Raw genomic sequence first — 55,381 nt, 5'->3', positions numbered from 1 at the left:
GCGGCCACACGCGCTTCTGCCGCAAGGCCACGCGCTGGCCAGCCAGGCCAGTGTCAGCCTGGCGGAGCTGGCGACCCATCCCTTGATCACCACCGACCAGCCGCACAGCTGGCAGCATATGCTGGACCTGTTCCTCAGCCGCGGCCTGTCGCCGGTCTCGCAATCGACGGCGAGTTCGTTCGAACTGCAGCGCAGCATGGTCGCCAACGGCTTCGGCGTCGCGGTGAGCTACACCAGGCCTTATGGCGACAGGAGTTATGACGGGCTGCCGCTGGTCTGCAAGCCGCTGTCCGATCCGCTGCCGATGCAGCGCATCATCCTCACCCATGACACAAGGCAAAGGCTGTCGAAGGCGGCGCTGGCCTTCACGGAGGTGGCGAAGGAATGGTTTGCCAGCCACGATATTTTCACCGCCTGAGCGACAATGCGGCCGCTTGACGGCGCACGCCGCTGCTGCCACTCCAGCACGATGGAAACCATCCAGTCGAAAGCCGCACAGGGCCGCGTCGCCGACGCGCCGAGCGGCCATTGGGTCTACAAGATATTGCCGCGCTGGCTGTGGCCTTACGCGCAGCTTGCGCGCTGGGACCGGCCGATCGGCTGGCAATTGCTGCTGTGGCCCTGCTGGTGGTCGGCAGCGCTTGCGGCCAGCGCCTATCCCCGCCCGGCAGACCCGTTGCTCACATTGCTGCCGTCGCCGTGGTTCCTGTTCCTGTTCTTTGTCGGCGCCGTCGCCATGCGTGGCGCCGGCTGCACCTATAACGACATTGTCGACCAGGACATCGACAACAAGGTCGAGCGCACGCGCTCGCGGCCATTGCCGGCCGGCAAGGTGACGCGCCGCCAGGCCTGGATATTCCTGGTCATCCAGGCGTTGCTGGGCCTGGTCGTGCTGTTGCAGTTCAACGACTTCGCCATTCCGCTCGGCATCGTCTCGCTGGTCATCGTTGCCGTCTATCCCTTCATGAAGCGCTTCACCAACTGGCCGCAATTGGTGCTCGGGCTCGCCTTCTCCTGGGGTGCGTTAATGGGCTGGGCGGTCGAGTTCGGCGATCTCGATGGCCCGGCCATCATGCTCTATATCGGCTCGATCCTGTGGGTGATCGGCTACGACACTATCTACGCGCATCAGGACAAGGAAGACGACGCCATCGTCGGCGTGCGCTCGACGGCGCGGCTGTTCGGCGACAACACCAAGACCTGGCTGGTCGGGCTTTATGGCGGCACGCTGGTCTGCTTCGCCATCGCCTTCGCCTCGGCGCAGGCGCCGGTGGTGGCGCTGGCCGGGCTGATCGCCGCCGGCGCCCATATGGCGCGGCAGATAGCGGTTCTGGATATCGACGATCCCGATCAATGCCTGCGGCTGTTCAAATCCAACAACCAGGTCGGCTGGTTGATCTTCATCGGCCTGATCGGCGGTGCTCTGTGGGTGGCGCTAAAGCCGCTGGTGTAGGCTCCCTCTTCCTTCTCCCCTTGTGGGAGAAGGTGGATCGACGCGCAGCGCCGAGACGGATGAGGGGTGCTCCAGCGGAGTGAGGCGTTGGCGTTCCCTGGAACACCCCTCATCCGTCTTGCCGCTTCGCGGCAATCCACCTTCCCCACAAGGGGGGAAGGAGAAGAGCGCTCTATTCTCTCGAAATAATCTCCTGGCCGTCGATCACCAGTCTCAGCCCGAGATTGCCGGCCCTGCGGCGGGCGAGGAAGCGCGGGCGGCGCGTGGTCGAGACCCGGCCCTTGCGGCGATCCTTGGCCGGCAGCGCCTTGATGGCGGCGCCGAGCGATTCCTCAAGCGTGCGGGCAATGCCGTCGGATTCGATCAGCAGCATCTGCAGCCGGTAGGCGTCGGCCCAGGCGCGCCAGTCGGCGGCGACGTCGTCGAGATCGTCGGCCACCAGCAGCGGCACCGACAGCATCGGGTCGTTGTGCAGGAGTTCGAGGGTTACCGTGACATTGCCTTGCGCATCCTCCATCGCGCGGGCGGCGACGCCGCGAAACGCGTTGGCGGGCAGCGCGATGATCGCCGGCACGCCGCTCATCTCGAGCGTGCGGCGGATGACGGCGCCGCGCTGGTCGATGGTGAAGGTAACGTCGCCATAGTCGTCGCGCGTGGCATAGCTCACCACTTGCGGCAGGCGGAATGGGTCGAGGCGCATGTTGCGCCCGGCCCAGACGGGCTTCAATACACTGTTCATCTGCTGCCTTCCTGTGTTTCTCCTGAGAGCCGCTTTCACGGATCCCACCGGGCCAGTTTTCCCGGCCTCGTTGTGTGAAACATTAGCGCGAGCTTCTGCCGCGCGGCTTAAGAAAGTCAGTTAAATTTTGCTGATCTCAGGCGATGGTTATCGGAATGAAACCAGCCACAAAATGTTGAAAGGATCAGATAACCTTACCGGGATTCATGATGCCGGCCGGATCGAAGACGGCCTTCACCCGGCGCATCAGTTCGATCGCCATTGGCGGCGCGGTGGCGATCAGTTCGTCGCGCTTCAACTGGCCGATGCCATGCTCGGCCGAGATCGAACCGTGGAAGGAGCGCACGACATCGTGCACGGCATGGTTCATGGCGTGGTAGAGGCCGAGAAACGCTTCGTCGTCACCGCCCTCCGGCCGGGAGATGTTGTAGTGCAGATTGCCGTCGCCCATATGACCGAAGCAGACCACGCGCGCCTGCGGACTGACCGAAGCCACTGCACCGGCCGCCTTTTCGATAAACGCCGGGATGGATGCCACCGGCACCGAAATATCATGCTTGATCGAAGCACCTTCGGGCTTTTGCGAATCCGGCAGCACCTCGCGGAAGTTCCAGAACGCGTCGCCCTGCGCCAGGCTGGCCGCGATCACCGCGTCGCCGACGATGCCTTGCTGGAGGCCTGCCGACAGCACTTCTTCGATCAGCCCCCTGGCGTCCTCGGCTGAACGGCCCGACGACACCTGCATCAACACATACCATGGCCAATCCTGCGCCAGCGGCCGCGTGACGCCCTGCGCATGGCGCAGCGTGAAATCATACGGACGCCGGCCGATCAGCTCGAAGGCGGTGAGTGCCGCCCCTGCCCGGTCCATCGCCAGGCTGAACAGCGAAAGCGCTGCTTCCGGCGACGACAGGCCGGCAAAGGCCACTTCGCGCCCCTTGGGCTTGGGAAACAGTTTCAGCACCGCTGCGGTGATGATGCCGAGCGTGCCTTCGGCGCCGACGAACAGGTTCTTCAGATCGTAGCCGGTGTTGTCCTTCTTCAATTTGCGCAGATCGTCGAAGACCTCGCCGGTCGGCAGCACCACTTCGACGCCGAGGCAGAGTTCGCGCGCATTGCCATAGGCAAGCACGCCGGTGCCGCCGGCATTGGACGAGAGATTGCCGCCGATCTGGCAGGACCCTTGCGCGGCGAGCGACAGCGGAAACAGCCGGTCGGCGGCATCGGCCGCTTCCTGCAGCGTCTGCAGGATAACGCCGGCCTCGACTGTTACCGTGTTGGAGAAGACGTCGATCTCGCGAATGCGGTTCAGCCGCGACAAAGAAAGCACGATCTCGCGGCCGGATGCGTCAGGCACCTGGGCGCCGACCAGCCCGGTGTTGCCGCTTTGCGGCACGACCGGCGTTCCCGTCTCGCTCGCCAGGCGCATGATCCGGCTGATCTCGTCGACGCTGCCGGGGCGCAGCACCAAGGCGGTCCTGCCGTGCCATAGGCCGCGCCGCTCGGTCAGATACGGCGCAATATCGGCCTGGTCGCGCAGCGCATATTTGTCGCCGACGATTGCCGCGAAGCGGGCGATGAGAGCGGGATCGAGGTCGAAGGGTGCGTCGTTCATGGGCGCAAACTATGGCGCTCAATCGAGCTTGTCACGGGGGGCAGCGGCACGAAACAGCCGATCGTTGATCGCCTCGCCGAGCCCATCGAACGGGATCGGCTCGACGGCGATCGTCGCCGCACCGCTGCGGTCGAGTTCCTGCAAATACGCGAACAGATTGCTTGCGGCTTCGCGCAAATCGCCTGACGCGGACAGGTTGCGCAAGGCGGCCGCCGCTTGCCAGCCTTCGGCGCGGTCGCCACCAAAGGCCAGCAAGGCCTCGCCTTCAGCCACACTCTGTGCATCGAGCCGCACCGCGGCGCCCGGCGCGTAATGCGACGCCAGCATGCCTGGCGCCTCGATGCCGGCTGTCGCGCCGCGCTGCAGCTTGATGCCGGTGACGGCCTCGATATCGGCGGCAGCGATGCCGCCTGGCCTCAGCAGCCGCACGCTGTTGCCTTCGACCTTGACGATGGTCGATTCCAGCCCGACCGGGGTGGCGCCGCCATCGACCACCAGCCGGATTTTGGCGCCGAGATCGGCCGCCACGGCTTGCGCCGTCGTCGCGCTTATCTTGCCCGAAGAGTTCGCGCTGGGCGCGGCCAGCGGCCGGCCGAGCCTGGCGATCAGCTCTCCGCCGAAGCCCCTCGGCATGCGCAGCGCGATCGTATCGAGCCCGGCGGTGACCAGCGGATGGATGCCGTTGCCGGGTCGGAGCGGCAGCACCAGCGTCAGCGGCCCCGGCCAGAACGCCTCGGCCAGCCGCTTCGACAGCGGGTCGAAGATCGCAATGCGCTCGGCCATCGCGAGATCGGCGACATGGGCGATCAGCGGGTTGAAGCGCGGCCGGCCCTTGGCTTCGAAGATGCGGGCGACGCCGACGCCATTGGTCGCGTCGCTGGCCAGTCCATAGACGGTCTCCGTCGGGATAGCGACGACGTCGCCGCCCTCGAGCAGCGCCAACGCCTGCTCCATCGCTGCGCCGACGGATATTATCTCAGCCACTCGCTTCACCTCACAGGCGCCGGACCTAAAGCGCGTCGCGCTGCACCGGATTCATGCGACGCGCTTTAGGTCTTTGTTTTGATGCATGTCGTTCTCTCAAAACCGGGGCCACTTTTGAGCGACATGCATTAGAGCGGTTCAGCGGTTCGCTGAACCGCTCTAAGTATTTGTTTTTGCGCAATTCCGGACGGAAAACCGCTACTCACTTTTCCTGGAATTGCTCTAATACGGCAGTGGTTTTCGGGCAAGCCGGCGTTGGCGAATTATCAATGCCTAAAATGCTATGTTTCCCTGCAAGCCGGCATCAATCCACTGGGGTTAGTCTAATTGGGTTAGGGCTGGCGGCTTGTCGGGCAAGGGGACGGTTTCGATGTCGATGCGTGTGCTTGGAGCGCTTGGTTTCACCCTGGCGGCGATGACCGGTGGGGCGCACGCCTCGTCCATCGTCTTTCTCGGCGTCTCGACCTCGACGCCATCGGTCATCAAGGTTGGCGGATCCGAACCGGTCAAGATCGCCTCGACGCCATCGATCGTCGCGCTCGGCGATGCCCAGCCCGATGTGACTTATGAAAAGGTCGCGGCGATCCCCGAAAAGCCTAGGCAGGATCCGATGATCATTCGCGGCGGCATCGTCGGCGGCGCCTTCGCCGCGCCGGCTCCGGCCAGGGCGAGCGCCGCGGCGCCGGCAACTGAGCCGACGGCAGAGACCGCACCAGCCGGAACTGCAACGGCATCGAACGGCAAGCCCGAGTCGCAACCGGCAGCGCCGCAGCCGGCAACAACACCGCAGCAGCCGATCGAGGGCGTCGGCAAAGCCGAGTAGGCCATTCAGCCAAAACAGTCGGCCAAGACAGTCGGCCGATCCATGCCGCTTGACGCCAATCGACAGCCCGGCGCACGATCGGCTTGGCGGCGGCGGCCCCAATTTCGCCAATCGGTTTTGGCATGAGCGCGCCGGGTTGTAGGAGAGCGAGGGGTTATCATGAACATGACGAAATCTTTGATTATTGCCGGCCTGTTGCTGGCGTCACCTATAGGTGTCGGCGGCGCGCAGGCCGGTGACGAGCTAGGGTCCTACGTCGCGCGCATTTCCGATCGCGACCACCATGCCAGCGACGGCTATGAGCTGAGCAGCGCAGCCCAGATGGTGCGGCAGGACCGCGCCAACTGGCACAAGTTCCACCGGCGCGATGCCGACGACCAGGGCGATGACTGGTTCCGCAGCAACGATGATCGCGCGTATCTGGAACGCATGCTGAAGCGCGGTGGCGCGATGAGCTCCTCGACACGGAACGCCATCGTCAATGGCGAGCCGCTGATCCAGGTCGACGTCTATTCAGACAGCGTGCATGTCAGCATTTTGGAGGACTGACGGAGTCAGCCTCATGAGGACTGAAAACAAGACGGGCGGCGTATGAACGCCGCCCGTCTTCGGACTTGTCCGTCCCTTAGCCAGCAATTCTGGAGAAATCAGCCACCTGGTCGGTGGCCGTGCGGATGCGGGCGAGCAACGCCAGACGGTTGGCGCGCACGGCCTGGTCCTCATCATTCACGAGAACACGTTCAAAGAATGAATCAACCGGTTCACGCAGCACGCTAAGCGCCAGCATGGCGGCGGAAAAGTCTTCGTTTTGAATCGCTTCGCCGGCTTCTCTCTCCGCCTGATTCACCGCCGCAAACAGCGATTTCTCGGCCTCCTCGCGAAACAGCGCCGGCTCAGCAGTCTCGGCGACGAGCGTTTTCTTCTTCTCCTCGGCAGCCAGAATGTTGGCCGCCCGCTTGGCGCCGGCGAGCAGGTTCTTGCCGTCCTCGGTGTCGAGGAAGGACCCCAGAGCTTCGACGCGACGCACGATCTGCAGGAGGTCGTCCGAGTGCGATTGGCCGATCTCCCCCCTTGTGGGGGAGATGCCCGGCAGGGCAGAGGGGGGCGCGCCAGAATGAGAGGTCGGCGGGACAGCGCCCCCCTTTGTCGGCTTCGCCGCCCCCAAAAGGGGGGAGATTGGCGCGCTTCCACGACCTGCCAGCACGGCGTCAATGAGATCATGCCGAGCGCCCTGGTCGCGGAGATAGACTTTCAGGCGGTCGTGGAAGAAGGCGAGGAGGTCGGGGCCAAAGGCCCGTCCAGCCTTAGACGCGAGATAACTCGCCGTTTGATAGGCACTATCGAAGAGCGATGTCAGCGGCAGTGAGATCCCGTTCTCGACCAAGATTCTCACCACGCCAAGCGCGGCCCTTCTCAGCGCGTAAGGGTCCTTAGACCCCGTCGGCTTTTCATCAATGGCCCAGAAACCGACCAGCGTATCGATTTTGTCGGCCAGCGCGACGGCAATCGACACCGGATTGGTCGGCACGCTATCCGACGGACCTTGCGGTTTGTAGTGCTCCTCGATCGCCGCAGCCACGGACGGATGCTCGCCCTGCAGCAGCGCGTATTTGCGCCCCATGGCGCCTTGCAGTTCCGGAAACTCGCCCACTGCTTCGGTCGTAAGATCGGCCTTGGCGAGCACCGACGCACGCCCGGCGAGCGCGGTAATCTCCCCCCTTGAGGGGGAGATGTCGCCGAAGGCGACAGAGGGGGTCGTCTCGCGTGGAGCGCCAACTCCCTCTTTCTTCGAGAGACCGGGCGGCGTCGCGGCAGCCGAAGCGACCCCCTCTGGCCTGCCGGCCATCTCCCCCTCGAGGGGGAAGATGGAGTGCGCCACTGTCGGCGCCAGCTCTTCCGCCAGCCGCTTGATCCGCTCCACCCGCTCGCCTTGCGTGCCGAGCTTGGCGTGGAAGGTGACATTGAGATGGTCGAGGCGGGCCATGCGCTGGTCGAGCGGTTTCTTCAGATCGAGGCCGAACTTTTTTGCCGATGCCTCGAGTTCTCCCAGATCGGGCAGATCGCCCTGGTCGGTCTTCCAGAAATACAGCGCATCCGACAGGCGCGCGCGCACCACCTTGCCGTTGCCGTGCGCGATCTCCTTGCCGCCGTCCTTGGCCTCGATGTTGGCGGTGAGGATGAAGCGGTTGGAAAGGTTTTCGCCGTCGCCCTGCGGCCGGGTGACAAAGCATTTCTGATTGGCGCGGATGGTCAGCCGGACCACTTCTGGCGGAATGGCAAGAAAGGCCTGCTCGAATTCGCCCATCAGCACCACCGGCCATTCGACCAGGCCCGACACTTCTTCCAGCAGCCCTTCGTCCTCGACCAGATCGAGCCCGTTGGCGAAGGCGAGGTTGCGGGCGTCGGCAAGGATGATCTCCTTGCGCCGGTCGCCATCGAGCACGACCTTCGCTGCTTCGAGCTTGGTCACGTAATCGTCGAAGCGACGCACGGTGATTTCACCCGGCGCCATGAAACGATGGCCGTAGGTGATATTGCCCGAGCGGATGCCATCGATCTCGAAATCGACCACCACCGGCTCCTCGGTCTCCGGGCCGAAGGTGCACAGGATCGTCTGCAGCGGCCGCACCCAGCGCAGCGAACCGGGCTTGGCCGAAGCCGGCCCCCAGCGCATCGATGTCGGCCACGGGAAGCTGCGAATGATGGCCGGCACCAGCTCGGCGATGATTTCTTCCGCCGCCCTGCCCGGCTTCGAAATATGGGCGACGTAGAAATCGCCCTTCTTCGGATCGGAATGGACATGCGCCTCGGCAGCCGAGGCAAGACCTGCCTTGCGCAGAAAGCCCTGCACCGCCTGTTCCGGCGCCGTCGTCGACGGCCCCTTGATCTCCTCGTGGATATCCTTCGAGCGCGCGGTCAGGCCCCTGACATCGAGCGCCAGGCGCCGCGGCGTCCAGTATTCGCGCGCGGCGTCATAGGTCAGACCCGCCTCGACCAGACCGTCGGTCAGCATCTTCCTGAGATCGCCCGCCGCCTTGCGCTGCATGCGGGCGGGGATTTCCTCGGAGCGGAGTTCCAGCAACAAATCCGGCATCAGAGTTTCTCCACCCGCATGCCTTCTCCCTGATTGCGCGTCCTCGCGCCTCCGGCGCTGCGGTTGCGCGGCCGGGCGGGGATTTCCTCGGAGCGAAGTCCTAGCAAAAGATCAGGCATCAGAGTTTCTCCACCCGCATGCCTTCTTCCTGATTGCGGGTCCTCGCGCCTCCGGCGCTGCGGTTGCGCGGCTGGGCGGGGATTTCCTCGGAGCGAAGTTCTAGCAAAAGATCCGGCATCAGAGTTTCTCCACCCGCATGCCTTCTTCCTGATTGCGCGTCCTCGCGCCTCCGGCGCTGCGGACGCGCGGCTGGGCGGGGATTTCCTCGGAGCGAAGTTCTAAGAGCAGGTCTGGCATGGTTAAGCTCCCACCCTCCCCTTGATGGGGAGGGTCGGCGCGTAGCGCCGGGGTGGGGTGGCGACCTCTCAGCCGCCGATACCTTCGGCACCATCGCGCAAACGCAGGTGTGATTTTCGTTCTTCCACCGCCGCATAGATCGTATCGAGCACGGAATCCAGTTCGTTTTTGATTTCATGGTTCCAGAAGCGAATGACGCGGTAGCCTTGGCTCTCGAACCATTTCGTTCGACGCTCGTCATGGTGCTGTTGGTCATCGAAGCTGTGATGGGCACCGTCCACCTCAATGATCAGCTTCAGCCGGTGGGAGATGAAATCAGGGAAGTAAACGCCTACCGACGCCTGCCTGCGAAAATGAGTGCCTTCTACTGGAATGCGCCACAGATGCCGCCACAGGATGCGTTCCTCGTCGGTCATCGCCGCGCGAAGCCTTTGCGCAGACTGCAGCTTGAATCGATCGAGTTTTGGCATGGAACGTCGCGCTGTCACCCCCACCCGCCGCTTCGCGGCGACCTCCCCCATCTAGGGGGAGGTAAGAGGGCATAGCAACTCGGCTGACCGCTGTTTCCAGGAATTTTGACCGCCCCTGTCGGGCCGCAACCAGCCCGCCCGTCCTTTGATCAAAGATTTCCATGAACCAAACGCAGCGCTGAAGCGACCAACGCTCAGGCAGGGACCTATTGGCTGAACGACCATGAAAACGGCATCGAGACTTCTCCAGATCATCGCGCTCAGCGCCTGTTTCGCCGCGCAGGTGCATGGCGCCTTCTCGATGCCGGGCGTACGGCAGGCTATGCGGACCATGGCGGGGTCGACTGGCCCGATGTTGGCCCCAATCAACATTTCCCTCGAAATGATGAAGTGAGCCTCAGGCGGCGAGCCCGCCGGCCTGGGTCTGCAAAAATGCCTCGCCGCAGGCTTTCGCCAGATTGCGCACCCGCAGGATGTAGCTCTGCCGCTCGGTCACCGAAATCACGCCGCGCGCGTCGAGCAGGTTGAAGACGTGGCTGGCCTTGATGCACTGGTCATAGGCCGGGAAGACCATGCGGTGCATCGGCAGATTGTCGTTCGAAGCCGGGGCGCCGGCCGCGAGCAGCGCCTTGCATTCGGCTTCGGCGTCCTCGAAATGCCTGAGCAGCATGGCGGTGTTGGCATATTCGAAATTGTGCCTGGAATATTCCTGCTCGGCCTGCAGGAAGACATCGCCATAGGTGACTTTTTCGGCGCCTTCTCGGCCGTTGAAGTTGAGGTCGTAGACATTGTCGACGCCCTGCACATACATGGCCAGCCGCTCCAGGCCGTAGGTCAGTTCTCCCGCCACCGGCGCGCATTCGATGCCGCAGACCTGCTGGAAATAGGTGAACTGCGACACTTCCATGCCGTCGCACCAGCACTCCCAGCCGAGCCCCCAGGCGCCAAGCGTCGGGCTTGCCCAGTCGTCCTCGACGAAGCGAATGTCGTGCAGCAACGGATCGACGCCGATCGCCTTCAGCGAGCCGAGATAGAGTTCCTGCAGGTTCGGCGGGTTGGGCTTCAGGATCACCTGGTACTGGTAATAATGCTGCAGCCGGTTGGGGTTTTCGCCGTAGCGGCCGTCCTTGGGCCGGCGCGAGGGCTGGACGTAGGCGGCGTTCCAGCCCTTGGGCCCGAGCGCGCGCAGCGTGGTGGCCGGATGGAAGGTGCCGGCGCCGACTTCCATGTCGTAAGGCTGCAGGATGACGCAGCCATAGGCGGCCCAGTAATTGTGCAGGGTCAGGATCAGCCCCTGGAACGAGCGGCTGGGATGCATATGGGCTGGACTGTCTGACGTCACGGCGGCCTCGGAAAGCGCTGAAATGATGCCATTCCCTAGTTGCCGGGCCGGTAGGCGTCAAGGCAGCGCCTATCGCCGCCTTGATGAGAGGTTGAACGCTTTGCTTCGGACTGGCCCATTGCCGGACGGTGCCGGTGGCCGTTTGCTCGCCCAGCTTCAACGACAAAGGTTCAGCCATGCAAGGCCAGTTCACCGTACGCCCCGTCACCCGAGAGGATTACGAGCAATGGCTGCCGCTGTGGGACGGCTACAATGCGTTTTACGGCCGCTCGGGCGAGACCGCCCTGCCCGGTGACATCACTGCAATGACATGGTCGCGCTTCTTCGATGCCTATGAGCCGATGCATGCGCTGGTCGCCGAGAGCGAAGGCAAGCTTCTCGGCCTTGTCCACTATCTCTACCACCGCACCACGACGGCGATTTCGCCGAACTGCTATCTGCAGGATCTCTTCACCAATGAGGCGTCGCGCGGCAAGGGCGTCGGCCGGGCACTGATCGAAGACGTCTATACCAGGGCGCAAACCGCAGGCTCCAGCCGCGTCTACTGGCTGACACACGAAACCAACCACACGGCGATGAAGCTCTACGACAAGATCGGCGATCTCTCGGGGTTCGTCGTCTACCGAAAGCTGTTCTAGAATGAGCGCCAACGCTGGGTCTGCGCCGCGTCGCTTCGCTCCTTGCTCCGCCATAGAATGACGATCGCGATAGGGCGTCTCTATCTCTTTGTTTCTGTCGCAATTCCGAGCGGAAAACCGCGCACACTTTTCCTGGAATTGCTCTAAGACGCCAAGCCGAAACAAAAACGGGGCTCAGCGAGCCCCGTTTCATCAGAAGTATGGCCCGATCACCCCTTCGGCGCTGGCGGGGTGGCCGGCTTGACTTTCGGGGTTTCCTGCGCCGTGTTGGATTCGATCGGCGGCAGGCCCTTCATCAGCTTCTGCTGCAAAATGGCAAGCACATCGGGATCCGGCTTCAGGTCGCGCGCCTGATTCCACTGGAAAGTGGCTTCGAGCTTGCGGCCGACGCGCCAATAGGCATCGCCGAGATGGTCGTTGAGCACCGGATCTTCCGGCTTGAGCGACACGGCGCGCTCCATTTCGCGCACGGCGTCGTCGAACCGGCCCATGCGGAAATAGGCCCAGCCCAGCGAATCGACGATGTAGCCGTCGCTCGGCCTGAGGTCGACGGCCTTCTGGATCATCGCCAGGCCTTCCTTGAGGTTCATGTTCATGTCGACCCAGGAATAGCCGAGATAGTTCAGCACCTGCGGCTGGTCGGGGAACAGTTCCAGCGCCTTGAGGAAGTTCGGTTCGGCCTTGGGCCATTCCTTCAGCCGCTCATAGGCGATGCCGCGCTGATAGTAGATGTTCCAGTTGGCATTGGTCGGCGTCTTCAGCACCGCGACCGCATTGTCGTAGAGAGTGGCGGCGGAGCGGAAATCCTCCTTCGAGGCATAGACCCCGCCCAGCGCCAGATAGGCGCGCATGTCATCGGGGTGAGCTTCGACGAATGCCTTGAGATGGGCGATCGCCTCGTCGTGACGGTTGAGATCGGCAAGGTTGAGGCCGAGCTGCAGGTCGGAAAGCTCCTTCAGCGGCGAGGAGGCTGGAATGCGGCTATAGAGCGCAATGGCGCCTTCGCCGTCCTTCAGCTGCTCCGCAACGGCGGCAAGCTGCACCAAAGCGGCGTCGCTGTCTGGCTTGAGCGCGAGCGCATATTGCAGATAGAGGCGCACGAACGGCTCGCCGCCGCCGCGATTGAGCGCGATGGCGAGGTCGAGCAGGATTTCAGCGGCGCCTTCGGAGGGACTGGCGACGAAGGGCTCGATCTTGTCGCCCTTGCTGATCCTGTCGCGAAGCGCCTGGATGTCGAGCTTGCCGGGCGCGAACGCCTCGGCCTTGTCGAGCACGTAGAGCGCCTTGTTCTTGTTGCCCTTGCGCGCCAGGAAAGACGCGTAGGCCTGGGCGTTGCGCATCCATGTCTCGGGCGCGGCACCGCCGGCCGTGACGTCGGTCAGGGTCGCGTCATAAAGCGCGTCGGCCTTGTCCGACAGGCCTGCGGCATCGGCGATCAGCGCGCGGTGGAAGGACTTGAACAGGCCGAACCAGTCAGGCCCCTGCAGTTTGTCGATCGAGGCCATCGCCCCGGTGGGGTCGCCGGCGCCCTCTTGTGCCCAGCCGGACATGACGCCGGAAATCAGTCGGTCGAGATCGGATTCGAGCGACAGCTTGAGCCAGTACTGCGCCTTGGTGAAATCCTTCTTGTGGAAGGAATCGACCGCCAGAGCCAGACGCGAGAAGCGCTCGACGTCGGGAACTCCCTTGAGCTTGTCGGCATAGACCAGCGATTCCTCGAAGCGGCCTTGCGCGATCAGCGACAGCATCAGGCTTTGCTGCAGCGAGGTGTCGCCGGGATTGAAGGCGAGCGCCTGCTTGTAATAAGCGATGGCATTGTCGAGGTCGTTGTCGCCTTCGGCGATGCGGGCGGCGAGATAGGCGCCCGAGAAGGAGGTGATCTTGACCGGGTCGGTCGATTCCTTGGCGTAGGCAGGCAGCGGAGAAATCGCCATCCCTGCCACAATTGCCAGCCCCGCGAGCCAGCGCGCACGTCCTTGCCGCATCGTATCCCTTTCAGCCAAGCGCCATCCCGCGTCGGCGCGGAGAAGCCATAGACTCGATGTTTCCTGACAAAGCATGGCCTTTTTGGGGTCAGGCTTCAATCCGGGCCGAATTCACAATCGGGTCACCCGATTAACAAACCATGGCGACGCAGACACTATCGGTTCCGACAATAGCAGATCGGGGTTGGGAGCTACAGCCTGACATCGCGATATCCGCCTGCCGCGACAGTGCTGCACAGGCCGGCCCACTCGCAACCCTGGCAGGCCTCACGCGTCACGCCGGCTGCAAAGGCGGCGCGCAAGCCGGCAAGCGTTGCCGCGTCGAGGCTGAAGCGGACGCCGGCCCGGATCGGCCGGGTCAGCAGCTTGCCGACATCGCGTGCTGCCAGCTCGTCCCGGCCGGCGGCGCTTTCGCGCAAGCAGTGGGGCTGCGCCCCGCCGAGCAGCGGCTGGCAGATGTCGTCGGGGCCGGAGACGATCAGAATATCCTCGCCCCGGCCCAGACGTTTCGCGATCACGTCATAGTTGGCGACGAAGGCTGCGCTGTACCCTTCGCCGATATAGGTCAGCAGGCAAAGAAGATGGTGGGAGCGCAGCCGGACGGTCATCGGTCAGGACGCACCAGCGGAGCCTGTTCCATCCCGATGGTATCGGGATGGGGCTCCATCTCTTTGTTTGAGCATGATCTCTTCCGAAAACCGGACTCCACTTTTCGGGATCATGCTCCTGCCGGGTCCGCCTTGTTGCTCCAAAACAGCTTGAGCGTCGCGGCGCCGAGCGCCGATTTCAGCAGGCCGCCGACGAGGAAGGGCAAGAAGCCGAAGGCGATGGCCTGTTCGAGGCCGATCATGAGGGCGAGCCAGGCCGTGCCGAGAACCAGGCAGGCGAGGTTGCCGAGGACCATGCCGGCGAAGGCGAGCAGCACGCGGTTGCCGTTCCAGCCGCGCTCGGCCAGCCAGCCGACGAGCGCGCCGACAAGCGGGAAGGCGAAGAGATAACCGGCGGTCGGCCCGGCAAAATGCTGGATGCCGGCAGCTCCGCCCGACAGCACCGGCAAACCCACAGCGCCCTCGACGAGCCATGCGGCGATGGTGATCGCGCCGAGCCGCCAGCCGTAGAGCGCGCCCACCAGCGTCACCGCAAAGGTCTGCATGTTCATTGGAACCGGCAGCATCGGCACTTCCATGTAGGAGGCGAGCGCAATGGACAGCGTGCCGATGACGATGGCCGCGGCTTGCCAGGCATACGAGCGGGTTTGCAGGCGCAACGGGCTGAAGGAGGGCTTGGAGGGCGAAAAGGCGATGTCGGTCATGGCGGCTTCCCTGGCTGGTTTGAATTATAGATAATTTTGTTGTTCGATCTATTATCGAATCCATATTTGCGCGGGAATGGCAACCCTCGCCCCTAAAAAGGCTTGGGCTTGCGTGTCGAATAAAGGACATTTGGAAAGGCTGGCGGGACAGCACCCCCCTCTGGCCTGCCGGCCATCTCCCCCGCAAGGGGGGAGATCGGATGTCGCCTCTGCTTTCGCCAATGGCCGACGTTGCAGGACTAACGCAACGGCAAAGCTGTTGATCTCCCCCCTTGCGGGGGAGATGTCCGGCAGGACAGAGGGGGTGTGAAGGATCGCGGCGCTCGGGGTCTTCAGAGGAGCCACGACCAGGCCGTGTCTTCTTGTCCCCTACCCGACGATGGCAAACGCTTCGCGCATCTTGCCCGACGCGGTCTTGACCGGTTTCTGGCCGATCCACTGCACGTGCCGGCCAAGCGTGGCGGCGGCCGATTCGGTATTGCCCTGCCGCAGCGCGCTCAGGATCGCGCGATGATCCTGGTCGGTGCGGATTTCCCATTCCGAGCGCCATGCGGCGAACAGGAAGCGGGCGCTTGCGGCGTGCAAATCGTCGATGGTGGCGATGAGCCGCGGCATGCCGCAGGGCGCCAGGATCAGCCGGTGGAAGGTGCGGTTGGCCTCCTCCCAAGATCGGACATCGCGGGATTTGTCGCCGGCCTTTGTGGCTTCTTCGGCAAGATTGAGAATGGAAGCCGTCAGATGCGGCGCGGCATGGCGCAGCGCCAGCACTTCGAGGGCTGCCCGCATTTCGGCGACTTCCCTTACCTCGCCGAGATCGAAAGCGGCGACGCGCACGCCCCGCCTGGGCTCACTGACCGCCAGCCCTTGCGCCTCCAGGCGCCGGAAGGCTTCGCGCACCGGGACATGGCTGGTCTGGAATTCCTCGGCGATGTGATCCTGCCGCAGCCGGGCGCCTGGCTCGATCGCGCCCGATATGATGCGATCCGCCAGCACCTTGCTGATGCGCACGGCGATGGTGTCGTCTGCGGTCTTTGCCATGTTTTATAGATAATTTGCACTGCTGCCGATTGTCGAGCGGTGATTGCCCGATTTTGCATGCAAACTTGCTTTGGCGCCAGGCGCGGGTCAGTTCACCCGGCTGATGCAGAAGTCGATGACGTCGATCAGCGCCGATTTCTGCGGCGTCGCCTCCAGCGGCGCCAGCGCGTCGCGGGCGATCTCGCCGAAATGGCGGGCGCGGCCGATGGTGTCGGCAATGGCGCCATGGCGGGTCATCAGGCCGATCGCCTTTTCCAGGCCGGCATCGTCGGTGACATTGTCCTCGATGGCGCGCTTCCAGAAGGTGCGCTCGGCCTTGGTGCCGCGCCGGTAGGCGAGGATGACCGGCAGCGTAACCTTGCCTTCGCGGAAATCGTCGCCGACATTCTTGCCCAGCTCCTGGCTGGAGCCGCCATAATCCAGCGCATCGTCGATGAGCTGGAAGGCAAGGCCGAGATTCATGCCGTAGGAGCGCAATGCGGCGCGATCGTTGCGCGTCGCCGATGCGATGACCGGACCGACCTCGGCGGCAGCCGAGAACAGCGCCGCGGTCTTGGCCTTGATGACGGCGAAATGCTCGTCCTCGGTGGTATCCAGGTTCTTGGCTGCCGCCAGCTGCATCACCTCGCCCTCGGCGATGATCGAGGCGGCGCTGGACAGGATATCGAGCGCTTCCAGCGAACCGACATCGACCATCATGCGAAAAGCCTGGCCGAGCAGGAAATCGCCGACCAGCACGCTCGCCTGGTTGCCCCAGATCATGCGGGCAGTCTTTTTGCCGCGCCGCATGCCGCTCTCGTCGACCACGTCGTCATGGAGCAGCGTGGCGGTGTGCATGAACTCGACCGCGGTGGCGAGCTTGACGTGGCCCTCGCCGGAATAGCCGAACATCTGGGCCGCGGCGAGCGTCAGCATCGGCCGCAGCCTCTTGCCGCCCGACGAGATCAGATGGTTGGCGACTTCCGGGATCATCTCGACGTCGGAGCCGGCCTTGGACAGGATCAGTTTGTTGACGCGCCCCATATCGGCTGCTGTCAGGTCGATGAGATCCTTGATGGAGGCGGGTTCCCGCTTCCCGTTTTCGATGTTGAGAACGACACCCACCAACAAACACTCCCGTCTTTGATCACGCGTGCGACGGCACCCTGGTCCCTCCTGGGACTCTAGGGCGGCACATACGGGCACGGCAAGAGGCGAATTGGCGCGGCTGCGGTGACGGCGTGTCAACCTTAGCGACCGCATGCCGTTGCCCGGAAACCGCTCCACACTTTTCGGCGCCATGCTCCGGCGTTTACATCAACGCTGCAACCTGCGAACTTCGTCCGATGATAGAACTCGTGCGCACCAACGATGCCGTGATCATCTCCTTCGTCGAATCGCTGATGCGCGATGCCGGGATCGCCTGCTTCGTCGCCGACCAGAACATGAGCATTCTCGAAGGGTCGATCGGTCTTTTGCAGAAGCGCGTGATGGTCGATGCCGACCAGGCCGATCAGGCGCGGCGCATCTTGAAAGACGCCGGCATCGAGCACGAAATCCGCCAGACATAATGGCTGAAGCGAGCGCGCTTACCAGCGATACGCCGGCCCATACGGTCGATGCCTTCCATCGCGGCCGCTTCTGGCTGGTCCAGCCCAGGACAGGGCATCGCGCCGGGATGGATGCCATGATGCTGGCGGCAGCAGTTTCATCCGGTTTTTCTGGACGCCTCGCCGATTTCGGCGCCGGCGCCGGTGCGGCGGGTCTCGCCGTGCTGTCGCGCTGCCCAGAGGCGCAGGTCGTGCTCGTCGAACGGTCGGCCGAGATGGCAGGCTTCGCCACAACCACGCTCGCCCATCCCGGCAATGCGCATCTCGGCAATCGCGCCTCGGTGCTGACCGCCGACGTCACGCTGTCAGGCCGGGCGCGGACGCAAGCCGGCCTCGCCGACAATTCCTTCGATTTCGTCATCATGAACCCGCCCTTCAACGCGGCGCAAGACCGCGCCACGCCAGATCCGCTGCGGCGGCAGGCGCATGTCATGGACGACGGGCTGTTCGAAAGCTGGATCCGGAGTGCGGCTGCCGTCGCCAAGCCGCGCGGGGGCCTGGCCGTCATTGCGCGGCCGGAACAGCTTGGCGACCTCCTCGATGCGCTGTCGGGCCGCTTCGGCGACGCCGAGATGCTGGCCGTGCATCCGCGCCCGGAAGCAGCCGCAATCCGCATTGTGGTCAGGGCAGCGCTCGGCGCGCGCGGCAAGCTGTCGATCCGCCCGCCTTTGATGCTGCATGGGCAAACGGGCGACGGCCCGTCGGAACGAACCGAGATGATCAACAACGGACTGGCGTCGCTGTTTGGCGATTGATTTAGGCCCGTCAGTGTCGTTGCCGCAAAACCGGCACACAGTTGGCTGAGATGGATTGCAGCATTGCCGTTGACCGGCAAATCCCTACATGCGTTGAAGCCATTTGGAGACAGCCACCTCGTGAAACGCCTTTTCAACCGCCTGCTGCCGAAATCCTGGCGATCCAGCGTCGTCACCATTCCCGTCATCAGGCTGCATGGCACCATCATGGCCGGCGGCGGCCCGTTCCGGCCGAGCCTGTCCTTGGCGTCCACCGCCGCCCTCATCGAAAAGGCGTTCCTGTTCGATGCGCCCGCCGTCGCCATTTCAATCAATTCGCCTGGCGGCTCGCCGGTGCAGTCGCGGCTGATCTTCAAGCGCATCCGCGACCTCGCGGTCGAGAAGAACAAAAAGGTGCTGGTCTTTGTCGAGGATGTGGCGGCCTCGGGCGGCTACATGATCGCGGTCGCCGGCGACGAGATCTTTGCCGATCCGTCCTCCATCGTCGGTTCGATTGGTGTCGTCTCGGCCTCGTTCGGCTTTCCCGAGTTGATGAAGAAGATCGGTGTCGAGCGCCGTGTCCACACCGCCGGCCAGAACAAGGCGGTGCTCGACCCGTTCAAGCCGGAGAAGAGGGAAGACGTCGAGCGCCTGAAGGCGCTGCAGCTGGAAGTGCACGAGACCTTCATCGACCTGGTCAGGGAACGCCGTGGCACCAAGCTGAAGGACGATCCGGACCTGTTCACCGGCCTGTTCTGGACCGGCAAGAAAGGGCTGGAGCTTGGCCTCGTCGATGCGTTGAGCGACATGCGCACGGTACTGAAAACCCGCTTCGGCGCGAAAACCCAGCTCAGGCTGGTCACCGCGCCGCGTGGCCTGTTTGGCCGCATCGGCCTGTTCGGCTCGAACTTTTCAGCGCCCGATATTGCCGCCGCCGCCGCAAGGGGCGTGATCGATGCGGCGGAAGAGCGCGCATTGTGGGCGCGCTTCGGGCTTTGAAAAAGCGGGGAAAGCGTCTAGCATGAGCGCTTGACAGTCTGCCTTGCCGTCTTGCGAGGGAGGNTTCGGGCTTTGAAAAAGCGGGGAAAGCGTCTAGCATGAGCGCTTGACAGTCTGCCTTGCCGTCTTGCGAGGGAGGAGCTTTGAAATGCCACAGATCATTTTCTTCGCAGTTGTCGGCGCCGCCGCTTATTTCGGCTACCGCACCTTCGTCCGCGAGGCCGAACGTGTGACCGCCAAGGTGCGGCGCACCGAAAAGCAGGCAGCCAACGGCACCAACGGCACGCTGGTCCAGGATCCCAAGACCGGCGAATACCGCCTGGCCAAGGACTGAGCATCATCCCGTCAGCAGCCGACAGTTTGGATGCCGCAGCCCGGACGTGGCTTGCGCCCGCCAAGATAAATCTGGCGCTGCACGTCACCGGCAGGCGCGCCGACGGCTACCATCTGCTCGAGAGCCTGGTCGTTTTCACCCGCTTCGGCGACAGGGTCGAGATCGAGCCTGCCGACGCCGACCGGTTCTCCGTATCGGGCCGTTACGCGACTTCCGTGCCGATCGACGACAGCAATCTGGTGGTGAAGGCGCGCGAGGCGCTGCGCAGGCAGGCCGGCCAGCAGAGCACGCCGCCGGTTGCCATCCGGCTGGAAAAGAACCTGCCGGTCGCATCCGGGGTCGGCGGCGGCTCGAGCGACGCGGCGGCGGTATTGCAGGGTCTTGTCCGGACCTGGGGTCTCGACATCGGCGAGGCCGAACTGGCGCGGATCGGTCTCACGCTCGGCGCCGACGTGCCGATGTGTCTTGCGGCAAAACCGCTGGTTGCGCGTGGCGTCGGCGATGAGCTGTCGCTGGTGCCGGATTTTCCGGCGCTCGCTTTGGTGCTGGTCAATCCCGGCGTCGCCGTCTCGACGCCTGATGTGTTCAACGCACTTGAGAAACGCGACAATGAGGGATTGCCGCCGCTGCCGCGTGCATTTGACTTCCACAGCGTCCGCAACTGGCTGGAGATCACCCGCAACGATCTCGAACCGGCGGCGCAGGCGATCCAGCCGCCCATCGGCCGAGCGCTTTCCCTGCTGAACAGGGCCGGATCTGGATTCTCGCGCATGTCGGGCTCCGGCGCGACATGCTTCGGGCTGTTCGAGACCGGCAATGTCGCCAAGCGCGCCGCCGCCGAGATCCGCAGCCGCGAACCGGAGTGGTTTGTCGCCGCGACACGAAGCATCGCTTCAGAGGGGGCCGATGACCAAAATTGACGAAAGCCGCCCCTTCATCCCGGTGCGCATCGCGGTGCTGACGGTGTCCGATACGCGCAGCCTTGCCGACGACAAATCAGGGCGGACGCTGGCCGATCGCATCGTCGAGGCCGGCCATGTCCTGGCCGCGCGCGACATCGTCACGGATGACCGGGAGAAAATCCGCGACAAAGTGCTGGGCTGGTCGCGCGACGAAGACATCGATGTCGTCATCACCACCGGCGGCACCGGTTTTACCGGCCGCGACGTGACGCCGGAGGCGCTGGAGCCGATCTTCGAGAAGCGCATGGATGGCTTTTCCGAAGTGTTCCACCGCATTTCCTACGACAAGATCGGCACCTCGACAGTGCAGAGCCGAGCGACGGGCGGCGTCGTCAACGCCACCTTCGTCTTCGTGCTGCCGGGCTCGCCCGGCGCCTGCAAGGACGCCTGGGACGGCATCCTGAAACCGCAGCTCGACTACCGCCACATGCCCTGCAACTTCGTCGAGATCATGCCGCGCCTGGACGAGCATTTGCGGCGCGGCAAGGCCGCCTCGTAAACCAAGGCAAAGTGCCGGCCAAGTGCTGCCTTTGTCAGGCAGAATGGCGGCTGCGCCTTCGAGAGGTCATTTCCTCCGGGTCGTCGGGCGGATAGTCTGTCGCCAAGTCAAGACGGAAGAGATCCAATGAGCGCGCACCGCGGCGGCTGCCATTGCGGCAACATCCACCTGACCTTCGAAACGGGAATCGAGCCGGCCGAGGTGGAGATCCGCGCCTGCCAGTGCGCGTTCTGCGTCCGGCATGGTTCGCGCGCCGCTGCCGATCCGCAGGGCCGATTGATCGTCTCGGTCGAGGACGAGGCGCGGCTGCACCGATACCGGTTCGGATTGCGCACCGCCGATTATCTCATCTGCCGGGACTGCGGCGTCTATGTCGCTGCTGTGACCACCGACGGCGAACCGAGAGCGATCGTCATCGTCAATGCGCTGGATCACCGGCCGCGGTTCAACCGCGAGCCGGTCCCAATGGACTATGATGCCGAGAACAAAGAGGGTCGCATTGCCCGGCGGCAAGCGCGCTGGATGCCGGTCGAGATCCGCTCCGGCGTCAGCGGATGACCGGCTCGCCGTGGAAGCGGCGGCGCGAGGGCGGCGAGACGCCGAAGCCGACCTCCATCATCAGCCGTGGCGTGGTGGACGGCACGGTGCCCATGTGGAAGCCGAACGGGTCCTCGACGAAGCCGAGGCCGGCCTCGCCGGTCAGCGTGACCGGGCTGTCGTCGCCATAGACCTTGAGCACGTCTTGCGCCGGATGGCCGACCAGCAGCGTCAGCTGGTGCTTGAGACTGCGCCTGTTGTGGCTGCCTTTGACATAGACATGCGGACCGGTGCCGGCATCGCAGGGTTTCAGATAGAAGAAGAATTTCAGCATCCGCCAGTCGTCGAGATCGAAATGATATTTGCCGAGCGAGGCAAGGTTCTTGTCGGCGTCGGAAGCCTCGCCGGTCGGAAAGCTCCACCAGACACGCGTGGTGATCAGCTTTGCCTGCCCGCCCAGATAGTGCTGGGCGATGTCGAGCAGCAGCGGGTCGTTCTGGATGGCGAGTGCCGCCTTGCAGCCGAGGATGCGCTCGAAATAGTGGCCGCTGAGCAAAGAGCGGCCGAACCGCTTCTCGGCTTCTGCGTGTTCTCCGGGCATGAATTCGAGCCGGCGGTCGAAATTGCCGAAGCACGGCGTGCTCTGAGCAAAGCTGGCGATCTCTTCGTGGATTGCCTGCGGAAGGACCAGTCCGGAGAACAGGCCATCGGTGCGCAGCGCCGCGACGATCGACTTGAGGTCGACGCCCCTGAACATCGTCGCTCCGGCACTCTGCGCGGGGCGCGCGGCTTTGGCGCCAAGCCAGTGCAGCTTGCGCGCCGGCATGGTGCGAGCAAGCACGAACATCGGCAGCCATGCGGGATTTTCGCGCAGGTCGGACAGATAGGTCGGGATACGCACCGCAATGCGGCGGAGCAGGCTGCCGTTGCGGGCAATGGCTTCCAGACTGGGGGCGCCGGATTTGTCAGGGGACGAAAGGTTCATCGGGGTCCTCAGATATGAACGGCAGCAACGACGACGCGGCGCTTGCTTACCGCTCCGGCACTACCCAAACCCCGATATCCCGCATCAACGGAATGCTAATCCCGCGTCAGCTTTTGTGCAATGCACAATAGCTTTTTGCGGCGAAAAAGAGGGATGGTGCTGCGACCGTGCCAATGCGGATGAGACGCCGACGCTGCCCCTCATCCGCCCTTCGGGCACCTTCTCCCCGTGAACGGGGAAAAGGAAGAAACATCACTTCTTCGGCGCCAGCCAGATTTCGGCGTCGAGCCGCCTGGTGGCGAGACCGCGCGCAAGGGCTTCGGCGCTGTGCGCGTTCTTCGACAGGGCAGCGGCCTGGCGCTTGCTGATGACCAGCCCTTCGGCCAGCGCCCGGTTGCCCGAAAACACCCGTGACAGGAACGGCGTGCGGCTGCCGCGCGCACGGCAAAAGCGCGCCGGCATGGTTTGCCGCGCCGTGTGAGCGACAACGTCGTCGATCCAGCCCTCCGCCAGCCTTGCGCCGGGTTCCAGAAACAGCAGCCAGTCACCCTTCGCCTGCCTGATTCCCGCGGCAATGCCGCCGGCCACGAAGTGGCAGCCGGCATGATCGGCAACCCGATGCGTCTGGTCGGTCGAGCCGGTGTCGCAGACGATGACATCGCGCACCACGCCCTCGACCGCGCCGCCGATCAACGAGGCGAGCGTGCGGGCAAGGCCTTCTTCGTCATCCCGGGTTTCGATGAGAACGCTGAGCATTTTTAGCCGAATAGCGGAAAGCCCGGCGCAGCGCCAGTTTTGCATGGCCCAACGAAAAAGTTCTTGCTTTGTTCTCATCAGCGAAATAGGATTATTTTCATGAACAGAGCGATTCGACAGCCAGCCGACAGTCCTTGGGAAAGGGCCAAAATGGAACATATCGTGCGTGCGGACATTGCTGCTTTCGGAGCAGGGCGAGCCGAGATGGCCAATGCGATGATCGAACAGAGCGGCATGCGCGTCCGTCCGGATCGCAACCGCGGCCGTTCCGCGGGCATCAACCCGTCCGGCCGGTTCGAGCCGGTCAGCCGGCATGTGTTCGACGACGGCTGGAATTCGCTGGAGGAATTGCCGCCGTTCAAGACCGAAGTGCAGGTCGAGAAGCCGCGCACCATCATCACCCGCAACGAATCGCCCGACATTTCCTTCGACCGCTCGATCAACCCCTATCGCGGCTGCGAGCATGGCTGCGTCTATTGTTTCGCCCGGCCGACGCATTCCTTCATGGGCCTGTCGCCGGGGCTGGATTTCGAAGCGAAGCTGTTTGCCAAGCCGGATGCGGCGCGGCTGCTCGACAAGGAACTGTCGAAGGATGGCTATCAGCCGCGCACCATCGCGATCGGCACCAACACCGATCCCTACCAGCCGATCGAGAAACAATACCGGATCATGCGCGAGATCCTCGAAGTGCTGGAGGCGCGCGGCCATCCGGTCGGCATCGTCACCAAATCCCATCTGGTGACGCGCGACATCGACATCTTGTCGCGCATGGCCGAACGGGGCTTGGCCAAGGTGGCGCTGTCGGTGACGACGATGGACCGCATGCTGGCGCGCACCATGGAGCCACGCGCGTCGACGCCGACCAAGCGGCTTGAGGCAATCCGGCAGCTTTCCGATGCCGGCATCCCGGCCTCTGTCATGGTGGCGCCGATCATTCCCGGCCTGACCGACCAGGAGATGGAGCGCATCCTCGATTCGGCACGCGCCGCAGGCGCCCGCGAGGCCGGCTATGTCATCCTGCGCCTGCCGCTCGAGGTGGCGCCGATCTTCAAGGACTGGCTGCTGCGCCATTATCCCGACCGCTACCGGCACGTGATGTCGCTGATCCGTTCGATGCGCGACGGCAAGGACTATGATTCGGAATGGGGCAAGCGGATGAAAGGCGCCGGCCCCTATGCCTGGCAGATCGGCCGGCGCTTCGAGATCACGGCCAAGCGGCTCGGCCTCAACGCCGAGCGGCGCACCCTCCGAACCGACCAGTTTGTCGCCGCCGCCAAGGCGACCGAGCAGCTGATGCTGCTCTGAGAGTAGCGCCTGCCCTGCCCTCGTGGTTGGCAGGCGACCCAAGAATCCCGTCCGGCCTGTCCCCCGGCCTGCAGACGGTGCCCTCCCGGTCTTGCCCCACTCGACCCTGGAGGGACTTGCGGAGAATCGGAGCCGATGCGAACCTCGCCGCAACATGGCTCGCGCGCGTTCCGATTCTCCGCTTCTTTTAGAAATCGTCGAAAAGCCCGACTTCTCCTTCGAGACGAAGGCGATGGCTGAAGGCCTGTGGCCGGTGGCAGGCATGGACGAGGCCGGCCGCGGTCCGCTGGCCGGGCCGGTGGTGGCGGCGGCGGTGATCCTCGATCCCGCCAACATTCCCGACGGGCTAGACGATTCCAAACGGCTCAACCATTTGCAGCGCGAGGCGCTGTTCCTGAAAATCCTGGGGTCAGCGCTCGGCGTGTCGATGGCCTCGGTCAGCGCCGAAGGCATTGACGGCAGCAATATCCTCAAGGCCAGCCTGGAAGCCATGCGCCGCGCCCTTGCCGGCCTGCCGATCCAGGCGAAGCTGGCGCTGGCCGATGGCCGCGATGTGCCGCCGGGCCTCCTCTGCGAAGGCCGCGCGCTGATCAAGGGCGACCAGCGCTCGCAATCGATCGCCGCCGCCTCGATCGTCGCCAAGGTGATGCGCGACCGCATGATGTGCGGCTGCGGCAGCCACCACGAACGCTACGGGTTCGAAGTCCACATGGGCTACGCCACCGTGCGGCACCGCACCGCGATCGAAGCGCATGGTCCGGTGGCAAGGCTGCACCGGGCGTCATTCGCGCCGTTCAGGCTGGGTGGAGTTGAGGTGGTTGAGGAAGAAGGGTTTGTCGGGTTGGACAGCTAATCTCCCCCCTTGAGGGGGAGATGGCCGGCAGGCCAGAGGGGGGTCGCCGCGCGTGAAGCGCCAGCCCTTCTTCGCAGCAGAATGCGTCGCGCCCGGTCGCACCGACCCCCTCTGTCGCCTTTGGCGACATCTCCCCCTCAAGGGGGGAGATTGTCCGCGCTCAACAAAAAAGCCGCCAGGTTGCCCGGGCGGCTTGATGTCAGCGAGTTACCCCGCTCAGTTCAGCCTGGCCTTCACGTCCTGCAGCGCGGACTTGAACAGGTCGGCGCCGGCCTTGGCGTCGATCTTGCCGGCAAGCAGCGTGCGGGCCGCCTCGACGGCGATGTCGACGGCGCTGGCGCGCACTTCGGCGACGGCTTCGCGCTCGGCCTGGCCGATCTTCTGCTCGGCAAGCGCGGTGCGGCGGGTGACATAGTCTTCGGTCTTCTTGTGCGCCTCGGCGGCAAGCATGTCGGCCTCGCGCTTGGCGGCAGCGACGATGGCTGCGGCCTCCTGCTCTGCTTCCTTGCGCTTCTTCTGGTATTGGCCGAGCAGTTGCTGGGCCTCTTCGCGCAACCGGCGGGCTTCCGCAAGCTCGTCGCTGATCTTGGTCGCACGGGCGTCGAGCGACTTGGCGATCAGGCCTGGCACCTTGATGTAAACGGCAACGCCGAGGAAAATGACGAGGGCAACTGTTGCCCAAAGCGTTGCGAGAGATGTGGCGTCCATGATGTGCTCCTCACCGGGCCACGGATTTGACCGCAGCCGAGATCTCGGCCTTGCTCGTCTTGCCGCCGACAAGCGCATCGACGATGGCTGAAGCGGTGTCCTCGGCAATCGTGCCGACTTCCTTCATGGCGTTGGCCTTGATGGAAGCAATGCTGGCCTCGGCCTCGCCGAGCTTCTTGTCGAGGGCGGCCTCGACCTTCTTGCGGGCAGCCTCGGCTTCAGCCTTGGCAGCGTCGTTGGCCTGCTGGCCTATCGCGTTGGCCTTGGCCTTGGCTTCCGCAAGTTCCTGCTCGTAAGCGGCAACGGCGGCGTCGGCCTCGCCCTTCAGCCTGGCGGCCTGGTCGAGGTCCTGCGTGATGCGATCGCTGCGGACGTCGATGATGCCGCCAAGGCGCGGCATCACCACCTTCTTCAGGAACAGATAGAACAGCCCGAACGTGATCGCCAGCCACAGAAGCTGGGACGGAAACGTCGCCGGATCGAATGGCGGGAACGTGCCGTGCGCCTCGGCAGGCACGCCGGCGCCGGAATGCGTGCCGCCTTCCGTACCGGTATGGGCGCCTTCAGCGGCGGGTGCGGACTCTTGCGCAAACGCAGATGTCACGAACATGGACTATCCCCTGATATCAGGCATGGCCGCAGGAATGCGGCCAGCCAATTCTTCCCAATGCTCGTCCGACCGATATTGGCCGAACAGGGGCTCAGCCGAACAGGGCGAGAAGCGCGATGAGAAGCGAGAAAATGCCCAGAGCTTCGGTCACGGCGAAGCCGAAAATCAGGCGGCCGAACTGGCCATCGGCGGCCGACGGATTGCGCAGGGCGCCCGCCAGGTAGCTGCCGAAGATGTTGCCGAGGCCAATGCCCGCGCCGCCCATGCCCAGGCAAGCGATACCGGCGCCGATGTACTTTGCTGCTTCTGCGTCCATTTTAAACTCCTTTGGATCTGTAATTCGTTGCAATTCCATCCGGCGAAAGATGCCGGAAATTCTAGGTCAGTGCCCGGGATGCAGGGCGTCGTTCAGATACATGCAGGTCAGCACCGCAAAGACGTAGGCCTGCAGGAAAGCGACCAGCAATTCCAGCGCGGTCAGCGCGACTGCCATGGCCAGCGGCAACACCGAACCGGCAACGCCGACGGCGCCGAGCGCGCTCAGGCTGACGACGAAGCCCGAAAACACCTTCAGTGTGATGTGGCCGGCCAGCATGTTGGCGAACAGACGAACCGAGAGGCTGACCGGGCGCGACACGAAGGAGATCACTTCGATCAGCACCACCAGTGGCAGCAGGAACACCGGAACGCCATGCGGCACGAAGAGCTTGAGGAAACCCAGACCGTGCTTCGTGAAGCCGTAGACAACGACGGTTCCGATCACCAGGGCTGCGAGGCCGAAGGTGACGATGATGTGGCTGGTGACGGTGAAGAAGTACGGGAAAAGGCCAAGCAGGTTGGCGACCAGTACGAACATGAACAACGAGAACACGAAGGGGAAGAACTTCATGCCCTGCGTTCCGGCGGCGTCGCGCAGCATGTTGGAGACGAACTCGTAGCCCATTTCCGAAACCGACTGCAGGCGCCCGGGAACAAGGCTGCGGCTGGAGGTCGAGAGGTACAGAAACGCCGATGCGACGAGCACGGTCGCGACCATGAACAGGGACGAATTGGTGAAGGACAGGTCATAGCCTCCGATATTGATCGGAATCAGCTTGACGATATGGAACTGGTGGATCGGATCGACCTTGTCAGCAGCCATTTACATCCCCGTCAAAACCGCGAGCGGCCTTAAGTGTCCTTGTGCGCCATTGGCGGCGCGCCATTTCATTCTTTCGGATCGTGCGACTTCTCGCTTTTTCCGAATTCCGCCACAACACCTGACGAACGCAGGACATTGAGCACGCCGGCGCCAAAGCCCAGCAACAAGCCGACGACCAGACCCCATGGCGAGGTTCCCGCCACGCGATCCAGAAACCAGCCAAGGCCCACACCCACCACTATCCCGGCGATGAACTCGCTGGACAGCTTGAGCGCCTGGCCATATCCGGCCGTCGCCTTCGCGCCGTCATTCCCCTCGAGCTGATCCGGCCGTCTTGTCGCAAGCGATGCTCCAAGCTCACGCCGGCGGCGTTCGAGATCTTCGTCGCGGATGTCGGCCTCGTGCTTGCTGCCGCGGCCGGTTTCTCCGGTTCCGTCTGGCCCGTTCTTGTCGGCCATCGTAACCCCCCTGCCCGGTCAGACCGTCACCGTCCGTCCGCTTCTAAAGTCGCCGGCAACATAGTTAGAGGGTTTGCGCCCGTCAAGCCACGGTCGGGACTTCAAAGCCATGTATTTTTTCTATTGGAATCAATCACTTGGCGAGGTGCGACATCGTGCCCGGCACTATCGGGTCGGCACATGCCCCGAATCCGTCCGGCGACCGCTGTCCGATTTCGGCTTCCAGGGCCTTTGCGGTTCGTTTGCGACAGGCAAGCCGAAGGGCTCAGCTCCAGCCGCCGCCATAGGTGCGGTAGAAGATATGCAGGCCGATCTTGGTCATCTTCTGCATCGTGCGCGCCCAGCCCGGATGGACGTAGTTGGCGTAGTAGTGGGTCGATGAGCCGACTTCGGGAATGAATATCTTGCCGGCGGTGACCGCCATCGCGACGTCCTGCGCGGTCTTGTAATGGGCGGGGCTCTCGATGCGCTTCTTGCGGCCGTCGCAGGCGAAGGAGAACTGGCAGCGGTTCAGCCAGTTGTCGTTCTGGTAGACGACGCCGCAAATCGAGTTCGGATAGGCCGGATTGCGGACGCGGTTGAGAATGACCTGCGCGACGGCGGCCTGGCCGCGCACGGATTCGCCGCGCGCCTCGAAATAGATGCCGTTGGCAAGGCAGGCCTGCTCCTTCGTGGAGAAGACGCTGGCCGGCAGCGGGTTCTGGATCCACGAATGATCGCCCTTGGCCATCGGCGGAATGAAGCGCCCGCTGCTCGGCTCCTCGTCCTGCAGCAGCGCTTCGAAGGGTGAGGCCTTGGCGTAATCGGGTTCGGCCTGGGCATAGGCGGTGGCCAGCACGTCCGGTCTGTCATTGTTGACCAACGCGGCAAGCATGGCCGGCACGCCGGGATCGGGCTTCTTGTCCACGTTGGTGTGGAAGGCCTGGGCGATCTGGATTTCCTTGCCCTTGATGCCGGGCTTGGCGAAGGCGAGCTTCAGGCCGCTGTCCATGCTCGGCCGCAGCAGCGAGGACGTGCGCTGAAAGATCGAGCCGGCATTGAAGTTCTTCGGCGGCGCCACCGGCGAGACCTGGATGATGCGGCCCTTCTTGTCGGCGCGCATGATGCGGTCCTCGTCGGGCGTGATGCCGGCGACATTGCCCTTGCCGCGAAACGAGACCTTGCCGACGCCGGGCAGGCGCACGCCCGAACCCGAGAGCGAACCGGTGGTGACGGAATCGATGAAAGGCATTTCGGCGGCATGAACCGAGCCGGCGACGGAGCGCTCGACATAAGAGTTCCAGCGGGTGCCCGAAGCTTCGAGGCCGGAAATCAAGCTGCCCATGTCCTGGTAGGCGACGACGGTCGGAAAGCCGATCCAGATGCCGAGCCCGATGACCAATGGCGATACGAAGGAACGTTTTTTCTCACCGGCGGCGGCGGCCAGCCGCTTCAGGACACGTCGATGCACGGGGAACTCTCCAGAAACGCAACTGAGCCACTGGAGAGCCAAAGTGAAGCATTAACCTTGATGCGGGGTTAACGCGGTCGATCGTGTTGTTCCGAAGCGGCCCGAAATGGGACGCCGCTTGCCGGCGGCAACCCGTCAGTTCGGCCGCAGGAAAATTGGCCATGCAATCAAGGCGCAGAGCGCGCCCACCAGCCAGACGCCAGGCCACGACCAGACAAGCAGCAAAGCCGGAATGGCGGTCGGCACCACGAAGAAGGCGATGAAGACGAAGCTGTTGGCAAGACCGAGCGCGGTTCCGGCGCGGCTGGCGCCGGCAAGCGTGGCGAGTTCGGTGTAGGCGACGCCATGCCAGGCGGAGACCGAAATGCCGGCAAGGACCAGCAGCACGGCGATCGCCGGGATCAACGCGGCATGGGCGTCTGGCGTGGCTCCTGCCGCCAGGACCAGCAGGCCGACGGCCGCGAAGCCAAACGCGCTCGTCACGCTGCAGAGCCGCAGGAATGAGCGGCGGTTGCCGTGGCGGTCGGTGTAGCGGCCGCTCCAGACGCGCATCACCATCGCGCCGGTCTGCACCGCGGCAAGGCTGGCGCTGATCGTGAGCGTGGCCATGCCGGCGAAATCGTGCAGGAAGACGGAGGCGAAGGTGAGCACCGCCACTTGCGGAAAGCAGAGCAGGCCGATGGCGGTGGCGATGCGCCAGACCTCGACATTGCGCAGCGGCGCCGGACCGCCCGACTTTGCCATGGCCATGCTGCCGGCATTGTCCAGTTCCGGCGGCTGGTGCAGCCATCGCCAGGCAAACAGCGCAGAGACGGCGTTCATGGCGGCCAGCAGCCCGAAGACCGCCGCGAAACCGTGCACCGATGCCAGCGACGGCAGGACCAGCGCGCCGAGCCCGCCGCCGAGCGGCACCGCAGTCTGCCTGATGCTCATGGCAAAGCCACGTTCGCCTTCGTGGAACCAGGCCATGATGGCGCGGCCGCTGGAACCGTTGACGCTGCCGCCGAGCAGGCCGGCGACCAGAAGGCACGCGGCCAGCATTGCGACGCCAGGCACATAGGTCACTGAGGGCACGATGAACAACGCCATCAGGGCGAGCCACGCCGCGGTCGCACCAAGGCCGGTCAACAGCACGCCGCGATCTCCCCAGCGGTCGGTGAGCAGGCCCCAGGGCAGTTCGCTCAAGGCGACGCCCAGTCCGAGAAGGCCGAGGACCAGACCGAGATTGCCATTGCTCAAGTGATAGCCCGACCGCAGAAACACCGCCGCCGCCGGTATGCCGGCGAAGGTGGCGGAGAAACTGGCATTGGCGGCAACGCCGATGCCAAGCACCTTCCAGCGATGATTGGCGCGAAATCGTTCAGCCTTCGACCTGACGGCGGCGGCTCGGCCAACCCGGCCTGGCTCACAATTTGCGTCGGCAATCGACATGGCGGGACTCCTGTTGATGCCCTCTCGGGACCTTGACGCCTCGTCTTTACCGCCATAACTTCATCCCGAATATCGGGAATTTTTTGACAATCGTTCCCGAAAAACAGGATCGTTGAGATGCGCCGCGTAACCTTCGACCTCGATGTCCTCCGAAGCTTCGTCACCGGCATGGAACTCGGCAGCTTCGCCAAGGCCGCCGACCGGCTTGGACGCTCGACCTCGGCGGTGAGCGCGCAACTGAAGAAGCTGGAGGACCAGGCGGCGACGCCGATCTTCCGCAAGTCGGGCCGCGGACTGGCGTTGACCGAAGCCGGCGAAACCATGCTCGGCTATGCCAGGCGGCTGCTCGAGTTGAACGACGAGGCGGCCTCGGCCATCCACGACGTGGAACTGGAAGGCTGGGTCAGGCTCGGCCTGCAGGAGGATTTCGGCGAGGCGGTGCTGCCGGAGGTGCTCGGACGCTTCGCCCGCGCGCACCCCAAGGTCAAGATCGAGGCGCGGATCGGGCGCAGCTATGAACTCGCCGAGCGGATCACATCAGGCAATCTCGACATTGCGCTGGCCTGGGACAGCGGCCAGGCGCTGCCTTACAGCCGGCATGTCGGCGACGCGCAATTGCGCTGGATCGGGCCGGCAAAGCTGATCGAGACCAGGCTGCGCGAGGGCGAGGCACTGCCGCTGGTGGCGCTGGAAGCGCCATGCCTGCTGCGCACGGTGACGACCGAAACGCTCGACCGCGCCGGCCTGCCGTGGCGAATGGCCTTCTCCAGCCCCAGCCTTGGCGGCATCTGGGCGGCGGTCGCCGCCGGCCTCGGCCTGACGATCCGCACCGATATCGGCCTGCCGGCCAATGTCAGGGCGATGGCGCCGCAAACGCTGGGCTTACCCGCGCTGCCGACCATGGCGCTGGTGCTGCACCAGAAAGACGCCGAACTGGACCCGGTGGCGGCGCGGCTGGCGGATATATTGTGGCAGGCGGCGGTGGCGGCGCTGCCGCAGGACGAGCGGTTGAGAGAGGTCGCTTAGACGGAAGCGGCTGTCCAGCGTAGCGTTCCGTCACACCCCCCTCTGTCCTGCCGGACATCTCCCCCGCAAGGGGGGAGATTGGATCTCGCGAATGCTTTCGCCAATTTTCAACGTTGCAAGAGAGGCTCCAAAGACGAAACGACTGATCTCCCCCCTTGCGGGGGAGATGCCCGGCAGGGCAGAGGGGGTGCTGTCCCGCCAATCTTGCGGAGAATTCCGCAACCGTCACCGCTCACTTGCGCTTGTTCGCTCTCCCCGCGAACGGGTTGTCCGAAGTCCGCAGCGCTATCCTGATCGGCACGCCGGGCATGTCGAAGGCTTCGCGCAGGCTGTTGGAGAGGTAGCGGACATAGGATTGCGGCATCGCGTCGGGCCGCGAGCACTGGACGACGAAACCCGGCGGCCGGGTCTTGGCCTGGGTGACGTATTTTACCTTGAGCCGGCGTCCGGCGACGGCGGGCGGCGGATGATGCGCAAGAATGCTTTCCAGCCAGCGGTTGAGCTTGCCGGTGGAAACGCGGCTGTTCCACACCTTGTGCGTCTTGATGACGGCATCCATCAGCTTGTCGAGGCTGCGCCCGGTCTCGGCCGAAACCGTCACCGCCTGGATGCCGCGCACTTGCGGCAAAAGCCGTGTGGTCTTTTCGCGCAATTCGGCCAGCAGTTCCTGCGGATTGTCGATCAGGTCCCATTTGTTGAAGGCGATGACCGGCGCCCTGCCCTCGCGGATGATCAGGTCGGCGATCTGCAGGTCCTGCTTTTCGAACGGGATGGTGGCGTCGAGCACGATGATGACGATCTCGGCAAAGCGGATGGCGCGCAGACCGTCCTGCACCGACATCACTTCCAGTTTTTCGTGGATCCTGGCCTTGCGGCGCATGCCGGCAGTGTCGAACAGTTTTAGGCGACGGCCATGCCAGTCCCAGTCGACCGAGATGGAATCTCGGGTGATGCCGGCTTCCGGGCCGGTCAAAAGCCGCTCCTCGCCNTTTCCCTACACGACGCTCTTCCGATCTGTCCCAGTCGACCGAGATGGAATCTCGGGTGATGCCGGCTTCCGGGCCGGTCAAAAGCCGCTCCTCGCCGATCAGCGCGTTGATCAGCGTCGACTTGCCGGCATTGGGACGGCCGACGACGGCAATGCGCATCGGCTTGGTGTCGTCATAGGCGGGTTCGGCGTCGGGATCGGTGATGTCCTCGCCGATCAGCACCTCGCTGGCGGCGACGTCCTCGGACTCGTCTTCTTCCTCGCCGAAGGCGCGGTCTTTGCCCAGCGCCTCGATCACCGCGTCGCGCAGATCGGGCATGCCCTGGCCATGCTCGGCCGAGACTGGGATCGGCTCGCCCAAGCCCAGTTCCCAGGCTTCCAGCATGCCGCCCTGGGCGCCCTTGGCCTCGGCCTTGTTGGCGACCAGCACGACCGGCTTGCCGGACTTGCGCACGATCTCGGCGAAGGTGCGATCATCGGGCAGCAGGCCGGACTTGGCGTCGATGGTGAAGAAGATCAGGTCGGCTTCGCGGATGGCGATCTCGGTCTGCGCGCGCATGCGGCCAGGCAGCGTCGAGGCGGCGGCATCCTCGAAGCCGGCGGTATCGATGACATCGAAATGCAAATCGTAGAGTTTTGCCGCGTGGACGCGACGGTCGCGGGTGACGCCAGGCGTGTCGTCGACAAGCGCCAGTTTCCTTCCGACCAGCCGGTTGAAAAGCGTCGATTTTCCGACGTTGGGACGGCCGATAATGGCGACTTTGAATGTCATCCGGCCACCCATATCATCGCCCGAACCGCAGCGCACCCTTGGGTCAGTCCCGAGGGCAGGCTTTGGGCGATGCGTATCATGACGCGCCCGAGCCGCGGATCAATTCCGACATCAGCGTCGCCCGCTGGCGCGCGTTGCGCGGGGCGCCGTCATCGGCGGCGATCTGGTCGAACAGTTTCAGCGCATCCTGGGTCTTGCCTTCCTTCCAGGCGGCAAGGCCGAGCGCTTCGCGCGCCGTGTGGCGCAGCGTGTTGTTGTCGGCGGTCAGCGCCTCGACGCGGCTGGAGACGTCGGCGAAGGAGCCGTGATCGACGAGCAGCAGGGCGGCCCGCAGGCGCGCCATGTCGCGAATACCCTGGGGAATGGCGTTGTCGGCGGCGACGCCATCGAAATCGGCGACGGCGGCGGCAAAGTCGCCCTTGTCGGCCTTGACGGTTGCCGCGCGCATGCGGGCGAGCAGCGGATAGGCGCCGTAGCCGTCCTTTTCCAGCTGTTCGAGGGCGGTCAGCGCCTCGTCGCTCTTGCCGTCATTGGCAAGCTTCAGCGCCTGCGAGAAGGCATCGCCGGAGCGGTTGGCGCGGGTCTCGTCCCAATAGCGGTAGCCGACGAAGGCGGCGGTGCCGAGAATCACCAGGATGGCGAGGCCAAGGATCGCCGGACCAAAGCGGTCCCATAGCGCCTGCGCCTGCTCGCGACGGATCTCGTCGTTGACTTCGCGGATAAAACTGTCGTCGGACATCAATCAAAACCATTGCTGCCCCAACAGGGGCGCTTCTTGAGCCCGCGTTTTAGCGAAATTTCGCGGGCATGGAAGGGGCTCGGCAGGAAAATCGGCTAATCGCCGGGCGCATAGCTGCCGACGTTGATCGCACCCACGCCACATTTTGCCGATAGCCGGCTTGGACTGCCTTCAGATCAAGCCCAGATTGCCGATGCCACGTTTGTCCCGCGTTGTTGCGTTTTCCTCAGCCGTGCTTGCCATGGCTGGTGCGGCTTTCGCCGACCCGCCGGCGCCGCCTGCCCCGGCAAAGCCGAAGCAAATCGTCATCATCTCGTTCGACAGCGCCCGGGAGATCTCGCAATGGCAGCGCAGCCGGGCGCTGGCCAAGCGCACCGGCGCGCATTTCACCTACTTTTTGTCCTGCGTCTTCCTGCTGTCGCCGCAGACGCGGGCCGACTACACAGCTCCGGCCAAGTCCGCGGGCAAATCCAACATCGGCTTTGCCGCTTCGAAGCAGGACGTCGCCGATCGGCTCGATCAGATCGGGCTCGCCGCTTCGGAAGGCCATGACATCGCCAGCCATGGCTGCGGCCATTTCGACGGCAAGGACTGGAGCAAGGCCGACTGGCTGAAGGAATTCGCCTCGTTCGGGCACATTCTGGAGAACGCCTATGCGATCAACGGCATAGCGCCCGAGCCGGCAGGCTGGCGCGCTATCGCCCATGCCGTTGTCGGCTTTCGCGCACCCTACCTCTCGACCGGCAAAGGGCTCTACGAGGCCCTGGCTGAAGCCGACTACCACTATGACGCCAGCGGCGTTTCGAACGGCCCGGTCGAGCCGCCGACCGGCGGCGGCCTGACCCGCTTTTCACTGCCACAGATCCCGGAAGGCCCGAGTTCAAGGCCGGTGATCGCCATGGACTACAATCTCTATGTCAGGCATTCCGGCGGTTTCGAGCGGCCGAGCCAGGCAGCCGAGTTCAGCGATCGGACCTACCAGGCGTTCCGCGCCGCCTTCGACAAGCAATATCAGGGCAAGCGCATCCCGCTGGTGCTGAGCTTCCATTTCACGCTGATGAATGACGGCGCCTACTGGAACGCGCTGGAGCGCTTTGCCGACGAGACGTGCGTGAAAGCCGACGTCGAATGCATCAGTTTTCGCGATTATGTGCAGCGGCAACGTGGTAGCGAGAGGCAGGCGGCGGTGGGCGGCTGAGCCGCCAACCGTCTGTGCAAATAGGATCAAGCCGGGTCGGGTTCCTTTGCCTGTTCCTGACGCTCCATGAAGTGGCGATCAATGTCGGGCAGCGGCTCGCCGCGAATCGTTGCCTCGAAGGCGCGAAGGCGCTTGTGAACTGACAGAAGCTCGACAATCGTCGACCAAGAATTGACGAGATACTGGAATGAGTTGGTTACCTGACTGAAGGCTGAACTGACCTGGTTGATGAGACCCAGCGTCAGCGTTCCAGCGATCATGGAAGGCACCATCAGGAAGTAGGAGAAGACGTTGTTGGTCTGAAGATAAAGATAGCGGACCACGTTGAAATACACATAGTGGAAATACAGGCGAAAGTAGTTTTGCCGCACACTCGCAAACAGCTCCGCGACGGTCTGCGGCTGCGCCCGGGCCGGATCGTCCTCACCGTAGACGAGTTCCTTGCGATATGCTGCCTCGACGCGCTGGTTACGAAACTGCAAGCCAGGAAGCTTGATGCCTGCGGTCGCAATGATGACTGTACCGAAGACTGCCCAGAAGATCGCAGCCAAAACCAGCGGCTGAGGAACATGACCGATCAATGGCAACTCTGTGACATGCTTAGAATAACTGAGCAGGATCGGCATGAAAGCGATAAGCGTCATGATGGAATCGACGAAGCTAGTGCCAAGGTCTTCCATTATCTTGGAAAACCGCATCGTGTCTTCCTGCACACGCTGTGCAGCGCCCTCAATATGGCGCAGCTTCGGCCAATAGGACATGTAGTAATTGTTCATCGCAGTGCGCCAGCGAAACACCCAGTGGCTGACGAAGAAGTTTGTCAAAACGAACACGGTAACCGCGACAAGAGCGATACCGAGGAAAGTGATTATTTGAGCGTAAAGATCAGCCTCGGTTGCCTTGACCGTTTTGCTAACGATGCCCTGAATGAGGTCCCAGAATGGTCCATACCATGCGTTGATCGCCACGCTTACCTGCACCTGAAAGTAGGTCGTGAACAGGAGCAGCGAACTGCCGAGGATAGACCATTGGTCCCACGGGTGCGGAGAATACCAGTGCCAGAAGCCATAGAATATCAAAACGCCAAGCGCATAGTAGATGTAGAACCAGAGGAACGGAGGCGACCAGAACACCGAGACGCCTATGATGGGCGGCGCGTCGGCAAGAGCCGGAGGCAAGCCGAGAAACGCGCCAAGCTGGTCAGCACCGAGGAACCAGGCTGCCACGAGAACCGCAGTCCAGACGACGGCCGAGATGAAAAACAGCTTCGGCTGCGGGAAGAAGGATACGAACACTGTGGCGAATTCCTCGGTCGATGCGCAAATCAGCGGGGTTCAGCGGGCATAAAGTCACACATTAGGTGGAAAGCAAATGCCCGTGCCCGATGCCCGGCATCGAGCAAGACCACAATCATGGCGATTTTGGCGCGGCCGACCAGGTGATCCCAGCAGATACCAGCAATACGCCAGCAGCGACGATCGAGGCGAGGAAGAAGTTGCCCGTGGCTTGCGCCAGCAGGCCGGCGACGATCGGACCGACGATCTGGCCGATGCCGAAGGAAGCGGTCATCAGCGCAAAAATCCGGCGCGGCGCCTGCGGGACAAGCAGCCTTGCCGTCTGCAGGCCCAGTGCTGTGACGGCGATGAAGGTGCCGCCGAGCAGGACGCCCGCCAGCAGCGGCCCGGCGGTGCCGCCCATGGCGACGCTGGCGGTGACGCCGACCACCTCGACCAGGCAGCCCACGGCATAGGCGGTATAAAGCCCGATCCGTGCCGCTACCTTCTGCCACAGCCAGACCGAGGGAAAGCCGGCAAGGCCGGTGACCATCCAGACGCTTGCCTCGAAGACGCGGCCGCCGCCGCCCTGGCGCACGATGGCGACCAGGAAGGTCGCCGTCACCACATAGCCAAAGCCGAACAGGCCGTAGGCAACGATGACTTTCATCAGCGACCGGTGCTTCGGCAGCGCCGGTTCGCGGCCGGCCACGCCACCGGCGGGTGCCGTGCCGCCGGCGAGCATGGCGACCAGCGCAAGGCCGCCGGCGGAAATCGCTGCCGACCACAGCCAGCCCGATGCCCAGCCGGCATGTTCGGTGACCAGAACCGCCATCAGCGCCGAGGATGCCGCGATGCCGAGGCCGACGCCGCCGAAATGCAGCGCCTGCAGGTCGCTTCTGTTGGCGGCAGCCAAATGCCCAAAGACGATCGAGGCCATGAACACCATGACGAACGCGCTGGCGAGACCGGCAAGGAAGCGGAGGACGACAAAGGCGGTCATCGTCTCGCTCAGCCCCATCAGGGCGGCGAGCGCAGCACTGGCGGCAAGGCCGCCAAACATCAGCAGGCGCTCGCGCCCATGCGCCCAGCCGCCTGCCGCCGCAAGCGCGCCGACGAGGTAGCCGAGATAATTGGCCGACGCGATCCAGCCGGCATCGGCCGGCGACAGATGCAGTTCTTCCATCATTCCGGGCAGGATCGGCGTGTAGACGAAACGGCCAATGCCCATGGCGACGGCCATGGCGATCATGCCGGCGAGAGCAAGGCGCAAGGGTGATGGAGCGGCGTTCATTGCAGCGCACAATAAGGGTGCGGCCCGGTCAGACCAATCCACTTGCGTTGGGCCAGACTTGGCGGCGGCGACAGTGGCCGTTGGCGTGACTGTGCCGAGGCGCGAGGGCCACTTGGCGTCGCGCCGCCCCGCCTGCCGGCACCTTCTCCCCGTATAGTGACGGGGAGAAGGGGGTTAACCGTGTGCCTCGGCGCCCTTGCCTGCAGGGCTGGTGATTGGCGAAACCTTCGGCGCCGGCAACCTTTCTCCCTTACGGGGAGAAATGCCCGGCAGGGCAATGAGGGGCAGCGCTGGCGCCGACAGTATCGCCTTCCCAGTTACCGCGTCCGCGATTTCAGCGGCAGCCTGCTTGCGCCGTCTCGTATGCAGTGCGGCGCGCCGTCAGGCGAAACGGCATGTCGCCGAGTTCGCGCTCCGACATGGTGTCGAGCACGGGATGCGACAGCGGATCGGTCACCCAATTGAGGACATCCCCGTCAGGGCGCCGCCGCGTGCAGCCGGCGGCAAAGACTTTGAGCAATGATACGATCGTCACCATCCTCGCCTCCTCGGTCTGGTTGTCTTCGCTAGAATCTGCCCTGTCTCGCCGTCTTTCAATTGAGATTTCAGCCGCGCCGGTTTAGAAAAACTGAAATGGCTATGCTGAACCGCGTCCATCTCAACGGCCTGCGCGCCGTCGAAACCGTCGCCCGCCTCGGCTCGCTCGCGGCGGCGGCCGGCGAACTCAACGTCTCGGTCAGCGCCGTCAGCCAGCAGATCAACCGCACTGAAAAGCAGCTCGGACAGGCGCTGTTCGAACGCACCGCAAGCGGGCTGGTGCTGACCGAATTCGGAACGGTTTTTTCCGCCCGGCTGGGCGCCGGTTTTCGCGAGCTGGCGCAGGCGGTGGCGCTGGCCGATGAGGCAAGCCAATGCACGCTGGTGGTTTCGGTGGCGCCGGCCTTCGCCTCGAAATGGCTGCTGCCGCGATTGTCGCGGCATTTCGACCGCCATCCCAACGTGCTGCTGCGCATCGACGCCTCGGTGCGCCTCGCCGATCTCGAACGTTCCGACATCGACATCGCCATCCGGCTTGGCGACGGCAAATGGCCGGGCGGCCGGGCGGAACTTTTGTTGGCGCAGGAAGTCTTTCCGGTCTGCGCGCCGGTGATCGCCAAGAAACTGAAGTCGATCGAAGACCTGGCGCAGACCTGCGCCATCACCGACGAGCGGGCGATGATCAACTGGGAGAGCTGGTTCAAGGCTGCCGGGGCCGAGCCGGTCAGCTTCCGCAAGGGCGCGCGCTTCACCGACCCGATGCTGTGCCTGGAATCGGCAATCGCCGGCCACGGCGTCATGCTCGGCTGGCAATTGCTGGCCGCCGATGCGCTGGCCGACGGCCGCCTCGTCGCGCCTTTCGGCGTGCGGGCGCAGAGCGGCCTCGGCTACTGGCTGGTGACCTCGGCCACCAAGACCGAAAGCCGCAAGGTGCGCGATTTCAAGATCTGGATCCGCGAAGAGATCGCGGCGACCGTGGCGCAGTTCAGCGCGCTGGAAAGCGCTGCCTAGGGCTGTCCGTCGCGACGGTGCTGGAAAGGACAGCCGCGCCGGCCTATGTTGGAACTCTCACTCCCGGACCAAGGCAGGCAGGATCATGACCACACATTCGCGCGGCGTTTCCGCAACCATCGACCCGGTGAAGCTCGACAGGCTGGCGGAAGTCGCCATCAAGGTGGGGCTGCAATTGCAGCCGGGGCAGGATCTGGTGCTGACCTCGTCGATCGCCGCACTGCCGCTGACCAGGCGCATCGTTGAGCACGCTTATAAAGCGGGCGCCGGCCTGGTGACCCCTATCTTCAACGATGACGAGATCATGCTGGCGCGCTTCCGCTACGGCGCGGATGCCGGCTTCGACCGCGCCGCCGGCTGGATGTATGAAGGCATGGCGAAGGCCTTTTCCAACAATGCGGCGCGGCTTGCCGTGCGCGGCGAGGACCCGTCGCTGTTGTCGGCGCAGGACCCGGCGAAAGTGGCGCGCGCCAACAAGGCGAACTCGATGGCCTACCAGCCGGCGCTGGAAAAGATCACCGGCTTCGACATCAACTGGAACATCGTCGCCTACCCGGATCTCGCCTGGGCAAAACAGGTCTTCCCCGGCGATGCCGACGATGTCGCGGTGGTGAAGCTCGCCGATGCGATCTTTTCGGCATCACGGGTCGATGTGGAAGACCCGATCGCAAACTGGACGGCGCACAATGCAGCGCTGCGCGGCCGCACAAAGTGGCTGAACGAGCACAATTTCCATGATCTGCATTTCAGCGGCCCGGGCACCGACCTGACCGTCGGGCTGGCCGATGGCCATGAATGGATGGGCGGCGCCTCGACTGCCAAGAACGGCGTCACCTGCAATCCGAACATCCCGACCGAGGAGGTCTTCACCACGCCGCATGCACGGCGCGTCTCCGGCCATGTATCCTCGACCAAGCCGCTGTCCTACCAAGGCACGCTGATCGACGATATCTCGGTGCGTTTCGAAGAGGGCAGGATCGTCGAAGCCAAGGCTTCGAAGGGCGAGGACGTGCTGAAGAGAGTGCTCGACACCGACGAGGGTTCGCGCCGGCTCGGCGAGGTGGCGCTGGTGCCGCATTCCTCGCCGATCTCGGCCAGCGGCCTGCTGTTCTTCAACACGCTGTTCGACGAGAACGCCGCCTGCCACATCGCGCTCGGGCAGTGCTATTCAAAATGCTTCGTCGACGGCGCCTCGCTCAGCCAGGACGAAATCGCCCAGCGCGGCGGCAACAAGAGTTTTATCCACATCGACTGGATGATCGGCTCGGACAAGATCGACATAGACGGCGTGCATAAGGATGGCCGCCGCGTGCCGGTGATGCGCAAGGGCGAGTGGGCGTAAAGGGGGCGGATGGCCTTCGACCTGACGGTCAAGCGAATTTACGAAGCACCCGCGCCCGATGACGGGCAGCGGGTGCTGGTCGATCGCATCTGGCCGCGCGGCGTCAGCAAGGAGGATGCCGCGCTGACGCTGTGGCTGAAGGAGATCGCGCCGAGCGATGAATTGCGGAGGTGGTTCGGACATGAGCCGGCGCGATGGGCGGAGTTTCAGGTGCGGTATTCGGTCGAACTGGATGGGAATAGAGAAGCGGTGGCGAAACTGCGTGGCTTGCTCGGCAAGGCCAAGGTGACGCTGCTTTATGGCGCGCATGACGAGGCGCATAACAATGCGGTGGCGTTGGCGGGATATTTGCGCGGGACGGGTTGAGAGACAGCGAACCGCTGCATACGCCGCAAGCGAAAGCCTTCACAATTAGCGATCGCCCTCCACGCGTTCGTCATCCTCGGGTCTGCGCTGCGTCGCTTCGCTCCTTGCTACGCCATAGGCTGACGAGGCAAGGCTACGCTACTTCACCACCCCTTCATAAGCCTCCGGCTTGAACCCCACCAAAATCTCATCCCCGACCTCGAGCACCGGGCGCTTGATCATCGTCGGGTTGGCCAGCATCAGCTTCCTGGCCTTCTTCTCGTCGAGCCCTTGCTTGTGCTTGTCGGGCAGTTCGCGGAAGGTCGTGCTGCCCTTGTTGAGCAGCTTTTCCCAGCCAACCTTGCCGATCCATCCATCCAGTCTGCCCACCTCTATCCCCTCGGCCCGGTAGTCGTGAAAACGGTAAGGCACATCGTGGCCCTCCAGCCAGGTGCGCGCCTTCCTGATCGTGTCGCAGGTGGTGATGCCGTACATGGTGATCGTCAAAACGCACTTCCCTTGGGCTGATGGTCGAATCCGCCGGACAGCCTAAAACCGTCCTTCCCGCTTTGCCAGCACCCCGGTCACATCAGCCCATTTTTAGGGCTTGCCAATACTAAGGAATTTTCCTAAGTATCTTTCTATACCCGTCGACCGACCTCAGGATCGCCCATGCCAAGCCTCCACGCCCCAACTACAAGTCTCCCGCCGATCGACGGCATCTTCCGCGCGCTGGCTGACCCGACGCGGCGGCGCGTGGTCGAGCGGTTGAACCGCAGTCCGGCCTCGGTCAGCGAGTTGGCGCAGCCTTTCGAGATGGCGCTGCCTTCCTTCATCGAGCATCTGAAAGTGCTGGAAGGCTGCGGTCTGGTGCGATCGGAAAAAATCGGCCGCACCAGGACCTATCAGCTGGCGCCCGAACCGCTGCAGCTCGCCGAAAACTGGCTGGCCGAACAGCGCACCCTGTGGGAGCGCCGACTCGATCAATTCGACGCCTATGTGATGAGCCTCAAGGAGCAAGAAAAGTGAGCTATCCCTTCAAGCCCGACCCCAGACTGGACCTTGTGCTGGAGCGCAAGCTCGACGCGCCGCGCGAACTCTTGTGGAGCGCGATGACGGTGCCGGAGCATGTCAAGCAATGGTTCACGCCCAAGCCCTGGCTGATCACCGATTGCGAGATCGACCTTCGTCCGGGCGGACTGTTCCGGACGCGCATGCAATCGCCCGACGGCAAGGAGGTCAACGACCGCCATTGCTGCTATCTCGAGATCGTGCCGAACGAGCGGCTGGTGTGGACCGATGCGCTGCTGCCGGGCTATCGGCCCTCCGGCGAGCCCTTCATCACCGCAGTCATTTCGCTTCAGTCGGATGACAAGGGCACGAGCTACACGGCAACGGCCATCCATCGCGACGAGGCTACCCGCAACAATCATGAAGAGATGGGGTTCTTCGACGGCTGGGGCACGGTGGCCGATCAGTTGGCGCAGTATGTGAAGACCATTTGAGCTTTTCCCACTGCGGCCAGGACTTTGTCCCGGCCGCCTGGTTTTTGGGTCGTGCAGCGAAGCGCGCCGGAACCCGACGGCACCCGGGCTCAGTAGTAGAAGCGCTGTTCTGTGATCTTGCCGTTCTTGACCGTGTACAGGCCAACCTCGTCCATGGTGACCCGTTCGCCGGTGGCCTTGGGCGTTATGTCGAACTTGAAGCGCACCGCGAACTGGTCGCCGTTGACATAGGGGCCTTCGACAGAGCCGCCATGGACTTCGTGGTTCGCTTGCCACCATTCGCCCTTTTGCCTGAGAGCTTCCTTGCCACGGGCAATGGCCATCGGCCCCTCCATCGCTTCGAGGCTGACGATATCATCGGCATTGTACTTTTCACCAGCACCCAGGTGATCCCCCTGCTGGAGCATTTCGGTGAAATCCTTGGCAACATCCGCGATGGTCATGTGTGTTCCTCCTGTTCCGACTGGTTTGAAGTAGGGAAGCGCTTGCCGGCCCGCCACCTTTACCCGCACGACAGCTGACAAGGTGTGTCAGGACGATGATATAGCGCGGCTATGTGACGACGATTGCGGCGGCGTCGGACAGCGACTTCGGTTGCAGACAAAAGCCAATTCCGCAATGCTGGGTGCATGTGCAACCTCTACAACATCACGACGACGCAAGAGGCGGTCCGCCAATGGACCCGCACATTGCGCGATATCAGCGGCAACCTCGAACCTTCGCTTGATGTCTATCCCAATCAACCTGGGCTGGTCGTTCGCAACAGGGCGGATGGGGAGCGTGAACTGGCGAAACTGCTTTGGGGTTTGCCAACGCCGCCCGAGCGCATGAAAGGTAAGGCCGACTACGGCACCACCAACGTTCGCAATCCGCAATATTCGCACTGGCAGCAATATGTGGGCGTCGAGCACAGATGTGTCGTGCCGGTGACCAGCTTTGCCGAGCCCAGCCCTGCGGCGAACGATAAAGACCCGGAAACAGGAATCCAGCGAAATTACTGGTTTGCCCGTGGCGAGAGCCGGCCGCTGTTCTTCTTCGCTGGTTTCTGGACGTCTTGGCAGGGCGTGCGAAAGGTCAAGGACGGTCCCGGCGACTTCGAGCTATACGCCTTCATGACCACCAAGCCTAATGCTCTCATTGCGCCGATACATAAGAAGGCTATGCCCGTGATCCTCACCACGCCGGAGGAAACCGAGGCTTGGCTGACGGCGCCATGGTCGGAAGCACGGCGTTTGCAGCGGACGGCGCCCAACGACGCGTTGGTGATCGTTGAGAAGCCAGCCACACAGATCAAGTTCCCACCACGGGCCCCGGCCCAAGGGTCTCTGTTTTAGCCCGAAATCGGCTCTCCTCAATCGTCGTCTCGCCAGATTACCCGGCGAACCATGCGGATTTCGACAAGACGTCTGACGCGAATTTTAAGGCGTTCAGCAGCGCTTGGCAGAATGATGCCTGCATCGAGCTCACGACCTTTGCAGCGCTCGCACCGCATGTGCCGCTCCACATCCCAAAAGGGGATATCACCAACCAGCTTTGCGAGATCGCCAGGCAGATAGTGTCGAGTGATGTTGCAGTTCCGACATCGAACACGAATTAGCTGCCCGACTTCATGCGCCAAGCAGAGGGTTTGCACATTTCGGCGCGGTCGGGTGCTTAGTTCGGGCATCCCGCAAAGTAGGAATATGTTCCTTTGCGAGTCAATTCACACTTAATTCCACCTTGGCGATCTTCACAGCAGGTTAAATCCAACCGTCGATGAAGGGATTGGGTTGGATCAGCTTGGCAGCATAGGGCAGTTGGCACCACGGCGCAGGCTGATATGCGCCACGTCGCCGACGCTGAATTGAAAGCCCTCGGCCTGGCGCGGCGCATCGATCACCACCGGCAATCCCTGCCCCAGCTCAGCATGCAGCCGCAGCGTGCGGCCGTGGAAGACGATGGAGTTGACGCGCGCCGGCGCGGTGCCGGCGGCGGCATCGGTGGTGGCCAGCAAGTCCTCGGGGCGAACGCCGATGGTGCGCTCAGTGCCTTCGCCGGGTGTGTCGCCGGTTTCGGATGTTGCTTCCAGCGAAAGCCCGCCAGCGGCGAAGCGCAGGCGGTCGCCGTCGCGGCCGATGAAGCGCGATTGCAAGAGGTTCATGGTGCCGATGAAGCTTGCGACGAATTTCGTCGCCGGCCGGTCGTAAAGCGTGGCCGGCGGCGCGATCTGCTCGATGCGGCCCTTGTTCATGACGACGATGCGGTCGGAGATCGACAGCGCTTCGGTCTGGTCGTGGGTGACCATGACGAAGGTGGTGCCGAGCCGCGACTGCAGCCGCTTCAGTTCGACCTGCATCTGTTCGCGCAGATGCGCATCGAGCGCCGACAGCGGTTCATCGAGCAACAGAACGCGCGGCTCGCAGACTATGGCTCGGGCGAGCGCGACGCGCTGGCGCTGGCCACCCGACAGTTCGGAAACGCGGGCGCCGAGCTTGTCGGCGAGGCCGACCATGTCGAGGGCTTCGCGGACGCGCTTTGCCTGCTCGGCGCCGGACAGTTTGCGCAGCGACAGGCCGAAGCCGACATTCTCGGCGACGTTCATATGCGGGAACAGCGCATAATCCTGGAACACGGTGTTGACGGGACGGTCGAACGGCCTGAGCGCGGTGATGTCGCGACCATCGAGCAGCACCTTGCCGCTCGACGGGCTCTCGAAACCGGCAATGACGCGCAGGCTGGTGGTCTTGCCGCAGCCCGAGGGCCCGAGCAGGGTGATGAACTCGCCGCTGATAATGTCGAGATCGACGGCGTCGAGCCCGACAATGCCGCCGGGGAAAACCTTCGAGACCGTGTCCAGGCGTACCAGCGCATCAGGCGCCATCGCGAACCTCGGACGGCTTGGTGGTGTTGACCCAGAGGATCTGGCAAGGCTCGGTGCCGGGATTGCGGAAGGCGTGCAGAAGCGTGCTCTTGAAGGCAAAGGAGTCGCCGCTCTTCAGCACGTATTTTGTCGAGTCCACCACCAGTTCGACCTCGCCCGACAGGACATAGCCGAACTCGTGACCGATATGCGCATAGGCTTCCGCCGTGCCGCCATCGGCTTCCACCGTCACCAAGAGGCCGGTCAGCGCCGCGCCCGGCGGCGACAGCAGCGCCTTGGCGATGCCTTCCGACTTGACCGGGAGCTGCCGCCTTTTGTCGGCGCGCACGCAATAGAGATCGTTGGCGGCTTCGTTGCCGTCGGTGATCAGCGCCGAAGGCTCGATGTCGAGCGCGGCCGCAAGCGGCCAGATCACCTTGACGCGCAGCGAAGACAGGCCGCGCTCGATCTGGCTCAGCGCACCGATGGAGACGCCGGCTTTTGCTGCCAGCTCGGCCAACGACAAATTGCGCTCCAGCCGCAGCGCCCGCACGCGCCGGCCGACGCGAATGTCGGCGTCGGCCTTGGGCTTCTCGGTTGCGTCGTCAAGCATGTCCATGCGTGGGTCCTCGTCTCTTTATTGGCGCGGCGCGGGGTTGATAGGCTCCCCCTTCTCCCCTTGTGGGAGAAGGTGTCGCCGAAGGCGACGGATGAGGGGTGTTCCAGCGGAGTGAGACGTTGGCGTTCCTTGGAACACCCCTCATCCGTCTCGGCGCTGTGCGCCGATCCACCTTCTCCCACAAGGGGAGAAGGGGACACCCCAGCCTCAGCTCACCCCCCAGCCTTCACCTTCTCGAACATCTTCGCCACATCGTCATTCTGCTTCATCGGTCCGGTGAAGATGGTGGTCTTCAGCATCACCTCCGGGTCCGCCGGCAATTGCAGCTTGTCCAGTTCGTCCTTCGCCACGCCGGCGAAGGCGGTGCTCAGCGAGCTGCCATAGCCGTAGGCCTGGATCAGGTACTTACCCGAGTCGGCGTCGAGCCGGCTGTTGATGAAGTCATAGGCGAGGTCGACGTTTTTGGCGTCCTTGAGCATGACGAAGCCGCAGGCCCAGGTCAGCATGCCCTCCTTCGGCTTCATGAACTCGACCGGCACGCCCTGCTTCTTCAGCGAGGTTGCCGACGCGTTCCAGGTCATGGCGGCGACCAGCTGGCCGCTGGCCAGCGCCTGTTCGACCGAGGTCATGTCGGTGGTGTAGTTGGAGAGCAGCGGACGCTGCTCGCGCAATTTTTCCGCCACCTTGTCCATCTGCTCCGGCGTCATATCGAAGGGGTTTACGCCGGCCAGAAGTGCTGCAACGATCGGCGTGTCATGCACGGCATCGATGGTCGCCATGCGGCCGGCATATTGCTTGTCCCACAGAAGGTTCCAGCTCGCTTCCGGGTTCTTCACCAGATCGGTGCGGTAGAGGATCGAGGTGTTGCCCCAGTCCCACGGCACCATCCAGACCTTGCCGTCGCCGGCCTGGATGTCGGGCAGGTTCTTGAACACCGGGAAGATCGAATCCCAGTTCTTGATGCGCTTGGTATCGATCGGCTGCAGCAGGCCTTCCTTGTTCCAGCGCGCCACCTTGTCGTAGCAGGGATGGGCGATATCGGGGCGGAAGCCGGCCTTGACCTTGGTGAAGGCATCGTCGTCGTCGCCGAAGATCGAGGCCTCGACGCCATCCGGATGGGCCGTCAGGAAGCTCTTGTTGAAGTCGGGCAGTTCATAGCCGGACCAGGTGAAATATTGCAGCTTGTCGGCGGCGAAGGCGACAGTCGACGACAGGACGATTGCAAGCGCGGCAAGCCCGGTGCGGGCTGTCTTTGCAGTGATCGATTTCGGGCCAGTGATCGATTTCAGCCCAGTAATTGATTTCGGGTCGAATGCCATTTCGGTTCTCCTCTTTTGTTATGGTTCAGGCTGGACTGGTGGGCGCCNACGGGCTGTGCTCAGCCCGCGATGGCGCAGGATTTCGGCGATGCCGGCGATGATGACGGACACAGCAAGGATAGCTGTCCCCAGCGCCATCACGGTAGGCAGCGAGCGAGGAAAACGCAGTTGGCTCCAGATGTAGAGCGGCAGCGTCGGCTCGGTGCCGGCGAGGAAGAAGACGACGATGAACTCGTCGAAGGAAATCAGAAAGGCCAGCATGAAGGCCGAGACGATGGCCGGCAGCGAGAGCGGCAACATCACCCGCCGGAAGGTCGTCCAGTCGGAAGCGCCGAGATCGAGTGCGGCCTCGCGAATGGTTTTCGGAATTGCGGCAAACCGGCTGCGCATGATCACCACGGTGGTCGGCAGCGCCACCAGTATGTGGCCGAGAACGATGGCGATGCGCGACGGGCCGAGGCCGATGAGATTGACGAGGATCAGCAACGATATGCCGACGATGACGCCGGGGATCAGGATCGGCAGCCTGGAGATGGCGCTGATGGTGGCGGCGAGCGGCGAACGACCGTAGAGGTCCATATAGGAGACGGTGATGCCGCAGAGCGTGGCGCCGGCGGCGGCCACGACGCCAATGACGAGACTGTTCAAAAGCGCGCCGGACAGCGCCGGATTGCCATAGAGCGTGGCATACCATTCGAGCGTGAAGCCCTGCAGCGGAAACGCGGCCTGGATGGAGTTGTTGAAGGAAAACAGCGGGATCAACAGCACCGGCAGATAGAGGAAGACGAGATAGGCAAGCACATAGACGCCGAGCCAGCCGCGGCCATCATCTCTCCGCGCCGCGCTCATGTGCGGCTGCCGAATTTGCGGTCGGCGCCGCGTGCGACCAGCACCACGCAGAGGATGACCAGCATCACGCAGACTGAAAGTGCCGCCCCGAACGGCCAGTCATTGGCCTTGCCGAACTGCGACTGGATCAATGTGCCGATCATGGTGCTGGCGGGACCGCCGACCATGGCCGGGGTGACATAGTCGCCGACCGTCGGCACAAAGACGACGAGGGCGGCCGCCAGAACGCCCGGCATCGAATTGGGCAAGACGACGCGGCGAAACGCCGTGAACGGTCTGGCGCCGAGATCGGAGGCGGCTTCGAGCAGCGATTTCGGGATGGTGTCCAGCGCCACATAGATCGGCAGGATGGCGAAGGGCGCATAGGCATGCGCCAGCGTGACGACCACCGCCGCCGGCGTGTTGAGGAAGGCCAGCGTCGGTTCCGACCAGATGCCGCTTTCGATCAGCGCCGAGTTCAAGACGCCATTGTAGGCCAGCACGATCTTCCACGCGAAAACACGCAGGAGATAGCTGGTCCAGAACGGCAGGGTCACCAGAAACAAAAGCAGGCTGCGGCGGCGGCCGGCATGGAAGGCGAGATAGTAGGCGACGGGATAGGCGGTGACGACGGTTGCCAGCGTCACCAGGCCGGCGATCACCAGCGAGCGCAGCGTCACCGTCCAGTAGAGCGGATCGGAGACCACGGTGATGAAGTTGCCTGCCGTGAAGCCGGCGCCGAGCAGCGAGCCGTCATTGCCGCGCAAAGCGAGGAACAGCACCAGGCCGAGGGCAAACAGGATCAGGAAGAAGGTGACGAGCCCGCCCGGCAGCAACATGGCGAAGCGGAAGCCCCGGGCGGAGCCTGCTGGCGCTTCAGACGCAACGACGGTCGACATCGGGCTACTCGACAGAAATATGAAATCGACTTAACTTTTTTCATATTTGTGAAACTGTCAAGTTGAATCAACGCTCGAACGCGTCCAGCATCCGGTACCAGGCGATGGTCGCGGCAACGCCGACCTGGCGGAAGGCGTGGAACGGGATCGGCCGGATCGGCGACAGCGGGAACGGCAATTGATTGACATCGCCGCCCGCGAGGTAGCCCGCCATGCGTTTTCCCAGCGCGGTCATCAGGCCGACGCCCCTGCCCTGGCAACCAACTACGGCGAGCAGGCCCTTTTCCGGCTCATGGATGTGCGCCAGGTGATCCGGCGTCATCGCCACACGACCGAACCAGCGTTTCTCGATCGAGATATGGGCCAAGGCCGGATAGAGCCGCACCAGCGCGCGCTGCAGATGCGCCCAGTCGGCCTCGCTCCTCGGCCGCGCCATGCGGCCGCGGCCGCCAAGCACCAGATGGCCGTCGGTTGTTTTGCGGTAGTAGACGAGAATGCGCCTGGAGTCGGACACCGCCTGCCCTTCCGGCAGGATCGTCGCCGCAAGGTTGGATGACAGCGGCGCGGTGGCGACCTGGAAGGAATGCAGCGGCACGATCGTTTCGGCGAGGCCCGGAAGCAGTCCATCGGTATAGGCGTTCGTCGCCAGGACAACCGCTTTCGCCCGCACCTCGGCGCCGTATTTGGTTGAAACACGCCAAAGGCCGGCTTCCTTGCGGAGTTTCACCACCTTTTGCCGCTCGGCAATGCTGGCGCCGGCGGCGGCAGCGATGCGCGCCAGTTCCACTGTATAGGCGAGCGGATCGATGATGCCGGCGCGGCGGTCGAGCCAGCCGCCGAGATAGCCTTGCGCGCCGGTCATAGCTGCGATCTCGCTTTCATTCAGAAGCCGGACATCGGCGCCACGCGCCCGCCATTGACGATCCCTGTTCGCCGCCGCTTTCAATGCGGTTTCGGTATGCGCGGCCTGGATCCAGCCATTGCGCATGAACGGCACCGCCAGCTTTTCGTCTTGGATGAGATCGAACACCGTCTCCGCCGTCGAGGCGGCGAAATCGACCAGCGCTTGGCCACGCTCGGGGCCGAAATGCTCGAGCAGCCATTCGGGATCATATTTCAGGCCGGGAATGACCTGGCCGCCATTGAGGCCCGAGGCGCCCTGGCCGATCTCGCCAGCCTCCAGCACCTGTACACCGAGACCGAGCCGGGCTGCGTGCAAGGCGGTCGACAGGCCCATGAAGCCGCCGCCGATGATGGCAACGTCAACCGGCGCCGGGACGAGCGACTGGAAGGCGGATGCGGTCTGCGGCTTCTGCCAGATCGGAACGGAAAACGGTGCGGGCAAGGCTTCACCTGGAGTATGCGGAAAATGAAAATGCTAGTGCCAGTTTCATTTTTTTGAAAGAGCGGCGTCATGTCAGAACCGACAATTGCCTGCGCCACGGGATAGACCTTTGGCGTGAAACCGGTGAAAGTGCTGCGCCCTTGGGCCAGCTCGCATCTTGATCATTCAAAGGACCGTAAGCCATGACGAACCCAACGCAGCTTCCCGCCGACGGGCTCTTCATCGGCCGTGCCAGGGCAGGCGAAGCCTCGCATCCTCTGGTGGTCACCGTGCGCGACGGCATCGTTTTCGACATCACCTCGACCACCGCACCCACCGTGCGCGACATTTGCGAGATGGCCGATCCGGCCGGACACGTGCGCTCTGCCAAGGGCAAACCGATCGGCTCGCTCGATGCGATCGCCGCCAACAGTTTTCAGGCCACCCGCGATCCGGCAAAACCCTATCTGCTCTCGCCTGTCGACCTGCAGGCGGTGAAGGCGTCGGGCGTGACCTTCGTGGTCAGCCTGCTCGAACGCGTCATCGAGGAGCAGGCGCGCGGCTCGGCGGAAAAGGCCGACGCCATCCGCGCCGACATTGCCGGGCTGATCGGCCACGATCTGTCCAAGCTGAAGCCCGGCTCGCCCGAAGCGATGGAGATCAAGGCCAAGCTCATCCAGCGCGGCGCCTGGTCGCAATATCTGGAAGTCGGCATCGGCCCCGACGCCGAGATCTTCACCAAATGCCAGCCGATGGCGTCCGTCGGCTTCGGCGCCGATGTCGGGCTGCATCCTGTCTCCACCTGGAACAACCCCGAGCCGGAGATCGCCATGATCGCCGCCAGCACCGGCAAGATCGTCGGCGCGACCATCGGCAACGACGTCAATCTGCGCGACGTCGAGGGACGCTCGGCGCTGCTGCTCGGCAAGGCCAAGGACAACAATGCCTCGGCCTCGCTTGGGCCCTTCATCCGGTTGTTCGACGCAAGCTTTTCCATCGACGATGTCAAGCGCGCCACGGTGCGGCTGAAGGTCGAGGGCGAGGACGGGTTTTCGCTGGAGGGCGCGAGCTCGATGGCCGAGATCAGCCGTTCGCCCGAAGAGCTGGTCGCGGCCGCCATGGGGCCGCACCACCAGTATCCCGACGGCTTGGCGCTTTATCTCGGCACCATGTTCGTGCCGTCGAAGGATCGCGGCGAGAAGGGCAAGGGATTCACCCACAAGATCGGCGACATCGTCACCATCTCGTCGGAGAAATTCGGCGCGCTGGTGAACCGCGTGCTTCTGTCGCCCGATTGCCCGCACTGGACCTACGGCGCCAGCCATCTCATGCGGGACCTCGCCAAGGCCGACCTGATCTGATTTCGGAGCAGCGGGACGAACGGATAGCCGATAAACGTTCGTATCCGGTCCCTGTAAGCCGTTTGTTAGCGGAATCCGGGTGACTGTATCGGAAATTCGCTCCAGGATCGGGGCGCGGTCTGTGGGGGCCGAATCGCATGCTCGGTTTGCCGATGATATCGGTGCGCAATCTCGCCATGCGTTATGGCGGCGTTGTCGCGCTCAGGGATATGAACCTGTCTGTCGGACAGGGGACCATCCATGCTGTCGTCGGTGAAAGCGGCGCCGGAAAGTCGACGCTGGTGAAGGTGCTTGCCGGCGTGCTCCGGCCCGACAGCGGCACCATCCGCGTCGGCGACCAGATGGTCACCGTCGACAGCCCGATCGCTGCACGCAAGCACAGCTTCGGCGTCGTCCACCAGGGGCTCGGCCTGTTTGCCGACCGCTCGGTGCTGGCCAATCTGTTCGTCAATCGCGAGCCGTTGCGCAATGGCTTCGTCTCCAGGCGCGAGATGGAGGCACGCAGCCGCACCTTGCTTCGGCAACTCAAGCTCGACGTCGATGTCCACGCTCCTGTGGGCCAACTCGGCATGGGCGAACGGCAATATGTCGAACTCGGCCGCGCAATTCTGGAAGGCCCGAGGCTGCTGATCCTCGATGAACCGAATTCTGCGCTCGACCGGCGCCAGACCGAGCACCTGTTCACCGTACTAAGTGACCTCAAGGCCAAGGGCACGAGCGTGCTCTATGTCTCGCACCGGCTGGAGGATGTGTTTGCGATCGCAGACCAGGTCACCGTGATGCGCAACGGCCGTGACGTGCTGACAAGTGGGCGCTCGGCGTTGAGCGAAGCCGATGTGATCGACGCCATGATCGGCCAGCAGCGCGGCAGCCTGTTCCCGCCTGCACTGCCGGCCAATGCCAGCACGATAAGGCCGCGGATCACGGTGGAGGGTCTGAGCGGCGGCCGGATTTCCGGCGTCAGCTTCACCGCCCGCTCCGGCGAGATCCTCGGCTTGGCCGGGCTTGAGGGGTCAGGCGTTGAACACCTGTTCGAGATGCTGTTTGGCCTGCGCAAGGCGCAAGGCGGCAGGGTGCGGCTCCCCGACGGCTACGGCTTGCCTGGAAATCCGACCGAAGCGGCGCGGCGCGGCATCGGCCTGGTGCCGGCCAACCGCCTGTGCAACGGCCTGATGCCCGACCGGTCGCTGGCCTTCAACATAGGCAACATCGCTACCGGCGCCCGCAACTGGGGGTCGCGCCGCTACTCGCCCAAGGCCGCGATCGCCGCCGCCGCAAGGCAGATCGATGCGCTGCGCATCAAGGGCCTGCCGGACGCGCCGGTGAATTCGCTGCTGGCCGGCGATCAGCAGAAGATCGTAGTCGCCAAATGGCTGGAGACGGCGCCGCAAGTGCTGCTCCTAGACAATCCGGCTGGCGGTATCGAGGCGGCTGCCAAGCGCAAGATCTATGCGCTGATCCGGCAGATGGCAGCCAATGGCTGTATCGTTTTGCTGCGTTCGGTCGAGCCGTCCGAACTGACCAACCTCAGCAACCGCGTCCTTGTCTTCCACCGCGGCCGGGTCGCCGGCGAGCTGTCCGGCGCCGAGATGAAGCGAAGGACAGTGCTGCAACTGACCACCACCGGCGAGATGCCGGAAGCGGAGCGGCCGAAAAAGAAACTCGTGGGAGCCATGGCATGACACGATTGGATCCCATGCTACAGCTTGCCGGTTCGGCTGCCCACCCGCAGCGCAGCCTTCGCCTGCCCGTCGAACTCAGGCCGCTCATCGGGCTCGTTGTCCTGGTGGCGATTACAGGCTTTGCCCGGCCGGATTTCCTCGACGAGGCCAATGTGCTGTCGTTGCTGGAAACCGCTGCGTATCCCGGCATGCTGGCGATCGGCATGGTGTTCGTGCTCGCACTCCGCGAGATCGACCTTTCCGTCGGCTGGATGTTCCATCTCGCGGCCCTTCTCACCGCATTCCTTCTGGCCGCCGGCATCGACCCGTGGCTTGCCGCCCTTTCCGGCGTGCTGCTCGGCGCCGGGCTCGGCCTCGTCAACGGCCTGCTGGTGGTGGCGCTGCGACTGCCGGCCATCGTCGTTACGCTGGGCACCTTTGCAATGTTCCGGGGCCTGGCGGCGGTGGCCGTCAAGATGCAAGCGACAGCTCCGGCCAGCCCAGGCGGCGACTTCTTTGAGATCGTTCACGGCAAGCTGTTCGGCCTTGTGCCGACGGCTGTCTTTGTCTTCGTCACAATGGCGGTGGTGATGCACCTCGTGCTTCACCGCAGCCGCTTCGGCTACCGGATCCAGGCCGTCGGCAGCAATCCGCAGGCGGCGCTCTATGCCGGCATCCCGACAGGTGCTGTGCGGCTGCAGACGCTGGTGCTGATGGGCATCGTCTCGGGGCTGGCGGGCGCGCTGTGGCTTGGCTCTCCCGTTACCGACGTCGACCAAGGCGGCGGTTTCGTGCTGATGGCGATTGCCGCGGCGATCATCGGCGGCACCTCGCTTTCCGGCGGGCGCGGCACCGTCTTCGGTGCGGTGATCGGCATGCTGATCGTCCAGGTCATCTTGAGCGGCGTGACCCTGTTGGGCATCGACGCCGCATGGAGCCCCTTCGTGATCGGCGCGGTGATGGTGCTGGCGCTCGCGCTCGACCGGCTGGACAAGGTGCTGCGCATCCGCCAGGCCGAGCGCTTTCAGGAAAATCCGCGCGCCTGAGTTTAAGCCCCGCCTGCTTGCCGGGAAATATCTCTATCTCTTGGTTGACGCAATTCCGGACGGAAAACCGTTTCACACTTTTCCTGGAATCGCCCTCTAACTGATGCGATCTGATGGGATCGCTGATGGCGCGTTGCATCGCGCCACCATCCATTGGGCGGATGGAGGCTTGCCATCGGCCGCAAAAGAAGATGCTCTGCGCATCCGGGTCGGCGCTGGCAGGAGGAGAGGATCAAGGGCATGGCCCGGATCA

The 55,381-nt window shown here is 63.8% G+C and carries 57 protein-coding genes (1 of these 57 cut by a window edge); 25 read left to right on the top strand and 32 right to left on the bottom strand.

The annotated features are described in order from the left end of the window. Positions 1-418, top strand: partial view of a LysR family transcriptional regulator gene (locus X771_RS158045; RefSeq protein ID WP_023687123.1) — the final stretch only. It extends 494 nt beyond the left edge of the window; 418 of the gene's 912 nt are visible here — the last part of the coding sequence; the start codon falls outside the window, past its left edge; it ends in the stop codon at positions 416-418. A 51-nt stretch (positions 419-469) separates the two neighbouring features. Continuing rightward, on the top strand, positions 470-1,453 hold the full coding sequence (gene ubiA, locus X771_RS158050; protein WP_023687122.1) for a 4-hydroxybenzoate octaprenyltransferase: 984 nt from the start codon (positions 470-472) through the stop codon (positions 1,451-1,453). Positions 1,454-1,625: 172 nt separating this feature from the next. Here the strand turns inward: ubiA and X771_RS158055 are convergent, their stop codons facing one another. The 3 genes from X771_RS158055 to X771_RS158065 all read right to left on the bottom strand — a co-directional run bounded on the left by X771_RS158055 (position 1,626) and on the right by X771_RS158065 (position 4,791). After that, complete coding sequence (locus X771_RS158055; protein WP_023668457.1) at positions 1,626-2,192, bottom strand: DUF6101 family protein; 567 nt, start codon at positions 2,190-2,192, stop codon at positions 1,626-1,628. Positions 2,193-2,376: 184 nt separating this feature from the next. Continuing rightward, the gene (locus X771_RS158060) at positions 2,377-3,807 is read right to left on the bottom strand and encodes an FAD-binding oxidoreductase (RefSeq protein ID WP_023687121.1); all 1,431 of its coding nucleotides are present in this window, start codon (positions 3,805-3,807) and stop codon (positions 2,377-2,379) included. A gap of 18 nt (positions 3,808-3,825) precedes the next feature. After that, positions 3,826-4,791 (bottom strand): L-threonylcarbamoyladenylate synthase, encoded by a 966-nt coding sequence (locus X771_RS158065; protein WP_023687120.1) that lies wholly within the window; start codon positions 4,789-4,791, stop codon positions 3,826-3,828. 370 nt (positions 4,792-5,161) lie between these two features. Here X771_RS158065 and X771_RS158070 point away from each other — a divergent pair, with 370 nt between their 5' ends. Then, positions 5,162-5,614, top strand: coding sequence for a hypothetical protein (locus X771_RS158070; protein WP_023687119.1), 453 nt, complete (start codon positions 5,162-5,164; stop codon positions 5,612-5,614). A 165-nt stretch (positions 5,615-5,779) separates the two neighbouring features. After that, complete coding sequence (locus X771_RS158075) at positions 5,780-6,163, top strand: hypothetical protein (RefSeq protein ID WP_081731237.1); 384 nt, start codon at positions 5,780-5,782, stop codon at positions 6,161-6,163. A gap of 76 nt (positions 6,164-6,239) precedes the next feature. Here X771_RS158075 and glyS read toward each other — a convergent pair whose 3' ends face one another. The 3 genes from glyS to X771_RS158085 form a co-directional block, all read right to left on the bottom strand. After that, positions 6,240-8,708: a glycine--tRNA ligase subunit beta gene (glyS, locus tag X771_RS1000000165830; protein ID WP_023687117.1), complete on the bottom strand. Its 2,469-nt coding sequence runs from the start codon at positions 8,706-8,708 to the stop codon at positions 6,240-6,242. Positions 8,709-9,133: 425 nt separating this feature from the next. Continuing rightward, positions 9,134-9,535 (bottom strand): DUF559 domain-containing protein, encoded by a 402-nt coding sequence (locus X771_RS158080; RefSeq protein ID WP_023668463.1) that lies wholly within the window; start codon positions 9,533-9,535, stop codon positions 9,134-9,136. A 397-nt stretch (positions 9,536-9,932) separates the two neighbouring features. Beyond that, positions 9,933-10,877 (bottom strand): glycine--tRNA ligase subunit alpha, encoded by a 945-nt coding sequence (locus X771_RS158085; RefSeq protein WP_023687115.1) that lies wholly within the window; start codon positions 10,875-10,877, stop codon positions 9,933-9,935. Positions 10,878-11,053: 176 nt separating this feature from the next. Between X771_RS158085 and X771_RS158090 the strand changes: the two genes are divergently transcribed. Further along, entirely contained in the window at positions 11,054-11,515 is a 462-nt protein-coding gene (locus tag X771_RS158090) for a GNAT family N-acetyltransferase (protein ID WP_023687114.1), read from the top strand. A gap of 209 nt (positions 11,516-11,724) precedes the next feature. On the opposite strand, the gene X771_RS158095 is transcribed toward X771_RS158090, so the two are convergent. The 5 genes from X771_RS158095 to X771_RS158115 all read right to left on the bottom strand — a co-directional run bounded on the left by X771_RS158095 (position 11,725) and on the right by X771_RS158115 (position 16,954). Next, positions 11,725-13,500 carry a tetratricopeptide repeat protein gene (locus X771_RS158095; RefSeq protein ID WP_023687113.1) on the bottom strand — a complete coding sequence of 592 codons (1,776 nt, stop codon included), beginning with the start codon at positions 13,498-13,500 and terminating at the stop codon, positions 11,725-11,727. A gap of 191 nt (positions 13,501-13,691) precedes the next feature. Continuing rightward, positions 13,692-14,108 (bottom strand): DUF1284 domain-containing protein, encoded by a 417-nt coding sequence (locus tag X771_RS158100; protein WP_023684368.1) that lies wholly within the window; start codon positions 14,106-14,108, stop codon positions 13,692-13,694. A gap of 110 nt (positions 14,109-14,218) precedes the next feature. Beyond that, complete coding sequence (locus X771_RS158105; RefSeq protein WP_023684369.1) at positions 14,219-14,812, bottom strand: biotin transporter BioY; 594 nt, start codon at positions 14,810-14,812, stop codon at positions 14,219-14,221. A gap of 369 nt (positions 14,813-15,181) precedes the next feature. Beyond that, complete coding sequence (locus X771_RS158110) at positions 15,182-15,850, bottom strand: GntR family transcriptional regulator (protein ID WP_023687112.1); 669 nt, start codon at positions 15,848-15,850, stop codon at positions 15,182-15,184. Between the two features lie 87 nt (positions 15,851-15,937). Next, on the bottom strand, positions 15,938-16,954 hold the full coding sequence (locus X771_RS158115; RefSeq protein ID WP_023668471.1) for a polyprenyl synthetase family protein: 1,017 nt from the start codon (positions 16,952-16,954) through the stop codon (positions 15,938-15,940). A gap of 221 nt (positions 16,955-17,175) precedes the next feature. On the opposite strand from X771_RS158115, the gene X771_RS158120 reads away from it, so the two are divergent. The 7 genes from X771_RS158120 to X771_RS158150 all read left to right on the top strand — a co-directional run bounded on the left by X771_RS158120 (position 17,176) and on the right by X771_RS158150 (position 21,525). Then, entirely contained in the window at positions 17,176-17,400 is a 225-nt protein-coding gene (locus X771_RS158120) for a DUF2007 domain-containing protein (RefSeq protein WP_023687111.1), read from the top strand. Further along, the gene (locus X771_RS158125; protein WP_023696580.1) at positions 17,400-18,194 is read left to right on the top strand and encodes a tRNA1(Val) (adenine(37)-N6)-methyltransferase; all 795 of its coding nucleotides are present in this window, start codon (positions 17,400-17,402) and stop codon (positions 18,192-18,194) included. Before X771_RS158120 ends, X771_RS158125 begins: the two co-directional genes overlap by 1 nt. Positions 18,195-18,314: 120 nt before the next feature. After that, positions 18,315-19,172, top strand: a complete 858-nt coding sequence (locus X771_RS158130) for a S49 family peptidase (RefSeq protein ID WP_023687110.1) — start codon at positions 18,315-18,317, stop codon at positions 19,170-19,172. 148 nt (positions 19,173-19,320) lie between these two features. After that, positions 19,321-19,506, top strand: coding sequence for a membrane protein (locus tag X771_RS158135; protein WP_023668475.1), 186 nt, complete (start codon positions 19,321-19,323; stop codon positions 19,504-19,506). Between the two features lie 26 nt (positions 19,507-19,532). After that, on the top strand, positions 19,533-20,426 hold the full coding sequence (locus X771_RS158140) for a 4-(cytidine 5'-diphospho)-2-C-methyl-D-erythritol kinase (protein ID WP_023687109.1): 894 nt from the start codon (positions 19,533-19,535) through the stop codon (positions 20,424-20,426). Then, positions 20,413-20,967: a molybdenum cofactor biosynthesis protein B gene (gene moaB, locus X771_RS158145; protein ID WP_023687108.1), complete on the top strand. Its 555-nt coding sequence runs from the start codon at positions 20,413-20,415 to the stop codon at positions 20,965-20,967. The genes X771_RS158140 and moaB overlap by 14 nt, the downstream gene beginning before the upstream one ends. A gap of 126 nt (positions 20,968-21,093) precedes the next feature. Beyond that, positions 21,094-21,525 carry an aldehyde-activating protein gene (locus X771_RS158150; RefSeq protein ID WP_023687107.1) on the top strand — a complete coding sequence of 144 codons (432 nt, stop codon included), beginning with the start codon at positions 21,094-21,096 and terminating at the stop codon, positions 21,523-21,525. Here X771_RS158150 and X771_RS158155 read toward each other — a convergent pair. After that, the gene (locus X771_RS158155) at positions 21,515-22,489 is read right to left on the bottom strand and encodes a hypothetical protein (protein ID WP_023687106.1); all 975 of its coding nucleotides are present in this window, start codon (positions 22,487-22,489) and stop codon (positions 21,515-21,517) included. The two genes, X771_RS158150 and X771_RS158155, sit on opposite strands and share 11 nt — an antisense overlap. A gap of 252 nt (positions 22,490-22,741) precedes the next feature. Beyond that, complete coding sequence (locus X771_RS158160) at positions 22,742-23,245, bottom strand: glycosyltransferase (RefSeq protein ID WP_023687105.1); 504 nt, start codon at positions 23,243-23,245, stop codon at positions 22,742-22,744. A 150-nt stretch (positions 23,246-23,395) separates the two neighbouring features. On the opposite strand from X771_RS158160, the gene X771_RS158165 reads away from it, so the two are divergent. Together X771_RS158165 and X771_RS158170 are read left to right on the top strand one after the other, a co-directional pair. Then, a complete protein-coding gene (locus X771_RS158165; protein ID WP_023684378.1) occupies positions 23,396-24,550 on the top strand; it encodes a PA0069 family radical SAM protein in 1,155 nt (384 codons plus the stop codon). A gap of 154 nt (positions 24,551-24,704) precedes the next feature. Beyond that, a complete protein-coding gene (locus tag X771_RS158170; RefSeq protein ID WP_023687104.1) occupies positions 24,705-25,403 on the top strand; it encodes a ribonuclease HII in 699 nt (232 codons plus the stop codon). Positions 25,404-25,619: 216 nt separating this feature from the next. Here the strand turns inward: X771_RS158170 and X771_RS158175 are convergent, their stop codons facing one another. The 7 genes from X771_RS158175 to X771_RS158205 all read right to left on the bottom strand — a co-directional run bounded on the left by X771_RS158175 (position 25,620) and on the right by X771_RS158205 (position 31,201). Beyond that, a complete protein-coding gene (locus X771_RS158175; protein WP_023668483.1) occupies positions 25,620-26,111 on the bottom strand; it encodes a F0F1 ATP synthase subunit B in 492 nt (163 codons plus the stop codon). Between the two features lie 10 nt (positions 26,112-26,121). Then, the gene (locus X771_RS158180) at positions 26,122-26,721 is read right to left on the bottom strand and encodes a F0F1 ATP synthase subunit B (protein ID WP_023668484.1); all 600 of its coding nucleotides are present in this window, start codon (positions 26,719-26,721) and stop codon (positions 26,122-26,124) included. A 91-nt stretch (positions 26,722-26,812) separates the two neighbouring features. Further along, positions 26,813-27,037: a F0F1 ATP synthase subunit C gene (locus X771_RS158185; protein ID WP_006206606.1), complete on the bottom strand. Its 225-nt coding sequence runs from the start codon at positions 27,035-27,037 to the stop codon at positions 26,813-26,815. 66 nt (positions 27,038-27,103) lie between these two features. Further along, the gene (locus X771_RS158190; protein WP_023668485.1) at positions 27,104-27,862 is read right to left on the bottom strand and encodes a F0F1 ATP synthase subunit A; all 759 of its coding nucleotides are present in this window, start codon (positions 27,860-27,862) and stop codon (positions 27,104-27,106) included. Positions 27,863-27,927: 65 nt separating this feature from the next. After that, positions 27,928-28,320, bottom strand: a complete 393-nt coding sequence (locus X771_RS158195) for an AtpZ/AtpI family protein (protein ID WP_023668486.1) — start codon at positions 28,318-28,320, stop codon at positions 27,928-27,930. Between the two features lie 265 nt (positions 28,321-28,585). Next, positions 28,586-29,770, bottom strand: a complete 1,185-nt coding sequence (locus X771_RS158200; protein ID WP_023668487.1) for a cell wall hydrolase — start codon at positions 29,768-29,770, stop codon at positions 28,586-28,588. Between the two features lie 135 nt (positions 29,771-29,905). After that, entirely contained in the window at positions 29,906-31,201 is a 1,296-nt protein-coding gene (locus tag X771_RS158205; RefSeq protein WP_023687103.1) for an MFS transporter, read from the bottom strand. Between the two features lie 117 nt (positions 31,202-31,318). Between X771_RS158205 and X771_RS158210 the strand changes: the two genes are divergently transcribed. Further along, a complete protein-coding gene (locus tag X771_RS158210) occupies positions 31,319-32,227 on the top strand; it encodes a LysR substrate-binding domain-containing protein (RefSeq protein ID WP_023687102.1) in 909 nt (302 codons plus the stop codon). Positions 32,228-34,063: 1,836 nt separating this feature from the next. Here X771_RS158210 and X771_RS158215 read toward each other — a convergent pair. Continuing rightward, entirely contained in the window at positions 34,064-34,726 is a 663-nt protein-coding gene (locus X771_RS158215; RefSeq protein WP_023687101.1) for a tetratricopeptide repeat protein, read from the bottom strand. Between the two features lie 193 nt (positions 34,727-34,919). Here X771_RS158215 and X771_RS158220 point away from each other — a divergent pair, with 193 nt between their 5' ends. Next, complete coding sequence (locus tag X771_RS158220) at positions 34,920-35,924, top strand: polysaccharide deacetylase (protein WP_023687100.1); 1,005 nt, start codon at positions 34,920-34,922, stop codon at positions 35,922-35,924. Between the two features lie 26 nt (positions 35,925-35,950). On the opposite strand, the gene sbmA is transcribed toward X771_RS158220, so the two are convergent. The 3 genes from sbmA to X771_RS158235 form a co-directional block, all read right to left on the bottom strand. Then, positions 35,951-37,219, bottom strand: coding sequence for a peptide antibiotic transporter SbmA (sbmA, locus tag X771_RS158225; protein WP_023687099.1), 1,269 nt, complete (start codon positions 37,217-37,219; stop codon positions 35,951-35,953). A gap of 115 nt (positions 37,220-37,334) precedes the next feature. Further along, entirely contained in the window at positions 37,335-38,492 is a 1,158-nt protein-coding gene (locus tag X771_RS158230; protein WP_023687098.1) for a YbfB/YjiJ family MFS transporter, read from the bottom strand. A 334-nt stretch (positions 38,493-38,826) separates the two neighbouring features. Then, on the bottom strand, positions 38,827-39,030 hold the full coding sequence (locus X771_RS158235; protein ID WP_023687097.1) for a hypothetical protein: 204 nt from the start codon (positions 39,028-39,030) through the stop codon (positions 38,827-38,829). Positions 39,031-39,125: 95 nt separating this feature from the next. Here X771_RS158235 and X771_RS158240 point away from each other — a divergent pair, with 95 nt between their 5' ends. The 3 genes from X771_RS158240 to X771_RS158250 all read left to right on the top strand — a co-directional run bounded on the left by X771_RS158240 (position 39,126) and on the right by X771_RS158250 (position 41,748). Further along, positions 39,126-40,040: a LysR substrate-binding domain-containing protein gene (locus X771_RS158240; protein ID WP_023687096.1), complete on the top strand. Its 915-nt coding sequence runs from the start codon at positions 39,126-39,128 to the stop codon at positions 40,038-40,040. Positions 40,041-40,125: 85 nt separating this feature from the next. Beyond that, positions 40,126-41,382, top strand: a complete 1,257-nt coding sequence (locus X771_RS158245; protein WP_023668497.1) for an aminopeptidase — start codon at positions 40,126-40,128, stop codon at positions 41,380-41,382. 9 nt (positions 41,383-41,391) lie between these two features. Further along, positions 41,392-41,748, top strand: a complete 357-nt coding sequence (locus X771_RS158250; protein ID WP_023668498.1) for a DUF488 domain-containing protein — start codon at positions 41,392-41,394, stop codon at positions 41,746-41,748. 138 nt (positions 41,749-41,886) lie between these two features. Here the strand turns inward: X771_RS158250 and X771_RS158255 are convergent, their stop codons facing one another. Then, positions 41,887-42,234, bottom strand: coding sequence for an ArsC family reductase (locus X771_RS158255; protein ID WP_023687095.1), 348 nt, complete (start codon positions 42,232-42,234; stop codon positions 41,887-41,889). Positions 42,235-42,399: 165 nt separating this feature from the next. Between X771_RS158255 and X771_RS158260 the strand changes: the two genes are divergently transcribed. Continuing rightward, a complete protein-coding gene (locus X771_RS158260; RefSeq protein WP_023687094.1) occupies positions 42,400-42,756 on the top strand; it encodes a metalloregulator ArsR/SmtB family transcription factor in 357 nt (118 codons plus the stop codon). Then, on the top strand, positions 42,753-43,232 hold the full coding sequence (locus X771_RS158265; RefSeq protein WP_023687093.1) for an SRPBCC family protein: 480 nt from the start codon (positions 42,753-42,755) through the stop codon (positions 43,230-43,232). The genes X771_RS158260 and X771_RS158265 overlap by 4 nt, the downstream gene beginning before the upstream one ends. Before the next feature lie 89 nt (positions 43,233-43,321). On the opposite strand, the gene X771_RS158270 is transcribed toward X771_RS158265, so the two are convergent. Beyond that, on the bottom strand, positions 43,322-43,675 hold the full coding sequence (locus X771_RS158270) for a nuclear transport factor 2 family protein (RefSeq protein ID WP_023687092.1): 354 nt from the start codon (positions 43,673-43,675) through the stop codon (positions 43,322-43,324). A gap of 186 nt (positions 43,676-43,861) precedes the next feature. Between X771_RS158270 and X771_RS158275 the strand changes: the two genes are divergently transcribed. Further along, on the top strand, positions 43,862-44,566 hold the full coding sequence (locus X771_RS158275) for an SOS response-associated peptidase (protein ID WP_023687091.1): 705 nt from the start codon (positions 43,862-43,864) through the stop codon (positions 44,564-44,566). Positions 44,567-45,006: 440 nt separating this feature from the next. On the opposite strand, the gene X771_RS158280 is transcribed toward X771_RS158275, so the two are convergent. The 6 genes from X771_RS158280 to X771_RS158300 form a co-directional block, all read right to left on the bottom strand. After that, positions 45,007-46,092 (bottom strand): ABC transporter ATP-binding protein, encoded by a 1,086-nt coding sequence (locus X771_RS158280; RefSeq protein WP_023687090.1) that lies wholly within the window; start codon positions 46,090-46,092, stop codon positions 45,007-45,009. Next, complete coding sequence (locus X771_RS158285; RefSeq protein WP_023687089.1) at positions 46,082-46,690, bottom strand: cupin domain-containing protein; 609 nt, start codon at positions 46,688-46,690, stop codon at positions 46,082-46,084. The genes X771_RS158280 and X771_RS158285 overlap by 11 nt, the downstream gene beginning before the upstream one ends. A gap of 212 nt (positions 46,691-46,902) precedes the next feature. Beyond that, positions 46,903-48,009 (bottom strand): ABC transporter substrate-binding protein, encoded by a 1,107-nt coding sequence (locus X771_RS158290; protein WP_023668506.1) that lies wholly within the window; start codon positions 48,007-48,009, stop codon positions 46,903-46,905. An 18-nt stretch (positions 48,010-48,027) separates the two neighbouring features. Next, the gene (locus X771_RS0133455) at positions 48,028-48,858 is read right to left on the bottom strand and encodes an ABC transporter permease (protein ID WP_031199240.1); all 831 of its coding nucleotides are present in this window, start codon (positions 48,856-48,858) and stop codon (positions 48,028-48,030) included. Further along, a complete protein-coding gene (locus X771_RS158295) occupies positions 48,855-49,736 on the bottom strand; it encodes an ABC transporter permease (protein WP_023687088.1) in 882 nt (293 codons plus the stop codon). Before X771_RS158295 ends, X771_RS0133455 begins: the two co-directional genes overlap by 4 nt. A 67-nt stretch (positions 49,737-49,803) precedes the next feature. Further along, positions 49,804-51,081 (bottom strand): FAD-binding oxidoreductase, encoded by a 1,278-nt coding sequence (locus X771_RS158300; protein ID WP_023687087.1) that lies wholly within the window; start codon positions 51,079-51,081, stop codon positions 49,804-49,806. Between the two features lie 182 nt (positions 51,082-51,263). On the opposite strand from X771_RS158300, the gene X771_RS158305 reads away from it, so the two are divergent. The 3 genes from X771_RS158305 (at position 51,264) to X771_RS158315 (ending at position 55,128) form a co-directional block, all read left to right on the top strand. Further along, positions 51,264-52,421: a fumarylacetoacetate hydrolase family protein gene (locus X771_RS158305; protein WP_023687086.1), complete on the top strand. Its 1,158-nt coding sequence runs from the start codon at positions 51,264-51,266 to the stop codon at positions 52,419-52,421. A 137-nt stretch (positions 52,422-52,558) separates the two neighbouring features. Beyond that, positions 52,559-54,103, top strand: coding sequence for a sugar ABC transporter ATP-binding protein (locus tag X771_RS158310; protein WP_050587401.1), 1,545 nt, complete (start codon positions 52,559-52,561; stop codon positions 54,101-54,103). Next, positions 54,100-55,128 carry an ABC transporter permease gene (locus X771_RS158315; RefSeq protein WP_198025811.1) on the top strand — a complete coding sequence of 343 codons (1,029 nt, stop codon included), beginning with the start codon at positions 54,100-54,102 and terminating at the stop codon, positions 55,126-55,128. The genes X771_RS158310 and X771_RS158315 overlap by 4 nt, the downstream gene beginning before the upstream one ends. The last annotated feature ends 253 nt before the right edge of the window (positions 55,129-55,381 follow it).

The sequence above is a fragment of the Mesorhizobium sp. LSJC269B00 genome (assembly GCF_000502815.1).
Lineage (GTDB): Bacteria > Pseudomonadota > Alphaproteobacteria > Rhizobiales > Rhizobiaceae > Mesorhizobium.
Note: the sequence above shows the minus strand (reverse complement) of the source record. Positions and strands in the feature narration are given on the sequence as shown.

Excerpts from the sequence above, each read along its gene's own strand:
- X771_RS158290 (WP_023668506.1), bottom strand. The coding sequence starts at position 48,009 with ATGGCATTCGACCCGAAATCAATTACTGGGCTGAAATCGATCACTGGC.
- X771_RS158215 (WP_023687101.1), bottom strand. The coding sequence starts at position 34,726 with ATGTCCGACGACAGTTTTATCCGCGAAGTCAACGACGAGATCCGTCGC.
- X771_RS158270 (WP_023687092.1), bottom strand. The coding sequence starts at position 43,675 with ATGACCATCGCGGATGTTGCCAAGGATTTCACCGAAATGCTCCAGCAG.
- ubiA (WP_023687122.1), top strand. The coding sequence starts at position 470 with ATGGAAACCATCCAGTCGAAAGCCGCACAGGGCCGCGTCGCCGACGCG.
- X771_RS158250 (WP_023668498.1), top strand. The coding sequence starts at position 41,392 with ATGGCCTTCGACCTGACGGTCAAGCGAATTTACGAAGCACCCGCGCCC.
- X771_RS158190 (WP_023668485.1), bottom strand. The coding sequence starts at position 27,862 with ATGGCTGCTGACAAGGTCGATCCGATCCACCAGTTCCATATCGTCAAG.
- moaB (WP_023687108.1), top strand. The coding sequence starts at position 20,413 with ATGACCAAAATTGACGAAAGCCGCCCCTTCATCCCGGTGCGCATCGCG.
- X771_RS158165 (WP_023684378.1), top strand. The coding sequence starts at position 23,396 with ATGGAACATATCGTGCGTGCGGACATTGCTGCTTTCGGAGCAGGGCGA.
- X771_RS158175 (WP_023668483.1), bottom strand. The coding sequence starts at position 26,111 with ATGGACGCCACATCTCTCGCAACGCTTTGGGCAACAGTTGCCCTCGTC.
- X771_RS158135 (WP_023668475.1), top strand. The coding sequence starts at position 19,321 with ATGCCACAGATCATTTTCTTCGCAGTTGTCGGCGCCGCCGCTTATTTC.
- X771_RS158280 (WP_023687090.1), bottom strand. The coding sequence starts at position 46,092 with ATGGCGCCTGATGCGCTGGTACGCCTGGACACGGTCTCGAAGGTTTTC.
- X771_RS158155 (WP_023687106.1), bottom strand. The coding sequence starts at position 22,489 with ATGAACCTTTCGTCCCCTGACAAATCCGGCGCCCCCAGTCTGGAAGCC.
- X771_RS158285 (WP_023687089.1), bottom strand. The coding sequence starts at position 46,690 with ATGGACATGCTTGACGACGCAACCGAGAAGCCCAAGGCCGACGCCGAC.
- X771_RS158315 (WP_198025811.1), top strand. The coding sequence starts at position 54,100 with ATGACACGATTGGATCCCATGCTACAGCTTGCCGGTTCGGCTGCCCAC.
- X771_RS158150 (WP_023687107.1), top strand. The coding sequence starts at position 21,094 with ATGAGCGCGCACCGCGGCGGCTGCCATTGCGGCAACATCCACCTGACC.
- X771_RS158235 (WP_023687097.1), bottom strand. The coding sequence starts at position 39,030 with ATGGTGACGATCGTATCATTGCTCAAAGTCTTTGCCGCCGGCTGCACG.
- X771_RS158090 (WP_023687114.1), top strand. The coding sequence starts at position 11,054 with ATGCAAGGCCAGTTCACCGTACGCCCCGTCACCCGAGAGGATTACGAG.
- glyS (WP_023687117.1), bottom strand. The coding sequence starts at position 8,708 with ATGCCGGATTTGTTGCTGGAACTCCGCTCCGAGGAAATCCCCGCCCGC.
- X771_RS158295 (WP_023687088.1), bottom strand. The coding sequence starts at position 49,736 with ATGTCGACCGTCGTTGCGTCTGAAGCGCCAGCAGGCTCCGCCCGGGGC.
- X771_RS158125 (WP_023696580.1), top strand. The coding sequence starts at position 17,400 with ATGGCTGAAGCGAGCGCGCTTACCAGCGATACGCCGGCCCATACGGTC.
- X771_RS158160 (WP_023687105.1), bottom strand. The coding sequence starts at position 23,245 with ATGCTCAGCGTTCTCATCGAAACCCGGGATGACGAAGAAGGCCTTGCC.
- X771_RS158110 (WP_023687112.1), bottom strand. The coding sequence starts at position 15,850 with ATGGCAAAGACCGCAGACGACACCATCGCCGTGCGCATCAGCAAGGTG.
- X771_RS158240 (WP_023687096.1), top strand. The coding sequence starts at position 39,126 with ATGGCTATGCTGAACCGCGTCCATCTCAACGGCCTGCGCGCCGTCGAA.
- X771_RS158180 (WP_023668484.1), bottom strand. The coding sequence starts at position 26,721 with ATGTTCGTGACATCTGCGTTTGCGCAAGAGTCCGCACCCGCCGCTGAA.
- X771_RS158105 (WP_023684369.1), bottom strand. The coding sequence starts at position 14,812 with ATGACCGACATCGCCTTTTCGCCCTCCAAGCCCTCCTTCAGCCCGTTG.
- X771_RS158230 (WP_023687098.1), bottom strand. The coding sequence starts at position 38,492 with ATGAACGCCGCTCCATCACCCTTGCGCCTTGCTCTCGCCGGCATGATC.
- X771_RS158060 (WP_023687121.1), bottom strand. The coding sequence starts at position 3,807 with ATGAACGACGCACCCTTCGACCTCGATCCCGCTCTCATCGCCCGCTTC.
- X771_RS158120 (WP_023687111.1), top strand. The coding sequence starts at position 17,176 with ATGATAGAACTCGTGCGCACCAACGATGCCGTGATCATCTCCTTCGTC.
- X771_RS158275 (WP_023687091.1), top strand. The coding sequence starts at position 43,862 with ATGTGCAACCTCTACAACATCACGACGACGCAAGAGGCGGTCCGCCAA.
- X771_RS158310 (WP_050587401.1), top strand. The coding sequence starts at position 52,559 with ATGCTCGGTTTGCCGATGATATCGGTGCGCAATCTCGCCATGCGTTAT.
- X771_RS158100 (WP_023684368.1), bottom strand. The coding sequence starts at position 14,108 with ATGACCGTCCGGCTGCGCTCCCACCATCTTCTTTGCCTGCTGACCTAT.
- X771_RS158080 (WP_023668463.1), bottom strand. The coding sequence starts at position 9,535 with ATGCCAAAACTCGATCGATTCAAGCTGCAGTCTGCGCAAAGGCTTCGC.
- X771_RS158245 (WP_023668497.1), top strand. The coding sequence starts at position 40,126 with ATGACCACACATTCGCGCGGCGTTTCCGCAACCATCGACCCGGTGAAG.
- X771_RS158195 (WP_023668486.1), bottom strand. The coding sequence starts at position 28,320 with ATGGCCGACAAGAACGGGCCAGACGGAACCGGAGAAACCGGCCGCGGC.
- X771_RS158095 (WP_023687113.1), bottom strand. The coding sequence starts at position 13,500 with ATGCGGCAAGGACGTGCGCGCTGGCTCGCGGGGCTGGCAATTGTGGCA.
- X771_RS158170 (WP_023687104.1), top strand. The coding sequence starts at position 24,705 with ATGGCTCGCGCGCGTTCCGATTCTCCGCTTCTTTTAGAAATCGTCGAA.
- X771_RS158260 (WP_023687094.1), top strand. The coding sequence starts at position 42,400 with ATGCCAAGCCTCCACGCCCCAACTACAAGTCTCCCGCCGATCGACGGC.
- X771_RS158205 (WP_023687103.1), bottom strand. The coding sequence starts at position 31,201 with ATGTCGATTGCCGACGCAAATTGTGAGCCAGGCCGGGTTGGCCGAGCC.
- X771_RS158210 (WP_023687102.1), top strand. The coding sequence starts at position 31,319 with ATGCGCCGCGTAACCTTCGACCTCGATGTCCTCCGAAGCTTCGTCACC.
- X771_RS158075 (WP_081731237.1), top strand. The coding sequence starts at position 5,780 with ATGACGAAATCTTTGATTATTGCCGGCCTGTTGCTGGCGTCACCTATA.
- X771_RS158305 (WP_023687086.1), top strand. The coding sequence starts at position 51,264 with ATGACGAACCCAACGCAGCTTCCCGCCGACGGGCTCTTCATCGGCCGT.
- X771_RS158055 (WP_023668457.1), bottom strand. The coding sequence starts at position 2,192 with ATGAACAGTGTATTGAAGCCCGTCTGGGCCGGGCGCAACATGCGCCTC.
- X771_RS158185 (WP_006206606.1), bottom strand. The coding sequence starts at position 27,037 with ATGGACGCAGAAGCAGCAAAGTACATCGGCGCCGGTATCGCTTGCCTG.
- X771_RS158220 (WP_023687100.1), top strand. The coding sequence starts at position 34,920 with ATGCCACGTTTGTCCCGCGTTGTTGCGTTTTCCTCAGCCGTGCTTGCC.
- X771_RS158070 (WP_023687119.1), top strand. The coding sequence starts at position 5,162 with ATGTCGATGCGTGTGCTTGGAGCGCTTGGTTTCACCCTGGCGGCGATG.